General features: G+C 61.0%; 38 protein-coding genes (2 of these 38 cut by a window edge). 17 read left to right on the plus strand and 21 right to left on the minus strand.

Going from position 1 to position 57,671, the window contains the following annotated elements; translation table 11 throughout:
• A protein-coding gene (locus AC07VF_RS10655; RefSeq protein ID WP_495008566.1) for a dermonecrotic toxin domain-containing protein crosses the window boundary here: on the plus strand, positions 1 to 3,365 show its 3' portion. The gene continues 28 nt to the left of window position 1, outside the view; the window shows 3,365 of its 3,393 coding nt (coding positions 29-3,393); the start codon falls outside the window, past its left edge; the stop codon is at positions 3,363 to 3,365.
• A gap of 47 nt (positions 3,366 to 3,412) precedes the next feature.
• Here AC07VF_RS10655 and AC07VF_RS10660 read toward each other — a convergent pair whose 3' ends face one another.
• Both AC07VF_RS10660 and putA read right to left on the minus strand, forming a co-directional pair.
• Positions 3,413 to 5,215: an acyl-CoA dehydrogenase gene (locus AC07VF_RS10660; protein ID WP_495008565.1), complete on the minus strand. Its 1,803-nt coding sequence runs from the start codon at positions 5,213 to 5,215 to the stop codon at positions 3,413 to 3,415.
• A 225-nt stretch (positions 5,216 to 5,440) separates the two neighbouring features.
• Positions 5,441 to 9,394, minus strand: a complete 3,954-nt coding sequence (gene putA / locus AC07VF_RS10665) for a trifunctional transcriptional regulator/proline dehydrogenase/L-glutamate gamma-semialdehyde dehydrogenase (protein ID WP_495008564.1) — start codon at positions 9,392 to 9,394, stop codon at positions 5,441 to 5,443.
• Between the two features lie 431 nt (positions 9,395 to 9,825).
• On the opposite strand from putA, the gene putP reads away from it, so the two are divergent.
• Positions 9,826 to 11,310: a sodium/proline symporter PutP gene (gene putP / locus AC07VF_RS10670; protein WP_346626884.1), complete on the plus strand. Its 1,485-nt coding sequence runs from the start codon at positions 9,826 to 9,828 to the stop codon at positions 11,308 to 11,310.
• Positions 11,311 to 11,367: 57 nt separating this feature from the next.
• On the opposite strand, the gene AC07VF_RS10675 is transcribed toward putP, so the two are convergent.
• The gene (locus AC07VF_RS10675) at positions 11,368 to 12,039 is read right to left on the minus strand and encodes a polysaccharide lyase family 7 protein (RefSeq protein ID WP_192171166.1); all 672 of its coding nucleotides are present in this window, start codon (positions 12,037 to 12,039) and stop codon (positions 11,368 to 11,370) included.
• A gap of 301 nt (positions 12,040 to 12,340) precedes the next feature.
• Here AC07VF_RS10675 and AC07VF_RS10680 point away from each other — a divergent pair, with 301 nt between their 5' ends.
• Genes AC07VF_RS10680 through AC07VF_RS10690 form a run of 3 tightly spaced genes read left to right on the plus strand, consistent with a single transcriptional unit; the run spans position 12,341 to position 15,383 of the window.
• Entirely contained in the window at positions 12,341 to 14,497 is a 2,157-nt protein-coding gene (locus AC07VF_RS10680) for a putative bifunctional diguanylate cyclase/phosphodiesterase (protein ID WP_192171165.1), read from the plus strand.
• A 39-nt stretch (positions 14,498 to 14,536) separates the two neighbouring features.
• A complete protein-coding gene (locus tag AC07VF_RS10685) occupies positions 14,537 to 15,055 on the plus strand; it encodes a YgjP-like metallopeptidase domain-containing protein (RefSeq protein ID WP_495008563.1) in 519 nt (172 codons plus the stop codon).
• A 31-nt stretch (positions 15,056 to 15,086) separates the two neighbouring features.
• Positions 15,087 to 15,383 (plus strand): winged helix-turn-helix domain-containing protein, encoded by a 297-nt coding sequence (locus AC07VF_RS10690; protein WP_192171163.1) that lies wholly within the window; start codon positions 15,087 to 15,089, stop codon positions 15,381 to 15,383.
• Between the two features lie 80 nt (positions 15,384 to 15,463).
• Here the strand turns inward: AC07VF_RS10690 and AC07VF_RS10695 are convergent, their stop codons facing one another.
• Entirely contained in the window at positions 15,464 to 15,922 is a 459-nt protein-coding gene (locus tag AC07VF_RS10695) for a GNAT family N-acetyltransferase (protein WP_495008562.1), read from the minus strand.
• 205 nt (positions 15,923 to 16,127) lie between these two features.
• On the opposite strand from AC07VF_RS10695, the gene AC07VF_RS10700 reads away from it, so the two are divergent.
• Positions 16,128 to 16,865: a substrate-binding periplasmic protein gene (locus AC07VF_RS10700; RefSeq protein ID WP_495008561.1), complete on the plus strand. Its 738-nt coding sequence runs from the start codon at positions 16,128 to 16,130 to the stop codon at positions 16,863 to 16,865.
• Here AC07VF_RS10700 and yccS read toward each other — a convergent pair.
• The 12 genes from yccS to AC07VF_RS10760 all read right to left on the minus strand — a co-directional run bounded on the left by yccS (position 16,846) and on the right by AC07VF_RS10760 (position 34,113).
• On the minus strand, positions 16,846 to 19,053 hold the full coding sequence (gene yccS / locus AC07VF_RS10705; protein WP_192171161.1) for a YccS family putative transporter: 2,208 nt from the start codon (positions 19,051 to 19,053) through the stop codon (positions 16,846 to 16,848). The genes AC07VF_RS10700 and yccS overlap by 20 nt on opposite strands.
• A gap of 320 nt (positions 19,054 to 19,373) precedes the next feature.
• A complete protein-coding gene (locus tag AC07VF_RS10710) occupies positions 19,374 to 20,552 on the minus strand; it encodes a BaiN/RdsA family NAD(P)/FAD-dependent oxidoreductase (protein ID WP_192171160.1) in 1,179 nt (392 codons plus the stop codon).
• Between the two features lie 108 nt (positions 20,553 to 20,660).
• Entirely contained in the window at positions 20,661 to 22,040 is a 1,380-nt protein-coding gene (gene dbpA / locus AC07VF_RS10715; RefSeq protein WP_495008560.1) for an ATP-dependent RNA helicase DbpA, read from the minus strand.
• Between the two features lie 86 nt (positions 22,041 to 22,126).
• Positions 22,127 to 23,569: a multidrug transporter subunit MdtD gene (mdtD, locus tag AC07VF_RS10720; RefSeq protein ID WP_192171158.1), complete on the minus strand. Its 1,443-nt coding sequence runs from the start codon at positions 23,567 to 23,569 to the stop codon at positions 22,127 to 22,129.
• A gap of 245 nt (positions 23,570 to 23,814) precedes the next feature.
• Positions 23,815 to 25,140 carry a TldD/PmbA family protein gene (locus tag AC07VF_RS10725; protein WP_495008615.1) on the minus strand — a complete coding sequence of 442 codons (1,326 nt, stop codon included), beginning with the start codon at positions 25,138 to 25,140 and terminating at the stop codon, positions 23,815 to 23,817.
• Positions 25,140 to 26,582 carry a TldD/PmbA family protein gene (locus AC07VF_RS10730; RefSeq protein WP_495008559.1) on the minus strand — a complete coding sequence of 481 codons (1,443 nt, stop codon included), beginning with the start codon at positions 26,580 to 26,582 and terminating at the stop codon, positions 25,140 to 25,142. The genes AC07VF_RS10725 and AC07VF_RS10730 overlap by 1 nt, the downstream gene beginning before the upstream one ends.
• Positions 26,583 to 26,864: 282 nt before the next feature.
• Positions 26,865 to 28,568, minus strand: a complete 1,704-nt coding sequence (betA, locus tag AC07VF_RS10735) for a choline dehydrogenase (protein ID WP_495008558.1) — start codon at positions 28,566 to 28,568, stop codon at positions 26,865 to 26,867.
• Positions 28,569 to 28,734: 166 nt separating this feature from the next.
• Positions 28,735 to 30,207, minus strand: a complete 1,473-nt coding sequence (gene betB, locus AC07VF_RS10740; protein WP_192171155.1) for a betaine-aldehyde dehydrogenase — start codon at positions 30,205 to 30,207, stop codon at positions 28,735 to 28,737.
• Between the two features lie 74 nt (positions 30,208 to 30,281).
• Positions 30,282 to 30,875 (minus strand): transcriptional regulator BetI, encoded by a 594-nt coding sequence (betI, locus tag AC07VF_RS10745; RefSeq protein WP_122533875.1) that lies wholly within the window; start codon positions 30,873 to 30,875, stop codon positions 30,282 to 30,284.
• Between the two features lie 199 nt (positions 30,876 to 31,074).
• Positions 31,075 to 32,256, minus strand: a complete 1,182-nt coding sequence (choV, locus tag AC07VF_RS10750) for a choline ABC transporter ATP-binding protein (RefSeq protein WP_282371702.1) — start codon at positions 32,254 to 32,256, stop codon at positions 31,075 to 31,077.
• Positions 32,253 to 33,101: a choline ABC transporter permease subunit gene (choW, locus tag AC07VF_RS10755; protein ID WP_495008614.1), complete on the minus strand. Its 849-nt coding sequence runs from the start codon at positions 33,099 to 33,101 to the stop codon at positions 32,253 to 32,255. The genes choV and choW overlap by 4 nt, the downstream gene beginning before the upstream one ends.
• Positions 33,102 to 33,165: 64 nt before the next feature.
• Positions 33,166 to 34,113, minus strand: a complete 948-nt coding sequence (locus AC07VF_RS10760) for a choline ABC transporter substrate-binding protein (protein ID WP_495008557.1) — start codon at positions 34,111 to 34,113, stop codon at positions 33,166 to 33,168.
• A gap of 476 nt (positions 34,114 to 34,589) precedes the next feature.
• On the opposite strand from AC07VF_RS10760, the gene AC07VF_RS10765 reads away from it, so the two are divergent.
• The 3 genes from AC07VF_RS10765 (at position 34,590) to AC07VF_RS10775 (ending at position 38,867) form a co-directional block, all read left to right on the plus strand.
• Positions 34,590 to 35,966, plus strand: coding sequence for an L-serine ammonia-lyase (locus tag AC07VF_RS10765; RefSeq protein WP_495008556.1), 1,377 nt, complete (start codon positions 34,590 to 34,592; stop codon positions 35,964 to 35,966).
• 461 nt (positions 35,967 to 36,427) lie between these two features.
• A complete protein-coding gene (gene gbdR / locus AC07VF_RS10770; RefSeq protein WP_463583925.1) occupies positions 36,428 to 37,531 on the plus strand; it encodes a choline metabolism transcriptional regulator GbdR in 1,104 nt (367 codons plus the stop codon).
• 370 nt (positions 37,532 to 37,901) lie between these two features.
• Complete coding sequence (locus tag AC07VF_RS10775; RefSeq protein ID WP_346629366.1) at positions 37,902 to 38,867, plus strand: halovibrin HvnA; 966 nt, start codon at positions 37,902 to 37,904, stop codon at positions 38,865 to 38,867.
• A 44-nt stretch (positions 38,868 to 38,911) separates the two neighbouring features.
• On the opposite strand, the gene AC07VF_RS10780 is transcribed toward AC07VF_RS10775, so the two are convergent.
• A complete protein-coding gene (locus AC07VF_RS10780) occupies positions 38,912 to 39,175 on the minus strand; it encodes a hypothetical protein (RefSeq protein ID WP_346629365.1) in 264 nt (87 codons plus the stop codon).
• A 330-nt stretch (positions 39,176 to 39,505) separates the two neighbouring features.
• Between AC07VF_RS10780 and AC07VF_RS10785 the strand changes: the two genes are divergently transcribed.
• Positions 39,506 to 40,345 (plus strand): 23S rRNA (adenine(2030)-N(6))-methyltransferase RlmJ, encoded by an 840-nt coding sequence (locus AC07VF_RS10785; protein WP_346629364.1) that lies wholly within the window; start codon positions 39,506 to 39,508, stop codon positions 40,343 to 40,345.
• A gap of 339 nt (positions 40,346 to 40,684) precedes the next feature.
• On the opposite strand, the gene msrA is transcribed toward AC07VF_RS10785, so the two are convergent.
• From msrA to aceE, 4 genes are all read right to left on the minus strand, one after another.
• Positions 40,685 to 41,347 carry a peptide-methionine (S)-S-oxide reductase MsrA gene (msrA, locus tag AC07VF_RS10790; RefSeq protein WP_346629363.1) on the minus strand — a complete coding sequence of 221 codons (663 nt, stop codon included), beginning with the start codon at positions 41,345 to 41,347 and terminating at the stop codon, positions 40,685 to 40,687.
• 130 nt (positions 41,348 to 41,477) lie between these two features.
• On the minus strand, positions 41,478 to 44,171 hold the full coding sequence (locus AC07VF_RS10795; protein WP_282371696.1) for a putative bifunctional diguanylate cyclase/phosphodiesterase: 2,694 nt from the start codon (positions 44,169 to 44,171) through the stop codon (positions 41,478 to 41,480).
• Between the two features lie 368 nt (positions 44,172 to 44,539).
• Positions 44,540 to 46,210, minus strand: a complete 1,671-nt coding sequence (gene aceF, locus AC07VF_RS10800) for a dihydrolipoyllysine-residue acetyltransferase (protein ID WP_495008555.1) — start codon at positions 46,208 to 46,210, stop codon at positions 44,540 to 44,542.
• A 146-nt stretch (positions 46,211 to 46,356) separates the two neighbouring features.
• The gene (aceE, locus tag AC07VF_RS10805; protein WP_282371694.1) at positions 46,357 to 49,002 is read right to left on the minus strand and encodes a pyruvate dehydrogenase (acetyl-transferring), homodimeric type; all 2,646 of its coding nucleotides are present in this window, start codon (positions 49,000 to 49,002) and stop codon (positions 46,357 to 46,359) included.
• 385 nt (positions 49,003 to 49,387) lie between these two features.
• On the opposite strand from aceE, the gene glnE reads away from it, so the two are divergent.
• The 7 genes from glnE to AC07VF_RS10840 form a co-directional block, all read left to right on the plus strand.
• Positions 49,388 to 52,339 carry a bifunctional [glutamate--ammonia ligase]-adenylyl-L-tyrosine phosphorylase/[glutamate--ammonia-ligase] adenylyltransferase gene (glnE, locus tag AC07VF_RS10810; protein ID WP_495008554.1) on the plus strand — a complete coding sequence of 984 codons (2,952 nt, stop codon included), beginning with the start codon at positions 49,388 to 49,390 and terminating at the stop codon, positions 52,337 to 52,339.
• Positions 52,340 to 52,590: 251 nt separating this feature from the next.
• Positions 52,591 to 53,625, plus strand: coding sequence for a lipopolysaccharide heptosyltransferase II (gene waaF / locus AC07VF_RS10815; protein ID WP_423570911.1), 1,035 nt, complete (start codon positions 52,591 to 52,593; stop codon positions 53,623 to 53,625).
• A 1-nt stretch (position 53,626) separates the two neighbouring features.
• Positions 53,627 to 54,691: a lipopolysaccharide heptosyltransferase I gene (gene waaC / locus AC07VF_RS10820; RefSeq protein ID WP_495008553.1), complete on the plus strand. Its 1,065-nt coding sequence runs from the start codon at positions 53,627 to 53,629 to the stop codon at positions 54,689 to 54,691.
• The gene (locus AC07VF_RS10825) at positions 54,691 to 55,815 is read left to right on the plus strand and encodes a glycosyltransferase family 4 protein (RefSeq protein WP_495008552.1); all 1,125 of its coding nucleotides are present in this window, start codon (positions 54,691 to 54,693) and stop codon (positions 55,813 to 55,815) included. The genes waaC and AC07VF_RS10825 overlap by 1 nt, the downstream gene beginning before the upstream one ends.
• Complete coding sequence (gene rfaP, locus AC07VF_RS10830; protein WP_192171140.1) at positions 55,812 to 56,618, plus strand: lipopolysaccharide core heptose(I) kinase RfaP; 807 nt, start codon at positions 55,812 to 55,814, stop codon at positions 56,616 to 56,618. The genes AC07VF_RS10825 and rfaP overlap by 4 nt, the downstream gene beginning before the upstream one ends.
• Positions 56,618 to 57,352, plus strand: coding sequence for a lipopolysaccharide kinase InaA family protein (locus AC07VF_RS10835; RefSeq protein WP_346626866.1), 735 nt, complete (start codon positions 56,618 to 56,620; stop codon positions 57,350 to 57,352). Before rfaP ends, AC07VF_RS10835 begins: the two co-directional genes overlap by 1 nt.
• Positions 57,349 to 57,671 carry the 5' end (the start) of a lipopolysaccharide kinase InaA family protein gene (locus AC07VF_RS10840; RefSeq protein WP_495008551.1) on the plus strand. The gene runs 433 nt beyond the window's last position, so 323 of the gene's 756 nt are visible here — the first part of the coding sequence; it begins with the start codon at positions 57,349 to 57,351; the stop codon falls past the right edge of the window. The genes AC07VF_RS10835 and AC07VF_RS10840 overlap by 4 nt, the downstream gene beginning before the upstream one ends.

The following is a 57,671-nucleotide window of genomic DNA, read 5'->3' on the forward strand; positions in this document are numbered from 1 at the left end:
TGGAGCGCGGGGCTGACGAGCTTCGGCGAAGTCGCGGCATGTCGCGAGTCTCGGGCTGGCGAGACCAGAGAGGCGAGGACTGGGAAGACAGTGGCTGGAATGAGCCACGTGTGCCGCGCGACGAAAACGGGTGGCCCATCGAGCCGGCGCCCGGGAACGAAGTCGACGCAGACGCTGACGCCATGCTGCTGAGCGACTGGCTCGATCAGCAGCACGTCAGCTACGAATCGCCGCGTGAGTATGCACGCACCCAAGCGCAAGCCTATCTGTTCCAGCATGTGTCCGAAGAGACGGATCCGGACGAACTGCTGATAACCACGCTGTACATCAATCAATGGGAGAAGGAACCGGGCCGGGCAAAGGTTGCTTATTCCATGACCCTGACCGAGGCCTTCATGCGGGACTGGCAGCAAAACGGCAACGGACAGTTCTTCAATCATCTCGGCCACTTGAGTCCTTACAAGGAAGGCGGATATCCGGCGCGCGTCGTTGCGGGGCGCCTGGACCTCGGACCGTGCCGGGCCTATGAGGCGATTTATCGCAAGACGAGCCCCCAGCGCTATGACAGATCGACCCATATGGCGATCAATCCACAGGACTTCAAACGATATGTGTGGGACTTCGATTTGCAGTCCCACTATCAGGACTCGCTCAAGCGCTTCTGGCATCGCCATGGTGATGACTACAACCTGTTGATCAAAGCTGCGCTGTTGAAATCCGCTTTCGTACAGCATCAGGAGGGTTCCCTGAGCGCTGAGGATAAAGAGCTGGTCTTGCGAGCGCTTGGCCTGACGCCGGATCAGACCTGGGACACCTTGACGTTCAGAGCATTCGCCGACGCGCCTTTGCCCCATGATGTGACGATTCGGGAATTGATTCTGTATCGGTACGTCGCCACTGACATCATCGTCATCAGAGACGAACACACCGACAGGCTGGTGATGTACGTCCCTGGCAACTCGTCGCCCCTTCACGCCTTCCAGCATCTTTCCGAATTACGAAGCTGGATTGCGCTGCAGTGCCAGGGGCCACGTCGAAGGAAGGCCCTTGAAGGGCATTTCAAGGTGGAAGACGTCGCCGACGGTTTCACCTACACCGGACTTCACCAGACCCTGGCAGGACTCGCAGCGTTTCCGCACAAACTTGATGTGAAAACGGGGCATTGGGACCCGGCGAAGATCATCCATCTCGGCGATGCCCTTTCGCCCTGGCCTTTTTCCCACTTCAAATACAACGTGCAGAGCCGACTTGAATCCGACGGCAATCAACTGATCCGTAGCCAGGCGGATTACAACAAAGAGATATCGGCTGAGGTGTTGTACTGGGCCGTAACCGTGACCGGTGTTGTCGCGATGGCGGTGCCGGCGCTCTGGATTCCACTGGCCGCAATGTCCGTGGCGCTGGTCGGGCTTGGCATCGATGAGGTCATTGAAGGCAGGACCCTTGAAGAGCGGCAAGACGGCGTGGACCGCATTGTGTTCGGCGTTCTGAATGCGGCACCCGCTGTCATCGGCGGAGCAGCGGCTTCGAGCAGGCTGGCGGCGGCTGCCACCCGTGTGGCGGAAGAGACGGCCTCTGATGCTGTGGATGAAATCGGGCAAATGATTGCTGATCGAAGTCCCGAGGAAAAGGCGGTGGCTGTTCAGCAGCAACAACGAGCGCAGGCTGAAAGTATTGAAGAGGAACTGGCGCAGGCGAGCGAGTCGGCGAGTGATCGCCAGGCACGGCTGAGTCAGGAAGTGCAGGATCGCATCGCGCTCAAAGCCCACCGCACTAATACGTACGACAGCATCAAAGCGTTTGGCGTGGAGCCGGAGGGTTTGCGTTCGCTGCAGCCGGCCCTGAGAGCGTCACTGGCCCGCTTCGAATACGGGGCCGCGCTGGGTGACATCCCTGGCGCCTGGCAAGTGGACGACCTTGGAGCCGTCTATAAAGTCGAGCATCCCGCCCCCGGCGAGACAGCTTACTTCGCCCGTGTGCACGCGAAGGTGTATCCAGTGGAGCCCGTCGAGAAGGTCGGGCAGTACCGCATCTTCTCGGCGGAGGATCCGCAGGTGAAGGGGCCCTACGTTAAACCCGCGAGCGGTTTCTATTCCGACATTGACCTGCGTCCCGGCCTGCGCGGCGGCGCCAGTTTCATTGAGGAATCGCCCCAGACGGCACTGCCGGGCGAACGGGGTGAAATCACACTCACGCGCGCCCAGCCACCCGTGACGGTCGAGATCCCCATGGACGGCATCGAAATGAGGTGGGTAGAGAACGAGGAAGGAAAGCAGGTACTTCGATATTTCGCCAACAACGTTCCTGAGGGGACCAAGGTCGCTTACAACGCTGAGATAGCCTGCTGGGAATCGAGTAACGAGCGGTTTCTCTGGCTGGACAATAAGGGCCGCTGGCGCACAGGGACCGAGACGGATTATCTGAGGGTCAGGGATAACTTGAGGGCAGGGGTGCGTGACGTGTTTTACACCTTCCGGCGCCTGCCGGGTGTTCCTGCCAATGCAGAGCCGGTCGAGCAGGTGGTGCACCAGGTCTGGCTGGGCCGGCGGTTGCCGAGTGAATCGCTCATCGAAAACATCAAATCCAACATGCGAATCAGTCCCGATCTCAAGTTCACGATGCATGTGGATATTGACGACACGGCAGCGTCTGACGGTCTGTACCCCCCCGCGCAATTGCAGAATGCGTTCGCCGACTTTCCCAACATGACCATTTCCAGGCTGCAGGATGAGCCCTTCTTCGAGGGCTTCATGAACGACCCGCACACCTCGACAGCGTTTTCCTGCTTTCGCCGAGGAGAATTGGAAAACTTTGCCGCAGCCTCGGATATCTTGAGGTACCGATTGATCAGGGAGTACGGCGGCATCTACATGGACTGCGACGACGTCATCGGTCGCTCATTCTCGGGAGCCGAGCTGCTGGCGGGACCCCATGACGTGCTGGTGGGCGGCACACTGGAAAGCCCGACTTTGTCGTTCAGAGGCCCCGGTAACAGTCATTTCGCCAGCCGCCCCGGCAATCCCGTGTTCAGGGAAATGGAGCGGGAAATTCATACCCGGTTCACCAGACAATACGCCGCCCTTGAAGCGTTGACGTCTTCCCGACATCAATCCAAGGCGGCGATGACCGCCTACATGACGCAGATCTCGGAAGTCACGGGGCCCAGGTTGTTTCTGGATGTACTCAAAGAAACCCGGCCGGATTATGCCGACCTGCTCGACGACGGGTTCAAAATGGATACCAATGTCTACGCGTCCGAATACTACAAACGCTTGAATCGGGTAAAAGAGTTTTATCGCCCGTTTGCTTCACGGTTCAGAATCTTTCCGGGCGCCGAAAACTCCTGGAAGGCACCAGGGGCTTGAATCAACGCTTAGCGCGAGCGAGTCGCTGCGGCTGTCATGTGGCGGGCTTAAAACCAGCCCGCCTGCATCGACAGACAAGCGTCATCCCGGCGCTCAAGAATCGCCAGCTCATGATGGCAACCCGGTACTTCCCACGTCAGGAAGTATCGGGCGGCCTGCAACTTGCCCTTGTAGAAGTCGGTGTCGGCTTCGTTGTTCTTCTCTAACCCCTCCTGCGCACGAATCGCCTGTTCCAGCCAGCGCCAGCCAATCACCGCGTGCCCGAACGCCTTCATGTACAGCGCCGAGTTGGCCAGCGTCCCGTTGACCTTGCCCTCGCTCAGATCGGTCAGTAGGCCGAGGGTCACCGCTTGCAGGCGAGCGACCAGTTGCTCCAGCGGTTGGCGCAATACCGTCAGCGATTCATGGGTCTGGGCCCGCTCGCAGGTGCCGGCGATCAGACGAATCAGTTGCTTGAGCCCGGCGCCTCCGTTTTGCGCCAGCTTGCGCCCCAGCAGATCCAGGGACTGAATGCCGTGGGTGCCTTCATGAATCGGGTTCAGGCGGTTGTCGCGGTAGTACTGCTCCACCGGGTAATCGCGCGTATAGCCATGGCCGCCGAGGATCTGGATCGCGAGTTCATTGGCCTTCAGGCAGAACTCCGAAGGCCAGGATTTGACGATGGGCGTCAGCAGGTCAAGCAGCTCGTGGGCGTGTTTGCGCACGTCCTCGCTGTCGCCCGTCTGCGTGTCGTCGAACAGCCGAGCGGCGTAAAGGCCCAGGTCGAACGAACCCTCGACGTAGGCTTTTTGCGTCAGCAGCATGCGTTTCACGTCGGCGTGCTGAATGATGGATACCGGCGCCCCGTCCGGTGACTTGCTGTCAGGCAGTCGGCCTTGCGGACGTTCGCGGGCGTATTCCAGCGAGTACAGGTAACCGGCATAACCCAGCATCACCGCGCCCATGCCGACGCCGATGCGTGCCTCGTTCATCATCTGAAACATGCAGCTCAGGCCCTGATGCGGCTTGCCCACGAGATAGCTGACGCAGTTGCCGTTGTCCCCGAAGTTCAGCGCCGTGGAGGTGGTGCCGCGCCAGCCCATCTTGTGAAACAGCCCGGCCAGAATGACGTCGTTGCGCTCACCGAGACTGCCGTCGTCGTTAACCAGAAACTTCGGGACGATGAACAGGGAAATGCCTTTCACCCCCGCGGGTGCGTCGGGCAGTTTGGCGAGGACCAGATGGATGATGTTTTCGGACAGTGGGTGATCGCCGCCCGAGATAAAAATCTTGTTGCCGCGCAGGCGATAGCTGCCGTCTTCCGCAGGCTCGGCGCGTGTGCGGATGTCCGACAGCGACGATCCGGCGTGGGGTTCGGTCAGGGCCATGGTGCCGAAAAAGCGGCCCTCGATCATCGGTTGCAGAAAGCGCCGCTTTTGCTCGTCGGTGCCGAAGTTTTCAATGAGATTCGCCGCGCCCATGGTCAGGAAGGGGTACGACGCCGTCGCGGCATTGGCGGACTGGAAATGGGCAAAGCAGGCCTGAGACAGCAGGGTCGGCAGTTGCATGCCACCGGCGTCGAAGTCCCGGGCGGCGTTCAGAAACCCAGCCTCGAGAAAGGCGTCCACGGCGGGTTTCACTTCCGGAATCAGCACCGCTGCACCGTTCTCGTAGCGCGGCTCGTTCTCGTCGTTTTTGCGGTTGTGGGGCGCGAAGTATTTCTCCGCGATGTTGCGCGCCGTGCTGATCGCTGCATCGAAGGTTTCCCGGCTGTGCTCGGCAAAACGCTCGCGCCGAGTCAGCGCCTCGGCGTCCAGCACTTCATACAGCTCGAAAGCCAGATTGCGGGAACTGAGCAGCGTCTCGGACATGGCGGCGTACCTTTCTTGGGAATGCCGTCGAGTCTAGGGGCGAGGAGAAGGGGTGAACAGGATGATTGATGCGGGTGATGGGGCGCTCAAACGGCCACCAAACGGCAAGAATGCATCGGCGCCATCGCAAAACGGATGGCGCCCGCACTGGCTTCTTCCCGGCTGAAGCCGATTCCACTGAATAGCGCGTGCACTGAGTGGGACCGTCTTTGACCGCGAAGACATCTAGCCGATGGTCATGAGGCTCGCATTACCGCCCGCTGCCGCGGTGTTGACGCTCAGCGCACGCTCGATCACCAGACGCTCCAGCGCAATGTTGGTTTCGCCTTTGGAAAGCCCGTGAACGCCGATGATCGCGCCGCTGCGTTGAGCGACCTGTTCGCAGATGGCGCGCAGTTGATCGGAATCGCCATGGTGCAATACCGCGTCAATGGCGACCGCGTCCTTGTTCCAGTCGGCAACCAGCTTGATGCGGGACTGCACATCCTTCGGCAGACGATTGTGCAGCGACTTGGCCGGTTCAACGTCCGGCACGATTGCCATACTGCCCACCGCCATCACTGCGGCCAGTTGCGCCAGCAGATCCGTCTCATCTTCGGCCAGACACAGCACGTGCTCACGCGGCAGGATGCTGTAGCTGTTGCGCTCGCCGGTCGGGCCCATGAGCGTGCGGGTCACGCCGCTTTGGGATTGCTCGGCGAACTGGCTGCATAACACCTCCAGATCGCTGAGTTGTTGGCTGCTTGCCCAGGCCTTGAGCGCATGCAGCGGCTTGAGCATCGCCTCCTGCATGCGGATATCCGGCGCCTGTTGCGCATCGCGGGCGGCGAAGGATTTCTGCACGGCATCGGCGGGACGCGTCGACAGCAAACGGTAGAGATACAGCGGGCCACCGGCTTTCGGGCCGGTGCCCGACAAACCTTCGCCACCAAACGGTTGCACACCCACTACGGCGCCGACGATGTTGCGGTTGACGTACATGTTCCCGGCGTTGACGTTGTCGATCACCTTGGCGATGGTCTCGTCGATGCGCGTGTGTACGCCCAATGTCAGGCCATAACCGGAGGCGTTGATCTGCGCGATCAGTTGATCCAGCTCACGACGCTTGTAGCGCACGACGTGCAGGACCGGGCCGAAGATTTCCCGTTGCAGTTCATCGAAGCTGTCCAGCTCAATCAGCGTCGGCATCACGTAGGTGCCGCGCTTGATCTCGTCGCTGTCGGCAATGGCGACCTGATACACATTACGGCCTTTGTCGCGCATGGCCTGAATGTGTTTCTCGATGCCGGCCTTGGCTTCCTGATCGATCACCGGCCCGATGTCCACCGACAGGCGCTCCGGGTTGCCGAGGCGGCTTTCGGCCATTGCGCCTTTAAGCATCTCGATGACGCGGTCCGCTGAATCTTCCTGCAAGCACAGCACACGCAGTGCGGAGCAGCGTTGGCCGGCGCTGTCGAACGCCGAGGACACCACGTCGATGACCACTTGTTCGGTCAGCGCCGAGGAGTCGACGATCATTGCGTTCTGGCCACCGGTTTCAGCGATCAGGGGAATCGGCCGGCCCTGAGCATCGAGACGGCCGGCGACATTGCGTTGCAGCAAGCGAGCGACTTCAGTGGAACCGGTGAACATGACACCCTTGACGCGATCATCGCCCACCAGCCGCGCGCCGACGGTTTCACCGCGGCCCGGCAGCAGTTGCACCACGCCTTCGGGAATACCGGCTTCGAGCAAAATGCGGACGGCCTGCGCGGCGATCAGCGGTGTCTGTTCCGCAGGTTTGGCGAGGACCGGGTTACCGGCCGCCAGGGCTGCCGCCACCTGACCGCTGAAAATCGCCAGCGGGAAGTTCCACGGGCTGATGCACACCACAGGGCCCAACGGGCGGTGAGCGTCGTTGCTGAAATCGTTGCGTGCCTGCACCGCGTAGTAGCGCAGGAAATCCACAGCCTCCCGCACTTCGGCGATGGCGTTGGCGAACGTCTTGCCGGCTTCGCGAGCCAGCAAGCCCATCAGCGGTTGTATTTCGGCTTCCATCAGGTCCGCGGCGCGCTCAAGGATTGCGGCACGTTCGGCCGGCGGCGTCGCCTGCCAGATCGGTCCGGCGCTGAGTGCGCTGAGCAGGGCGTTATCGACGTCTTCCAGGCTGGCTTCCTGTACATGGCCAACGACGTCACGCAAATCGGACGGGTTCAGGACCGGCGTTTCAGTGCCAGCGCTGACCGGGCTGCCCAGCATCGGGCCCGCCTTCCAGTCGTTGTGCGCCGTGGCGAGCAGGGCAGAAGACAGCGATGCCAAACGATGTTCGTTGGCCATGTCGATGCCGGCGGAGTTGGCGCGCTCGCTGCCGTACAGGTCGCGCGGCAGCGGAATGCGTGGATGCGGCAGGCCGAACCCGCCTTCCTGGGTGGCCATGCGCTCGATGCTGGAAACGGGATCGGCAACCAGTTCCTGAATGGATATCGACTGGTCAGCAATGCGGTTGACGAAGGAGGTGTTGGCGCCGTTTTCCAGCAGTCGACGCACCAGATACGCCAGCAGCGTTTCATGGGTGCCGACCGGTGCGTACACGCGGCACGGTCGGTTCAGCTTGCCATCGGCGACTTTGCCGACGACCTGTTCATACAAGGGTTCGCCCATGCCGTGCAGGCACTGGAACTCGTACTGACCGGGGTAATAGTTCTGACCGGCGATGTGGTAAATGGCCGACAGCGTATGGGCGTTGTGGGTCGCGAACTGCGGGTAGATGACTTCCGGCACCGAGAGCAGTTTGCGGGCGCAGGCGATGTAGGAAACGTCGGTGTAAACCTTGCGCGTGTAGACCGGGTAGCCTTCCAGGCCCTCGACCTGGGCGCGCTTGATTTCACTGTCCCAGTACGCGCCTTTCACCAGACGGATCATCAGGCGATGGCGGCTTCGGCGGGCCAGATCGATGACGTAATCGATCACGTAAGGGCAGCGCTTCTGATACGCCTGGATCACGAAACCGATGCCGTTCCAGCCGGTCAGTTGCGGCTCGAAGCACAGGCGTTCGAGCAGGTCCAGCGACAGCTCCAGGCGATCGGCTTCTTCGGCGTCGATGTTCAGGCCGATGTCGTATTGCTTGGCCAGCAAGGTCAGCGACAGCAGGCGCGGGTACAACTCGTCCATCACGCGCTCGTACTGCGCCCGGCTGTAACGCGGGTGCAGCGCGGACAATTTGATGGAGATGCCAGGGCCTTCATAGATGCCGCGACCGTGGGAGGCTTTGCCGATCGAGTGGATGGCTTGCTCGTAGGACGCCAGGTATTTCTGCGCGTCATGCTCGGTCAGGGCCGCTTCGCCGAGCATGTCGTAGGAGTAACGGAAGCCTTTAGCCTCGAACTTGCTGGCGTTGGCCAGAGCTTCGGCGATGGTCTCGCCGGTGACGAACTGCTCGCCCATCAGGCGCATGGCCATGTCGACGCCCTTGCGGATCATCGGCTCGCCGGACTTGCCGATGATACGGCTCAGCGAGGAGGTCAGGCCCGCCTCGTTGTGGGTGCTGACCAGTTTGCCGGTCAGTAACAGGCCCCAGGTGGCGGCGTTGACGAACAGCGACGGGCTGTTGCCGAGATGCGGGTGCCAGTTGCCGGTGCTGATCTTGTCGCGGATCAATGCGTCGCGGGTGCCTTTGTCAGGAATGCGCAGCAGGGCTTCGGCCAGGCACATCAGCGCCACGCCTTCCTGCGATGACAGCGAGAATTCCTGCAGCAGGCCCTGGACGATACCGGCGCGGCCACCGGCGCTCTTCTGGTTGCGCAGCTTTTCAGCGATCGACGCCGCCAGCTTGTGGGTTGCATCGGCCATTGGCGCAGGCAGGCGCGCCTGCTCGATGAGCATCGGCACCACTTCAGGCTCGGGACGGCGGTAGGCGGAGGTGATGGCGGCGCGCAAAACAGACTGGGGAAGGATGCTTTCGGCGAATTCGAGGAACGCCTGGTGGGCGTTGTCGGCGGGCAGATCACCCTGATCATCGGCGTCTTTGCCACCCTGACCACTGAGTTCATTCAGGGTCGCACCGCCCTCGAGCTTCTCCAGATAATTGAAGATCGCCTGCTTGATCAGCCAGTGGGGCGTCCGGTCGATGGACTGCGCCGCCGCTTTCAATCGCTCGCGGGTGGGGTCGTCGAGTTTGACACCGAGGGTGGTGGTGGCCATTTCTTATCCTCATGACAGCCACGGTCATGTGGCTTAGCTGCGGCAAGATTAGCCGCGGGATCGAAAAGGTGCAACCGGGTGCAACCCCTTTTTTCAAAGTGTTTCCAAAGTGCCCTGTATTGAGTCGAGCTGGCCTGGCCTCGCCCGGTTCGGGTGCCTGCTTGGCCAAGGCTCTAGCTGGCTGTTGCCCTGCAAATACGGGGTATATGGCACTTTGATCTAAATTGTAAAAAAGCCATGGAATGGCGTTTTTCGGGTTGCACCTGCGTCAGAGTGTCCTCTAGGATGCGCCGCTTTGGTGCATTCCAGCGGTGTGCAGCGGCGAGGTTCTCGCCAGCCCGCGACACACGCGAGCGGCCAATCGCGAACCTGATGCCTCAGGAGGACTTCGCTCTGCTCGCGCCTATAAAAACAACGCCGGAACCTAACCGATGAGTGTCAGCAACCCTACCTTGATCACTTTCGTGATCTACATCGCCGCGATGGTCCTCATAGGACTCATGGCCTACCGTTCCACCAATAATCTCTCGGACTATATCCTCGGCGGGCGCAGCCTCGGCAGTGTGGTCACGGCGCTTTCGGCCGGTGCATCGGACATGAGCGGCTGGTTGCTCATGGGGTTGCCGGGCGCGATCTACATGTCCGGTCTCTCGGAAGGCTGGATCGCCATCGGGCTAATCGTCGGCGCCTACCTGAACTGGCTGTTCGTTGCCGGTCGCCTGCGGGTACAGACCGAGCACAACGGCGATGCGCTGACCCTGCCGGATTACTTCTCCAGCCGCTTTGAAGACAACAGCGGTCTGCTGCGGGTGATTTCCGCCATCGTGATTCTGGTGTTCTTCACGATCTACTGCGCTTCCGGCATCGTCGCTGGCGCGCGGCTGTTCGAGAGCACCTTCGGCATGTCCTACGAAACCGCGTTGTGGGCAGGCGCTGCGGCGACGATTGCCTACACCTTCATCGGCGGCTTCCTGGCAGTCAGCTGGACAGACACCGTACAAGCGACCCTGATGATCTTCGCGCTGATCCTTACGCCCATCATCGTGCTGCTGGCGACCGGTGGCATCGACACCACGTTCATGGCCATCGAAGCTCAGGACCCGAGCAACTTCGACATGCTCAAGAACACCACTTTCATCGGCGTCATTTCGCTGATGGGCTGGGGTCTGGGCTACTTCGGTCAGCCGCACATCCTGGCGCGCTTCATGGCCGCTGACTCGGTCAGGTCGATCGCCAAGGCCCGTCGCATTTCCATGACCTGGATGATCCTCTGCCTGGGCGGCACCGTCGCGGTGGGCTTCTTCGGCATCGCCTACTTTTCGGCGCACCCGGAGGTGGCCGGTCCGGTGACTGAAAACCACGAGCGCGTCTTCATCGAGCTGGCCAAGATCCTGTTCAATCCGTGGATTGCTGGCGTTCTGCTTTCGGCCATTCTTGCGGCGGTGATGAGCACGCTGAGCTGCCAGTTGCTGGTCTGTTCGAGTGCGCTGACCGAAGACTTCTACAAAGCGTTTTTGCGCAAAAGCGCGTCGCAGGTTGAGCTGGTGTGGGTCGGCCGGGCCATGGTGCTGTTGGTGGCGCTGATTGCGATCGCCCTGGCGGCGAACCCGGAGAACCGCGTGCTGGGTCTGGTCAGCTATGCCTGGGCAGGCTTTGGCGCCGCGTTCGGGCCGGTGGTGCTGATCTCGGTGATCTGGAAGGGCATGACCCGCAACGGCGCACTGGCGGGGATTCTGGTCGGCGCGATCACGGTCGTGGTGTGGAAGCATTTCGAACTGCTGGGCCTGTACGAGATCATCCCCGGCTTCATCTTCGCCAGCATCGCCATCGTGCTGTTCAGCGTAATCGGCAAAGGCCCTACGCCGGGCATGCTGACGCGCTTTGAGGCAGCGGAAAAAGAATACAGGGCGGCATAAGGGCTGCCTGTTCAAGAGCCCGAGCGACACTGGCGCTCGGGCTCTCTCGCGCGCGCATCAGCTCTTGTTGTGGTCGGCGTCCAGGTTGAAGAACATGGTCTTGCCGCCTTCGCTGGTGTAGCCCGTGTTGTCCTGGGTGTAGACACCGGCCTTGAAGTACAGCTGCTGTTTGCTCCAGGTGGCGCTGATCCGGTCGTTCCAGGCCATGCCGTGGGCGGTCACGCTGAGCAACCCGGCTTTATTGAGGTGGATGACGTAATTGAACGTCTCGTTCAGGCTCACGTTTTCCGCCACCGTGATCACGCGCGCTTTCTTATCGGTGGGGTGGTAGCGGACCTTGGCGACGATGTTGCCCATGTGCGTCGCTTCCAGGTACTGATATTCGAGCTTCAACAGCGGCTGCGTGCTGTCGTAGACGTGGATCTGACCGATGACGACCCTGCCTGAAGATGGCACCTGGAGAACCTTGAGCTTGGCATTCAGATAATTGTCGGCGTCCTGGTAGTACCAGTTGTGCAGCGTGCCGTTGGACCAGGTCTCGCGCAACTCGGTACGCGGGTAGATCGCGTTGGCGGTCTTGCTTCCGGTAACCGGAGCCCAGAATGTGATGTTCGATGAGCCGGACTTGAAGTATTTGCCGTCGTAACCTTGAAGCAGTTGTTGTGTCTCGATGGTGGCGGGGGGCGAGCCCACTGGAATGCTCAGATTCCACGTTCCCAAATCAATCATGTCTAGTCGTCCGATATGTCTCATTGCCAGCAAAGTTGCGGGCGAAAGGGGGTTGGGGGCGGCTTTTTATACGGTTCCACGGCGCATTTGTTAACGCGAATCTGTCGGATGGTTGACGTCAAAGTGCCGCTATCTTTGCTGCAGCTCAGGGTGTTCCTGACATTGAGCGCCGTTACCGTTAGTCGGTTGGATGGCACTTTTCGAATCGCACTGCTATGGCTGCCTTCTTTTTTCTCCAATCGAAGCTAGAGTAATGGCCAATCAGTCCATCAGCGGGGCCATTCCCCGGGCAGTAAAGTGAATGATAAGTAGCAGCATGGAATGCGCGCAGTCCCTGCCACCCAGTGGCAAATCAGTATTGTTGGTTGTTGACGATTACCCGGAAAATCTGGTGACCATGTGCGCGGTACTGCAGCGCCAGGACCGGGAAATCATCACCGCCGCCTCAGGCATGGAAGCGTTGGGTATTTTGCTGGACCGAGATGTCGATCTGGTGCTGCTGGATGTGCAGATGCCGGACATGGATGGCTTCGAAGTTGCCCGCCTCATGCGTGGCAGTCTGCGAACGCGATTGACGCCGATCATCTTCCTCACCGCCAACGAACAATCCCGCGACTCGGTGCACAAGGGTTACGCCAGCGGCGCAGTCGATTACCTGTTCAAACCCTTCGATCCCAATATTCTCAGGCCCAAGGTTCAGGCGCTTCTGGAGCAGCAGCACAATCGGCGTGCCCTGCAGAAGCTGAGCCGCGAGCTGGAATCGGCGCGGGCGTTCAACGCCTCGGTGCTGGCCAACGTGGCCGAAGGCATCCTTGTCGTCACTGAAGACGGCGTCATCAGCTTCGCCAATCCGGCGATCTGCCGGTTGCTGGGCATGACCGACGGCGAGCTGCGCGGCACCGGGTTGTGCACTTACCTGCACGAGCCCAGCGTTGGCGAATGGGCAGATTCCGGCTTTTATCATCACTATCGCCGTGCCGATACCTATCGCGTCCATGACGCCGTGCTGCGAACGCCCGAGGGGCGTCAGGTCCCGGTCGCGTTGTCCTGCGCGCCGCTGCCCGCCGAGCAGCGCGCGATGGTGCTGAGCGTGCTCGACATGTCAGTGGTGCGTGACCTCTATCGTCAGCTCGAACATCAGGCCGTGACGGACTCCCTCACCGGGCTGCTCAACCGCCGCGGCTTTTATCAGACCGTCGAAGGGATGCTGTTGCGCAACGAGCATGCGGGCAAATACCTGGTCGTGTTGTACCTGGACCTCGACGGCTTCAAGGATGTGAATGATTCCCTGGGCCACGATGCGGGCGATCAGGTGTTGCAGTGGGTCGGCGCGCAATTGAAAGACTGCCTGCGTCCTTACGATGTGCTTGCGCGCATGGGCGGCGACGAGTTCGTGGTGGTCATCGACGGACTCGACTTCCCCGAACACGCTGCGAAGGTGGCCGAAAAGCTGATCGAGAGGGTGTCTGCCCGGCGCATGATTGACGGGGTCGAAGCCACACTCGGCGCGAGTATCGGCATCGCGGTCTACCCGGACTGCGGCACCAATCTGGATGGCCTACTGCGCGCGGCGGACATTGCGATGTACGAAGCCAAGCGCGCAGGGCGTCAGCAATACCGCTTCTTCGATCAGTACATGAATGGCCGTGCACGCTCCCGTCTGATGCTCGAAGAGAGCGTGCGCACGGCGATCGATGGCAAAGACTTTTCCATGGTCTACCAGCCGCAGGTCAACGTGGTCACCGGCAAGACGCGGGGTTTTGAAGCGCTACTGCGCTGGCATCATCCGGACGCGGGCGATGTGCCGTCAGGCGTGTTCATTCCGCTGCTGGAGGAGACGCGTCTGATCAACAAGCTCGGCGGCTGGATTTTCGAGCAGGGTGCGGCGCAGCGCCAACGCTGGAGCGACGTCTTCCCGGACGATCTGGTCATGAGCGTCAGCGTGAGCCCTGCGCAATTCAGCCTGCCGAATCTGGCGGCCGAGTTGCAGCGCGCGATGCAGATACACGGCCTGAAACCCCGGCAACTGGAAGTCGAGATCACCGAGCCGTCGCTGGTCCACAACCTGGTTCACAGCCGCAAGCAACTGCAGGATCTGCATGACATAGGCGTGCGTGTGTCGCTGGACGATTTCGGCGCAGGCGACAGCTCCCTTGCCCATCTGCGCAACCTCGATCTGGACACCTTGAAGCTCGACCGGCACTTCATTGGCGGCATGCTGGGATCGTCCCGGGATCTGGCCGTCGCGCGCAGCATCATTGACCTGTGTCGCATGCTCGATATCGAGGTGATTGCCGAAGGCGTCGAAACCTACGAGCAGTATGAGTGGCTGGTCGACAACGGTTGTCAGATCATTCAGGGCTTCCTGATTGCTCATCCGATGCCGCCATTGGAGGCAGAGCGTTTTGTCGAGCCGGTCGATCTGCCGGTCGCGTTGCAGCTGCTCGGGCAGGACTGACGCGGTAGACTCGCGTTTTTCCCGCGACCCGATCCGACCATGACTGTCACTACCCCCATGCCGCTCAAATACCTGCAGGCTTATCCCGAAGGCCTGCAGGATCAGGTTCGGCAGCTGATCTCGCAGGACCGGCTGACGGATTATCTGCAGCAGCGCTACCCGGATCGCCACGAAATCCAGAGCGACAAGGCGCTGTACGCCTACGCGCTGGCGCTCAAGCAGGAATACCTGCGCAACGCGCCGAACATCGACAAAGTGCTGTTCGACAACCGCCTGGACCTGACACACCGCGCGCTGGGCCTGCATACCACGGTGTCGCGGGTGCAGGGCGGCAAGCTTAAATCCAAGAAGGAAATCCGCGTGGCTGCGCTGTTCAAGGAGGCCGCGCCGCAGTTTCTGAAGATGATCGTGGTCCACGAACTGGCGCACTTCAAGGAGTCGGACCACAACAAGGCGTTCTATCAGTTGTGCGAACACATGCAGCCGGGCTATCACCAGCTGGAATTCGACCTGCGCATCTACCTGACCTGGCGGGACATGCAGACGGCCGTGCGCTGATCAGCCGCTAGCGCTTTTCAAGGAAGTTTTAATGGACGTCAGCAAGACCAAGAGCAGTTTCTACCGCCGCCTGTACGTGGCGTATCTGATCGACAGCGGCATCGCCAGCAGCGTACCGGCACTGACCGACGTCACCGGCATGCCCCGTCGCACGGCCCAGGACACCATCGCGGCGCTGGCTGATCTGGACATCGTCTGCGAATTCGAACAACTGGATGGCGGCCGCAATCATGCCGGCGGTTACCGGATTCATGACTGGGGCGCGATTGACCGCCGCTGGATCGAGGGCAATTTGCAGGCCATCAAGACGGTGCTCGGGTATCCGTGACGTCGTGTCAGGGGCGTTGATTCTAGAGCTTTTTCCGGCAAAGCCGGTCCTGCGAGGGACATCAGGGTCCCCGCGCCGGATCAGTCCAGATCGCGACGCATGCTGATGTGCGGGATGCCGTCCTCGACGTACACCTCGCCCACCGGATTAAAGCCGTAGCGGCTGTAGTAACCCTGCAAGTGCGCCTGGGCCGAGAGAAATATCGGCTGGTCCGGCCACTGCAGTTCGGCGTGTTTCAGCGCCTGAACCATCAATTCATGACCCATGCCCTTATTGCGCATCGATGGTGCAGTCACCACGCGGCCAATGGTCACGTCACCGTTCTGCTGAATCGGGTCCAGCAGGCGCAGGTAGGCGACCAGCTGATCATCCTGCCGAGCCATGAGATGGCAGGTATCGCCCAGCAAGTCCTGGCCATCGACGTCCAGATACCAGCATTTCTGCTCCACCACGAACACCTGCGCCCTCAGTTGCAGAATGGCGTACAGCTGCTCTTTTCCAAGGTCGGTATGGTGTTTGCAAATCCAGTTGATAGACATGACGCCGGCCTGCGAGAAGAAGTGGATGCCGGATACTAAACGCATATCGGCGCAAGCCCAAATTCGCGGCGAGCAGGGCTCGACACTGATTCAATCAACGGCGCGTCATTTTGTTGAACTGCAGCACAAACATAGCAGTGTTATGAGTTGTGCAATGCGCAAAATGCGTCTTCACTGAAGGCCAGTTGCCACAAGGAAGCTGAGCATGTCGCGTTTGCTGTGCGCCGCAGGGCTGTTGGGAATGATGCTGATAGCCCAAGGCGCGGCCGCGCAGACATTGCGTCTCGCCGGCGATGCGTGGGCGCCTTATGCCGACGTGTCATTGCTTCACGACGGGCTTTCCACTGATCTGATTCGCACGGCCCTGGGCCGCGCCGGTTATGACACCGAATACGAGCAGGTCCCCTGGGCGCGGGCAATTCACGGGCTGAGCGAAGGGCGGTATGACATAGTCATCAACGCCTGGTACAGCGAAGAACGCACGCGCATTGGGGTTTTCTCTGCGCCATACCTGATTAACCGCCTGCGTTTCCTGAAACGCAAAGACGCCGCCATCGACTTTCAGAGCCTGTCGCAGCTGCACGGCTATTCCATTGCCGTCGTGCGCGGCTACGCCTATTCGCCCGAATTCGACGCCGATGCCGAGCTGAAGAAGGTGCCGGTTGCGAATTTCTCGACCTCTGTCAGGATGCTCGCGGCGCGCAGGGTCGACTTGACGGTGGAAGACGAGTACGCGGCGCGCTTTGCCCTCAATCGCGAGCCGGCTGACGTACAGGCCAGCGTTGAATTTCTGCCCAAGTCACTGAGCGAAAACAGTCTGCACATGCTGGTCAGCATCAAACGGGCGGATCATCAGCAGATCGTTCTGGATTTCGACAAGGCCATCGCCGACATGAAAGCCGACGGCACGTACGACAAGCTCATCAAGCTGCACGGTCTGTGAGGTCGGGTTCTTTGACGGGATCTTTGATCAAGTGCGCTGCGAGGGTGCGCAACGGCCCCAACTGACGGCAGATCAGCGCGAGTTGGGTTTGCACCAGCCGTTGGCCTTCGTCGATTTCTTCCGGCATCTGTTCCAGGCTCGTCGCCAGCGCCTCCTCTGCGTCGCTTTGCACCGCAACAGGCTCACGCATCGCCAGGCTCTGGGCGATTTCATCGATGCTCGCGGCAAGGCTGGCCCCGGCGCCCTCAATCAGCTGCTCGCGCACTTCGGGCGGCAGCGGTGCGTCCCGATGGGCCCCCAGGCCCGACAGATAACTGAGCAGCGTGTGTGACAGCACCAGGAAGCGGAAACCCACGTCGGCCTCTTTGCGGAAATGCCCGGGCTCCATGAGCATGTTGGCCAGCGTGGTGGACAGCGCCGCGTCGGCGTTATGGGCGTTGCGTCGGGCCAGTCGATAGGCCAGATCGTCGCTCTTGCCGTTCGCGTATTGCTGCATGATCTGGCGCAGGTAAATGCTGTTGCACGACAGCGTGTTGGCCAGCACCTTGTTCAGTCGACGGCCTTGCCAGTCGGGCAGGAACAGGAACACCGCCAGGCCGGCGATCAGGCTGCCCAGCAGCGTGTCCAGCAGGCGCGGCAGGAACACGCCGTAACCGTCGCCGACCTGATTGAAGCAGAACAGGATCATCACCGTGATTGCCGCCGTCGACAGCGTGTAGCGCGTGGTGCGGTTGACGAAGAACACCACGCCGGCCAGCACCGCGCACATCGATTGCAGGACCGGCGTGGTGATCAGGTCGAACAGAATCCAGCCCGCCGTCAGGCCAATGGCGGTGCCGATGATGCGCTGCCCGAGTTTGCGCCGCGTGGCGCCGTAGCTTGGCTGGCAGACAAACACCGTGGTGAGGATAATCCAGTAACCCTGGGACGGGTGAATCAGGTGAACCATGATGTAGCCGATGACCAGCGCCAATGGCAGGCGCAGGGCGTGACGGAACAACAGCGAGGTCGGCGTCAGTTGCAGCCGCAGCCGCGTCCAGACGTCCTTGAGGTTGCGCGGCGAGCGGTCCAGCAGGCTGCTGTCGGTGGCGTCCGCCAGGGCGTCGGGGTTGCTCGCATCGCTGAGCAGCCGGTCAAGGGTGCCGAGGTTATTGGCCAGCGCCCGCAGCGAACGCAGCAGCCCGCGCCACGCCGGATTGCTCTGAATGCGCAGGTGTTCTAGGGAGGCGCGCAGATCATTGAGCGCGTGGGCGAAGCTGTCGTCATAGATGAACGGCTGGCGCAGCTGGATCGACGCCGACAGGTCACGGCAGGCGCGACCTTGCTGGCGCAGCAGGCGCTGGCAGCGAAACAATACATCGCTGTGGAAAAACGCCTCGGCCAGGGAGTTGTAGGGATAGTGCGACGAACTGGCACGTTCGTGGATGTCCTGGGCCAGAAAATACAGCTTCAGGTAGCGACTGACCTTCGAGCCGGGGCGGCCACTGCCCACACGGTTGAGGATGATTTCCTTGGTCACGTTGAGCGCACCGACGACCTTGCCGTTCTGCTTGGCAAGCTCTAGGCGCTTGGCTTCGATATCCAGGGTGCGAATCGGCTCGAACAGCTCTGATTTGAGCTTCAGGTACAGGCCCAGCTCGCGAAACAGTCGGGCCAGGGCCTGCTGCACCGGCTGATTGGAAAACAGCATCTGCCACAGCACCGACAGCAGGCCGTACCACGCCGCGCCTGCGACCAGCAGCATGGGTTCGTGCCAGAAATCGGTGACTTCGCCGCCGCGCTGATCGACGCCGATCATGGTGTAGACCGACAGAATCAACGTCGCGTAGGCAATGGCGCCGTAGCGCTCGCCCAGCGCGCCGAGCATCGTCAGGCAGAACGCCGCGAAGGCAAACGCGCAGATGAACACCACGGGGTAGGGGAACAGCAGCTCCACGGACAGCGCTGCGATGCTGAAGCACACCAGCGTCACGGCCAGCGCATTGAGCCGGCCCTGCCAGCTGTCATCGGTTTCCGACAGGGCGCTGGCGATAATCCCAAGGAACAGCGGGATCAACTGAGACATCTCGTTCTGGTACCAGCACAGCGCCATGCTGCCGGTCAGCGCGATGAAAACCCGCACGCTGTAGGAAAACTTGTCCAGCGCCCAGAGACGGCGGAATGTATTGCGCAACGATGTCGATGCCATGAACGCTGACGGCCTTGTTCGCGATTGATTTTGCTCAGGGATATGTACAGCGCCGGATGCGCGCTGTACATCCGGTTAGCAAAATTTATTCCGGGGCGGATGCCAATACCTCAAAACGCACCTTGACCCCAAGGGTGCCTCTCTCATTTGCAACACGCCCTTGTAGGAGCAATCGGAGGTAACGACGGTCGCGAAGGCGCAAGGTCACGCACTGAATGTGTATTGCCTGACCCGGCCTCTTCGCGACCGTCGTAAACTCCGATTGCTCCTACAGAGATCGCGTGCGTCTGTGACGTTGTAGGCTTGCTCGCAACGACTGCTCAGACGAACTGCGCCGCCGCGTACGCCGAGGCCCAGGCCCACTGGAAGTTGAAGCCGCCCAGATGCCCGCTGACATCCAGCACCTCACCGACAAAATACAGCCCCGGTGATTTCAGGGATTCCATGGTCTTCGACGACACCTCGCGGGTGTCGATGCCGCCTAGTGTCACTTCCGCGGTGCGATACCCTTCGGTGCCCGCCGGTACCACTTGCCAGCTCGCCAGTCTGGTGGCGATGTCGGCCAGTTCAGCGTGGGTGTACTGCTTCATCGGCTTGGACACAAACCATTGCTCGGCAATCAGGTTGGCCATTTTCTTGGTGAAAATCTCGCCGAGCAGCGTCTTCAGTTCGCTGTTCGGGCGTTCGGCCTGTTGCTCGGTCAGCCAGTTGTGGGCGTCGTGGTCGGGCATCAGATTGATTTCGACCGTGTCGCCCGGCTGCCAGAGGGACGAGATCTGCAGAATCGCCGGCCCGCTCAAGCCACGGTGGGTGAATAGGATGTTCTCGCGAAAGCTGACGTCGTTGCAGCTCACCAGGCAATCGACCGACGTGCCGGTCAGCTCGGTGCACAGCTCTTTCAATTGATCGGTGATGGTGAACGGCACCAGGCCCGCCCGGGTAGGCAATAGCGTGTGGCCGAACTGCTTGCCGACCTGATAACCGAAACCGGTAGCGCCCAGCGTCGGAATCGACAACCCGCCTGTGGCGATCACCAGCGACTCGCAGCGGAGCTCGCCCAGGGTGGTTTTCAGCTGGTAACCGCTGTCGGTTTTCTCGATGCTCTGCACCGAGGTGTCCATGTGCAGGCTCACGCCAGCGGTGTCGCATTCAGCGAGCAGCAGATCGAGGATGTCGCTGGACTTGTTGTCGCAGAACAGTTGGCCGAGTTTCTTTTCGTGGTACGGCACGCCGTGCTTGCCCACCAGCTCGATGAAATCCCACTGGGTGTAGCGGGCCAGCGCCGATTTGCAGAAATGCGGATTCTGCGAGAGGAAGTTGGCGGGCTCGGTGTACATGTTGGTGAAGTTGCAGCGACCGCCGCCCGACATGAGGATTTTCTTGCCCGGCTTGTTGGCGTGGTCGATCAGCATGACCTTGCGCCCGCGCTGGGCCGCCGTGAATGCACACATCAAACCTGCGGCGCCGGCGCCGATGATCACAACGTCAGTAACGGGCAAAGCGGTGTCCTCGGAATATCGGGAAGAAGATCGTGGAATCTGTCAGCGATCAATGTTGATTCTGCTGACGCTTTCGCGAGCAAGGTGGCGATGCGGTATTGCGGGTGTTTACAAGATCCGCACGCGCAACGATTTGCCCTTGATCTTGCCGTTGTTCAAACGTTCCAGCGCCTGCTTGGCCATGCTGCGTTCCACGGCGACGTAGGCCTGGAAATCAAAGATCGCGATCTTGCCCACCTGAGAGCCGGGAATGCCGGCTTCGCCGGTCAGCGCGCCCAGAATGTCGCCGGGGCGCAGTTTGTCTTTGCGGCCGGAACCGATGCACAGCGTGGTCATCGGTGGCAGCAGCTTGCCGCCTTCCTTGCGCTCCAGCTGGTCGTATTGCTGCCAGTTGAGCGGCGCTTTCTGCAGTTCTTCAACGGCGCGGGCGCGCTGGCTTTCGCCGGGCGCGACGAGGCTGACGGCGATGCCGGTCTCACCCGCACGACCGGTACGGCCGACGCGGTGAATGTGGATTTCCGAATCCCGCGCCAGTTCGACGTTGAGCACCATGTCCAGGCCATCGATGTCCAGACCGCGCGCAGCGACGTCAGTGGCCACCAGCACCGAGGTGCTGCGGTTGGCGAACATCGCCAGCACCTGGTCGCGGTCACGCTGTTCCAGATCGCCATGCAGGCCGACGGCAGACATGCCCTTGGCGGTCAGGTGATCGACTACTTCCTGAACCTGCTGCTTGGTGAAACAGAACGCCACGCAGGACTGCGGACGGAAATGATCGAGCACGCGGACCACTGCTTCGAGGCGTTGCTCCGGCGCGATTTCATAGAAGATCTGCTCGATCTGGCTGTCGGCGTGGAGCGCTTCGACCTTGACGGTCTGCGGATCGCGCATGAATTTCGAGGACAGCTGCTTGATGCCGACCGGGTACGTGGCCGAGAACAGCAGGGTCTGGCGACGCTTGGGCGTCTGCTCGATGATGTCGGCGATGGCGTCGTAGAAACCCATGTCGAGCATGCGGTCGGCTTCGTCCAGCACCAGCGTGTTCAGGCCGTCCAGCACCAGCGAACCCTTGCGCAGATGCTGCTGAATGCGACCCGGTGTGCCAACGATGACGTGCGCGCCGTGCTCCAGCGAGCCGATCTGCGGGCCGAAAGACACGCCGCCGCAGAGGGTCAGGACCTTGATGTTGTCTTCGGAACGCGCCAGACGACGGATTTCCTTGGCCACCTGATCGGCCAGCTCACGGGTGGGGCAGAGCACCAACGCCTGGCAGCCGAAGTAGCGCGGATTGATCGGATTGAGCAGGCCGATGCCGAATGCAGCGGTCTTGCCGGAGCCCGTCTTGGCCTGCGCAATCAGGTCCATCCCCTTGACGATCACCGGCAGGCTCTGCGCCTGAATCGGCGTCATCTCGGCATAACCAAGGGACTCCAGGTTAGCCAGCATGGCGGCGGAAAGGGGCAGTGAGTTAAAAGCGGTGTTAGTCACGGGACGGGCCTGCAAAACAAAATGTCGCGCAGTGTATCAGGTCGCGACCCCTGCCTTGGGGCCGCGCGCGATAAATGGTGAGTGGGTCACGCCTCGATCTCGGGCTCCGGTTGCGGTTTGCGGGCCGGTGCTTCGGGTGCCATGCGCGGCGATAGCTGCAGGAAGATCGACGCCGCCAGCATCGCCAGCACGCCGACGCACAGGAAGGTCAGCTGAAACGCGCCGAGCACGTCGCTGACTTCACCCGTCGCCACGTCGTCGCTGAATCCGCCCAGCAAGGCGGCCGCACAGGCGACGCCAAGACTCAGGGACAACTGCGCGACCACCGACAGCAAACTGTTGCCGCTGGCGGCACTGGCGTCATCGAGGTCGATCAGCGTCACCGCGTTCATCGCCGAGAACTGCAGCGAGTTGACCCCGCCCAAAAACGCCAGATGAATGAGCAGTAGCCAGTACGGCGTGTTGGCCGTGACCAGTGCCATGCTCGCCAGCAGAATACCCAACAGCAGCGTGTTACCGGTCAGCACGATGCGATAACCCAGCCGCTCAATGGCCTTGGTTGCCAGCGGTTTGGCGAACATCGCCGCGAGGGCCAGGGGAATCATGCTCATGCCGGCGTGTGACGGTGAGTAACCCAACGCGACTTGCAGCATCAACGGCAGCAGAAAGGGCAGGGCGCCGCTGCCCAGGCGCGCGAACAGATTGCCCATGATGCCTACCGCAAAGCTGCGGGTCTTGAACAACTGAGCGGAGAACAGTGGCGCTTCCACATGACTGGCGCGCAACCAGTACGCGGCGAGACAGGCCATGCCGCCGAACAGCAGCATCACCACCCGCAAGTGCGGCAAGTGCAGTTCGCCCAAGCCTTCCAGCGCGATCGTGATCAGCACCATCGACGCGCCGAACAGGCCGAACCCCACCAGATCAAACCGCGTGCGTCCGCCGCCCTGAAGATCGGGGATGAATTTGCGCACGGCAAAACACCCGAGAATTCCCACCGGAAGGTTGATCAGGAAGATCCAGTGCCAGCTCAGGTATTCCACCAGCCAGCCGCCGACCGTCGGGCCCATCAGCGGGCCGAGCAGGGCGGGCATGGTGATGAAGCTCAACGTGCGCACCAGCTCGGTTCGGGGGTAGGCGCGCAGCACAATGAGCCGGCCGACCGGCATCATCAACGCACCGCCGAGGCCCTGAATCACCCGCGCGCCCACCAGCATGCCGACGGAGTTGGATACCGCGCACAGCAACGAGCCGAAGCTGAACAGCAGGATGGCGCTGAAGAAGATGCGCTTGATGCCGAAGCGGTCTGAAATCCAGCCCGACGCGGGGATCAGCAGGGCGATGGTCAGCATGTAGGCGATGATCACCGACTGCATGCGCAATGGGTCTTCGGACAGCGAGCGCGCCATGGATGGCAGTGCGGTGTTGAGGATCGTGCCGTCCAGGCTTTGCATGAAAAAAGCAATGGCGATGACCCATGGCATCCAGCGCAGGGTGCGGGCGTCCAGCTGCGGTGTTGAGGTCGGCATGTGGATCGAGGGTCCTTATGGTTGCGGGAAACGGGCCAATTAATTATCGGATGTAACTGCTGGGAGCACGGCCCCAGTAGAAGCTCTCACTGCTGAAGCACGGTCCTTGTGGGAGTGAGCTTGCTCACGAAGACGCCCTGACAACCGCCCCATCTCTGCAGCCTGATTGCCAGCATTCGCGAGCAAGCTCGCTCCCACACACAGAGCTCAGTGGCTGCCCGCCAGCAGCCAGACAGCCCGATGCATTACAGCGTCAGCGTCAACCCACTCAGCAGCGCACCCGGCAGCAGATTCGAGGCGGTCTGGCGCTGACTGTAGGTGCTCGTCGACAGCAGGAGTTCCCTTTCTGTGGTCAGTTGCTCCAGTGCGGTGCCCAGCAGGCTGAAGATGCTGTCGTCGAAACGCATGGTATTGACCGGCGCCTTGATCTGCCCGTCCTCGACCCAGAACGTGGCAAAGCGCGTCATCCCCGTGATGCGCCCGGCGGTGCGGTCCGAGAAATTCAAATACCACAGGTTGCTGATGTACAGGCCCGTGCCCAGCGCTTCCAACACCTCATCCAGCGCCAGCGAACCGCCTTCCATGCTCAGCGCACTCGGCGACTCGCCCCAGCCTGCGCCATTGGCGACAAGGCCGTATTCGGCGGCGCTGCGCGAGTCGATCATGCGATCCCGGGCGACGCCTTCGGCCACCAGCGACAGGTCCATGCGCGGATAACCCTCGCCGGAAAACGCAGGGGACAACGAGCCGCTGACCTGCTCGTTCACACTCACCAGCGGACTCAGCGTGGCGTGACCGTCGTACAGCCGCTGCAAGGGACTGGTCTTGTCCGCCAGCGACTGCGCGGAGAATCCACCCCAGCACAGCATTCCGATGACTTCTTCCAGTGCGGCGGGCGCCAGATAGGCACGGTATTTCCCGGGCGCGAGGGCGTGTGCGGGGTGGCCAAGAAACGTCAGTTGCTCACGGGCCAGCGCAAAGCGCCGTGCAAAGCCCTTGTCAGTCCAGGTGTGGCCGGCGTAATTGGCTTTCACTGCCTGGCCGTTCTCGTGGAACAGGCTCCAGTCGAAATTGAAGCTGTTGGCCTGATGCCAGCCCAGCGCACCGCTGGAACTGGCGAAACCGCGATAGATCGGCCCGGCGGCGTAAATACCGACCAGATCCAGCCCTTCGCCCAGTTGCGCGATCTGCTCGACCACATGGGCGCTGTCCGGCAACGGCGTTCCCTGCACGTTGCTGCTCTGCCAGGCCTCTTCGTTCAGTTGCAGATAAGGGTCTTCCGGCAACAGCGTCAGGGTCTCGCGCAACTGAAGCAGCGCCTCGCTCAGGCGCTGTCGATCGACCTCGGCATCGCCCGACAGCGTCAGGCTCAGGTTGGCGTGACGGCCTGCGGCGATCAGCTTAAAGGTCACGCTGGCCTGCTGCACATGGCCGGCCTGACGCACTTTGGCGTGATTGAAACGAATGAAGTCCGACGCTTCGGCGTCGTAGCTCAAGGTGTAACGCTCGTCTGCCGTGACCGCGCCGTGCAGCCATTCAGCCAGGGCCTTGAATTGCGCTTGATGGGACATCATGCGTCACCTCCGAAAACATCAACGCTGGCGAACACGCAAGCGGGCGAGGCGTGCCCTACGCGGATCACTTGATTGGGCTCGCCTTTGCCGCAGTTGGGCGTGCCGAGGACCTTGAAGGTGCTGGCGTCGCCGACCGCGCTGAGGTTGCGCCAGAACTGGGCGGAGATCGCGCGGTAGTTCGGGTTTTTCACCACGCCCTTGATCTCGCCGTTCTCGATCAACTGCCCCCATTCGCAGCCGAACTGGAATTTGTTGCGCGCATCGTCGATCGACCACGAGCGGTTGGTGCTCATCAAAATGCCGTGCTCGATGCCGCCAATGAGCTGCGCCATCGACTGGTCGCCCGGCTCGATATTCAGGTTGGCCATGCGGTCGATGGGTGCGCGGTTCCAGCTCGACGCGCGGCTATTGGCGACGCCTTCCATGCCGCTGCGGTATTGCGACAGCGCGCCGCCCAGAGGCCTCACCAATACGCCGTCCTTGATCAGGAATTGCTTGCTCGCCGGTGTGCCGTCGTCATCAAAGCCGTAGCTCGCCAGTTGCTCGGGGATTTCAGGATCGAAGGTCACGTTGAGCAGCCTTGAGCCGTATTGCAGCGTGCCGAAGTCACTGGCTTTGACGAAGCTGGTGCCGGCGTAATTGCGCTCATCGCCGAGGATGCGGTCCAGCTCCAGCGGGTGACCGATGGATTCGTGGATTTGCAGGGTCATCTGGTCGGGCGTCAGCAACAGATCGCGCGGGCCGGAGGGCGTGTTTGGCGCCATGACCAGTTGCAGCGCCTGATCGGCGACGTTGACCGCCGCACCGATGATCCCGCACGAAGCGATGATTTCCGCGCCGCCTTGCTGGCCGAAGTTCTCGCGACCCAGGCTGCGGGTCTGGCTGTCCTGCCCGTCGTAGGCCGTGACGGTCAGCCCGGGGAAGACGAAGCGCTGGGCCTGACGGATCTCGGCGCCGGCGTTGTTCAGGTAGATCTGCTCGACGTTCTCAAGGCCCAGGCTTACCTGCCAGTTGACAAGACGCTCGTCCCTGGGCACCGACGCCGATTCAGCGTTGAGCAGGGCATAGCAATCGCTGAGCGATGGAAACGCGCTTTGCAGGTTGGGCGAGAGGTAATCGGCGCGGGCAGTGGCGACAGCATGGTCGCCCAGGTCGAGCAGCGAATGCGGGGCCAGTTGTCGCGCTTGAGTCTCTGCTTGTTCCAGCGCCGATTGAAGGCCGCGCTGGGAGATGTCGTTGGTGGCCGCATAGGCTTCGACGCCATTGATGCGCACGGTCAGCATCGCGCCTTCGTCGATGCTCAATTGCGGCGGCTCGGCGACGTTCTTGCGCACCGACAGATGCTGACTGGTCTGTTTGACGTAACGCAGGGAGAAAAACGGGGCGCTGCTCTGCAGGGCGGCGAACCGCTGTTTGAGCTGAGCGGAGAAGTCGAACATGCAGGAAGGCTCCTTGGCGATTCGGACAGGCAACGGCCCGAATCATAGCGCGGATGATCACTGCAGCGGGGAGGGATGGCGGTGGAGGCACGTCGGCGCCGGAGATGTATCTAGTGAGATAGGGACTGGTGGGAGCGAGCTTGCTCGCGAAGAGGCAAGAACATCCGCTAAATTTGCGGCGGTAATAATGCCTTCTTCGCGAGCAAGCTCGCTCACACATGGTCCGGGTGTGCTGCACGATTGCACAGCATCCCGAAGGATCTCCAAGAGCGCTGGCGGTGGTTACTGCGTCAACGGGCCCACTTCGCGCATCGGCTTGCCACGCACGGGCGCATTGCCTGCGACGTAGTAATCGGCGGTGCTACGCGGCAGTGGGGCACGGCCGCGGATCTTGTCGGCAATTTTCTCGGCCATCATGATCGTCGGCGCGTTGAGGTTGCCGGTGGTGATCAGCGGCATGATCGACGCATCTACCACACGCAGCCCTTCCATCCCGTGCACACGGCCCTGACCGTCAACGACCGCCATTTCATCGGTGCCCATCTTGCACGAGCAGGACGGGTGATACGCCGTCTCGGCGTGCTCACGGATAAACGTGTCCAGTTGCTCGTCGCTCTGCACGTCGATGCCCGGGCTGATTTCGCGGCCACGGTATTGGTCCAGCGCCGGCTGCTGCATGATCTCGCGGGTCAGGCGAATGCCGTCGCGGAATTCCTGCCAGTCCTGCTCGGACGCCATGTAGTTGAAAAGAATGCTCGGGTACTCGCGGGGATTCTTCGATTTCAACTGCACGCGGCCTCGGCTTGGCGAGCGCATCGAACCCACGTGCGCCTGGAAACCATGCTCTTTCACGCCCTTGCTGCCGTTGTAGTTAATCGCGACCGGCAGGAAGTGGTACTGAATGTTCGGCCACTCGAATTCCTCGCGCGAACGAATGAAACCGCCTGCTTCGAACTGGTTGCTGGCGCCGATCCCTTTACCGAGGAACATCCACTCGGCGCCGATGGCCGGCTGGTTCCACCACAGCAGCGACGGGTACAGCGAGACCGGCTCTTTGCAGGCGTACTGCAAATACATCTCGAGGTGGTCTTGCAGGTTCTCGCCAACGCCCGGCAGATCATGAACGACCGGAATGTCGAGCTTCTTCAGCAGCGCGGCGGGGCCGACGCCGGAACGCTGCAGGATCTGCGGCGAAGCGATGGCGCCGCCACACAGCAGGACTTCCTTGCGAGCACGCGCTTCGATGCGGGTGTCGCTGTCGCCAACCAGGTAGGCCACGCCGACGGCGCGCTTGTTGTCGAACAGAATCCGGTCTGTCAGCGCGTGAGTGACGATGGTCAGGGTCGAGCGCTTCTTCGCTTCGTCCAGATAGCCACGGGCGGTGCTGGCGCGACGGCCGAACGGCGTGACGGTACGGTCCATCGGGCCGAAACCTTCCTGCTGATAACCGTTGAGGTCGTCGGTGCGCGGATAACCGGCTTGCACGCCCGCTTCCACCATTGCGGCGAACAGCGGGTTATTGCCGGCTTTAGGCGTGGTCACGCTGACCGGGCCTTCGCCGCCGTGGTAGTCGTTCGGGCCGATATCGCGGGTTTCTGCCTTGCGGAAGTACGGCAGGCAATCAAGGTAGGACCAGTCTTCCAGGCCCGGGTTTTTCGCCCAGCCGTCGTAGTCCATGGCGTTGCCGCGGATGTAGCACATGCCGTTGATCAGCGACGAGCCACCCAGGCCCTTGCCGCGACCGCATTCCATGCGGCGGTTGTTCATGTGCGGCTCTGGCTCGGTCTCGTAGGCCCAGTTGTAGCGACGGCCTTGCAACGGAAACGCGAGGGCGGCTGGCATCTGCGTGCGGAAATCAGCGCGATAGTCCGGGCCGCCTGCTTCAAGCAACAGCACGGTGACGCCTGCGTCTTCGGTGAGACGGGCTGCCAGGGTGTTACCGGCCGAGCCGGCGCCGATGATGATGTAATCGAATTCCTGGGACATTTGAAATGCTCCCTCTTGAAAGTAGTCGGAGGTGCGCAAGTCCTGTAGGAGTGAGCTTGCTCGCGATGAGGTCATAGCCCCAATGTTGCTGGCGGCTGACACTCAGCAATCGCGAGCAAGCTCGCTCCTACAGTGAAATGCGTGTTGCCGGTGCGGCTTTACAGGATCAGAACACCGACGCGTAATCGCCCAGCTCGACCTGCACAGACTTGATGCGGGTGTACTGCGCCAGCGAGCTGATACCGTTCTCGCGGCCCACGCCTGACTGCTTGTAGCCACCGACCGGCATCTTCGCGTCGGACTCGCCCCAAGCGTTGATCCAGCAGATACCGGCTTCCAGTTGATGGATCACGCGATGCGCGCGGTTCAGGTCCTTGGTCACGATGCCGGCGGCCAGACCCATTTCAGTGTCGTTGGCGCGGCGGATCACTTCTTCTTCGCTGTCGTAGCTGAGGATGCTCATGACCGGGCCGAAGATTTCCTCTTTGACGATGGTCATCTCATCGGTGCAATCGGTGAACACGGTCGGGGCAACGAACGCTCCATTGGCCAGCTCGCCCTCGGTCAGACGGTCGCCGCCGATCAGCAGGCGGGCGCCTTCTTCCTTGCCCTTGTTGATGTAGCCGAGCACGTTTTCCATGTGCGCGAAGCTCACCAGCGGGCCGAAGTTGGTGTTGTCGTCTTGCGGGTTGCCGACGCGGATGCGTTTGACGCGCTCAAGGATTTTCGCTTCGAACGCTGCCTTCAGCGCGCTCGGTACGAACACGCGAGTGCCGTTGGTGCAGACCTGACCCGAGCTGTAGAAGTTGGCCATCATCGCGATGTCGGCGGCGCGGTCCAGATCGGCGTCGTCGAAAATGATCAGCGGGGACTTGCCGCCCAGCTCCATGGTCACTTCCTTGAGCGACGAGCTCGACGCGCTGGCCATGACTTTCTTGCCAGTTTGTACGCCGCCGGTGAACGAGATCTTCTCGATGCGCGGGTGCTCGGTCAGCCAGCTGCCGACGTCGCTGCCAGCACCGGTAAGTACGTTGAACACGCCGTCCGGCACACCGGCTTCGGTGTAGATTTCGGCCAGCTTCAGCGTGGTCAGCGAGGTGACTTCGCTTGGCTTGAAGATCATTGCGTTGCCGGCGGCCAGTGCAGGGGCGGACTTCCACAGGGCGATCTGGATCGGGTAGTTCCACGCGCCGATGCCGACGGTGACGCCCAGCGGCTCGCGGCGGGTGTAGACAAACGAGGTGTCACGCAGCGGAATCTGCTCGCCTTCGATGGCGGGCACCAGGCCGGCGTAGTACTCCAGCACGTCGGCGCCGGTGACGATGTCGACGTATTTGGTTTCGGAGATCGCTTTGCCGGTGTCCAGGGTTTCCAGTTCGGCCAGCTCATCGTTGCGTTCACGCAGGATGTCGACGGCACGACGCAGGATGCGCGAGCGCTCCATGGCGGTCATGGCGGCCCAGATTTTCTGGCCTTTTTCAGCGCTGACGACCGCGCGCTCAACGTCTTCTTTGGTGGCGCGCTGGACCTGGGCCAGGACTTCGCCATTGGCCGGGTTGATGGCTTCGAAGGTCGCGTTGCTGCTGGCGTCCACGTAGCCGCCGTCAATGTAGAGTTTTTGCAATTCGAAACGGGCCATAAAATCCTCGCAGTAATCTGGGTGGGTGACGACCGAGTGCGCCATGCGCTGCCTTGGTCGTGGTGCCGGCTGCTTCAGCTCGGCGCTTTTGCCAGTTGAAAGTCCATGTACTCGTAGGCAATCCGTTGCGCTTGTTCGGTGTCGAAGGCGTCGCCCGAAAGCGCGCCGCGCAGCCATAGGCCGTCGATCAAGGCCGCCAGCCCCCGGGCTGCGCTGCGTGCTTCATCCAACGGCAATGCGCGACGGAACTGGCAGCAGAGGTTGGAATAAAGACGGTGGTCGTTGATTCGCTGCAGCCTGTGCAGCGAGGGCGAATGCATGCTGGTTGCCCAGAAGGCGAGCCAGGTTTTCATTGCCGGACCGTTGACCTGACTGGAATCGAAGTTGCCCTCGATGATGACTTTCAGGTGAGCCCGCGGGCTGTCGTCGTTCAATGCCCGGCGCCGCTCGGCGACGCTGGCGATCAGCGCATTCATCAAGTGGCGCATCGTCGCTGCGATCAGGCCGTTCTTGTCCTGAAAGTAGTGACTGATGATGCCGTTGGAGACCCCTGCCAGTTTGGCGATCAGCGCAATGCTGGCATCGCCCATCCCGACCTGATCGACCGCCGTCAGGGTGGCCTGGATCAACTGCTGACGCCGAATGGGTTGCATACCGACCTTGGGCATCTGTGGGGCTCCTTGATGTGCCGGGTGATCGTGGGTGGCTGGAAACGGCGTCCACTGTAAAGCTTTTTAATTGAACGTTCAATCAACAAAAAACGAGGGGCGCAGAAAAGCAGCTACAAGCGCCAAGCCTCAAGCCGCAAGAATCAAGGTTTGGCGGCCCTTCTCTTGCAGCTTGTAGCTCGCAGCTTAAAGCTGACCTTCAGCCATGATTCTTGCCCAGCAACGCGTGGTACAGCTCGCTGTCGCCGAGGATGCCGACCAGCTGGTTGTTTTCCTGCAGCACCAGTTTGTTGCCGGTGTGATAGCGGATCTGCAGGGCGTCACGCATACCGATGTCGGAGTGGACGACGGTCGGTTTGCGGCCGAGTGCATCCACCGACTGACCCGGCTCCCAGCTTTGCAGATCAAGGGCAGCGCCATGCTGGTGGGCGCCGGTGATGGCGTTGCCGTCGGACAGATCAATCCATGTGTCGTCGCTCGGGTCCAGGCAGACCTGAGAACCGTTGATGCGCGTGCACTGGGTGATCGGGCGCATCAGGCTGCGACCGCACAGCACGTTGAGCGGGTTGGTGTGGGCGACAAACGTACGGACGTATTCGTCGGCAGGGTTGAGCACGATCTCTTCCGGCACGCTGTACTGAATGATCCGGCCGTCCTTCATGATCGCGATGCGGGTGCCGAGCTTGAGCGCTTCGTCCAGGTCGTGGCTCACGAAGACGATGGTCTTGTTCAGCTTTTTCTGCAGCGCCAGCAGTTCATCCTGCAGGCCCTGACGGATCAGCGGATCGAGTGCCGAAAACGGCTCGTCCATCAGCAGAATATCGGCGTCCATCGCCAGTGCCCGGGCCAGACCGACACGCTGTTGCATGCCGCCCGACAGCTCGTCCGGCTTCTTGTTGCGCCATTGGGTCAGGCCGACCAGCTCCAGTTTTTCGTCCACCAGCGCGCGCCGCTCTTTCTCGGGGCGGCCCTGCATTTCCAGACCGAAACTGATGTTCTCGCGCACCGTCAGCCACGGCATCAGGGCGAACTTCTGGAACACCATCGCAATGCGTTTGGTGCGCATCATCTTCAGCTCGGCGGGGGTGCAGGCGGCGATGTTGATCTGCTTGCCTTCGTGCTCGACGAACAGCGAGCCGCGGCTGACCGTGTTCAAGCCGTTGATGCACCGCAGCAAGCTGGATTTGCCCGAGCCGGAGAGGCCCATCAGCACGCAGATCTCGCCTTTGTTGATCTCCAGCGTGGCCTTTTCAACGCCGACGATCTGGCCGGTTTTCTTGAGGATTTCAGCCCGCGTAAGGCCCTGGTCCAATAGCTTGAGTGCCTCACGCGGGTCTTTGGAGAAGACGACGTCAACCTGATCGAATTTGATGATGCTCATGCGTCGGTCCTCACTTTGGCGTCCGGTTGTTTGCAGATCCGGTCGAGCATGATCGCCAGCAATACGATCGCCAGGCCCGCTTCGAAGCCCAGTGCGATATCAGCAGTGTTCAGTGCGTTGACCACAGGTTTGCCCAAGCCATCCGCACCCACCAGCGCGGCGATTACCACCATCGACAGCGACAGCATGATGCACTGGGTGATGCCGGCCGCGATGCTCGGCATGGCGTGGGGCAGTTCGATACGGGAGAGCAGTTGACGGCGCGAGCAGCCGAAGGCTTTGCCGGCGTCGAGGAGTTCTTGCGGGACATCACAGATGCCCAGGTAGGTCAGGCGGATCGGCGCAGCGATCGCGAACACCACCGTCGAAATCAGGCCCGGTACTACCCCGAGGCCGAACAGGGTCAGGGTCGGGATCAGGTAAACGAACGTAGGCACCGTCTGCATCAGGTCGAGGACGGGGCGCATGCAGGTGTAGAACATCGGCTTGTGCGCGGCAATGATGCCCAGCGGCACACCGATCACTACGCAGACCGCCGTGGCGAACAGCACCTGGGCCAGGGTCTCCATGGTTTCCTGCCAGTACCCCAGGTTGAGGATCAGCAGAAAGGAAATGATCACAAATACGGTCAGGCCCCATTTGCGCTGAATGAAGTGGGCGAGCAGGGCAACCAGGCCGATCAGCACGAAGGGGTTGAACCAGGTCAGCCCGCCGGTCAGGCCGTGAATCATGGTTTCCAGTGACGAAGCGATGGCGTCGAAGGTGCTGGCGCCGTGCTGCGTCAGCCATTCGACGAAGCCGGCGATGTACTCGCCCAGAGGGATTTTATGATCAGTCAGCATGATGTCGGTTGTCCGCGTGCGGGATGAAAAGAGGACAACAGGCGGGCGTACCCGCCTGCCTGTCGAGTTACTTCGTCAGCTCGGCTTTTGCGGCTTCCAGGCCAGGTTTTCCGTCCACGGTGGTGACACCCGCCAGCCAGGTGTCGAGTACTTGAGGGTTGGTTTTCAGCCACGCCTTGGCGGCCGCTTCAGGCTTCATCTTGTCGTCGAGGATGTTGCCCATCAGCGCGCTTTCCATCGGCAGCGTGAAAGACAGGTTCTTCAACAGTTGACCGACGTTGCTGCACTCGGTGGTGTAGCCCTTGCGCACGTTGGTGTAGACGGTGGCTTTGCCGAAGTCGGGGCCGAAGAAGTCATCGCCGCCGGTGAGGTATTTGATTTTGAAGCGGGTGTTCATCGGGTGCGGTTCCCAGCCGAGGAACACCACGTCGGTGTTGCGACGCGAAGCGCGATCCACCTGGGACAACATGCCCGCTTCGCTCGACTCGACGACCTTGAAGCCTGCGTCTTTCAGGCCGAAGGCGTTCTTGTCGATCATGCTCTGGATCAGGCGGTTGCCGTCGTTGCCCGGCTCGATGCCGTAGATTTTGCCGTCGAGTTCTTTCTTGAATTTGACGATGTCGGCGAAGTCGTGAAGCCCCTTGTCGTACAGCGCTTGAGGAACAGCGAGGGTGTACTTGGCGTTCTCGAGGTTGGCGCGGATGGTCTCGACGGTGCCGGCGTCGCGGTAGGCCTTGATGTCGTTTTCCATGGTCGGCATCCAGTTGCCGAGGAAGATATCCATGTTCTTGCCATCGGCCAGCGACTTGTAGGTCACGGGCACGGAAATCATCGTGGTTTTGGTTTTGTAGCCCAACGACTGCAGCACGACGCTGGTGACGGCGGTGGTCGCCGTGATGTCGGTCCAGCCCACATCGGAAAAATTGACCATCTGGCAAGCGGCAGGCTCTGCGGCCTGGGCCAGGATCGGAAGACTCAGCGCAACGCCCAGCAACAGCCTTTGTGAACCTTTCATGTTGGACTCCTTTGGTGTTTTCTTCTCGGCATCAACCGCAGCTGATGCGTTTTCTGGTGTCGGCGAGTCAAGTTGGGAAAACCGCTCCATCACTGCGTCTGGCGATTGAGTCGACAACGATCATGTAACAGGGAAAAACAAACGCCTACAGGGGGCGTCGTATCCAGTACACAGGGCGTCGTATCCAGTATCAGTGACGTCGCTTACAGGTTTTTTCCCTGCTCGCCGAATGATTCCCGGGACAAAAGCAGAGTGACGATACGGCAAAAAGTGCCGGAATCGGCAGCCGATCGTGTTCATGTACCGGTTAAAGCAGACGCGACGTTGGTGGGCATGGGTGAGTCGGTGTGAGACGCCGCCCTGCAAAACAAAAGGCTGATGATGCCGCCATCTCGATGGATCGCTACGTGAGCGTAGCAGCTCCATCGCCGGCCGCGTGGCGCGCCGGGAGCCCTGTTTTCGGAGGTTTGCGGTCAATGGCAATCAGCGTGTTCGACCTGTTCAAGATCGGTATCGGCCCTTCCAGTTCCCACACCGTCGGCCCCATGCGCGCTGCCGCATTGTTCGTTCAGGGCCTGCGCGAACGCGATCAGCTGGAGCAGGTGAACCGCGTTGAAGTGCGGCTGTATGGCTCGCTGTCGGCGACCGGCGTCGGCCATGGCAGCGACAGCGCGGTGATCATGGGCCTGATGGGCGAATGGCCCGATGCGATCGATCCGTCGCTGATCGGCCAGCGCATCGCCGAACTGCGTGAAACCGACACCTTGAAGCTCAACGGCGATCACCCGATTTCTTTCGTCTGGCAGCGCGACATGTTGCTCATCGACGAAAACCTGCCGTTCCATCCCAATGCCATGACGCTGGTTGCTTTCAATGAGCATGGTGAGTTTTATCGCGACACTTATTACTCAGTGGGCGGCGGTTTTGTCGTCGATGAAGCCCAGGCCGCCAGTGGCGTGCTTGATCGCGACGAAACCGTGCTGCCCTATGATTTCTCCAGTGCGGACGAACTGCTGACGCTCTGCGAAACCCACGGCTTGCGGGTGTCGCAACTGATGATGGAAAACGAGAAAGTCTGGCGCAGCGAAGATGAAATCCGCGCCGGGCTCATGCACTTGTGGCGGGCCATGCAGGCGTGTGTCGAATTGGGCTTGAAGCACGAGGGTATTTTGCCGGGCGGCCTGAACGTGCGTCGTCGTGCGGCGCGTCTGCACCGCAGCCTTCTGGAGCTGAACAAGCCGAACGTGATTGGCTCGACGCTGAGCGCGATGGAGTGGGTCAACCTGTTCGCGCTGGCCGTCAACGAAGAAAACGCCGCCGGAGGGCGCATGGTCACGGCGCCCACCAACGGCGCGGCGGGGATCATTCCGGCGGTGCTGCATTACTTCGTCAAATTCAGCGACGAAGTGAGCGAAGCCAACGTGGTCGACTATCTGCTGGGCGCCGCGGCCATCGGCATTCTGTGCAAAAAGAACGCATCGATCTCCGGCGCCGAAGTCGGCTGTCAGGGCGAGGTCGGTTCCGCCTGCGCCATGGCGGCCGCCGGCCTGGCGGACATCCTGGGTGCCACCCCGGAGCAGCTGTGCAACGCAGCTGAAATCGGTCTGGAACACAACCTAGGCCTGACCTGTGATCCGGTGGGCGGACTGGTTCAGGTGCCATGCATCGAGCGCAACGCCATCGCTGCGGTGAAAGCCATCAACGCTGCGCAAATGGCCCTGCGTGGCGACGGCCAGCACTTTATTTCGCTGGACCGGGTCATTCGCACCATGCGCGACACCGGCGCCGACATGCACGACAAATACAAAGAGACGTCCCGCGGCGGGCTGGCGGTCAGCGCCGTCGAATGTTGAGTCGATAACGCCCGCTGCCGGGATAGAAGCAGTTGCATCCGTAGGTGGCTGCTCGCTTTTCGCTCACACCGCACTGAGCCCGCTACGTTTTGGCGCGCGCTTCCCCTTGAGCTGGCGCGATGCCATCTGAATCCGTGACCCATGGCTACCCGCCGACCACCCCGTGCGTCGGGTGACACTCCCGGACTGCCTGCCGATTCGATGGTTCACACAAGTGCTACGGAATTGCTCATCCCGCCCGCCGCGCCTGCGGCTCAGCGCCCATCGGGGTCGCGATTTGAATCGTCATGTCGCTGCCGAATAGACGCTTCGCGACGTCGCAATCAGGGGTTGTTGAATGCTCATTCAACTTTAGGCATGGCATTTGCGTTGCAATGACAAAGCTCTCCACAGATGAGGGCGATACAACAAGAGCCTCCTGCCGGGGCCATCAACCGTTTTACGCGTGAGGAGAAATTGTGATGACTTCGTTCAACTCCGGGGCTCAACCCCAGAACCGTACGCCCCAATCCATCGGCTTCCTGCTGCTGGACAACTTCACATTGATCTCCCTCGCGTCAGCGGTCGAGCCACTGCGTATGGCGAATCAGTTATCAGGCCGCGAGCTGTATCGCTGGACCACGCTGACGGCGGATGGCGGCCAGGTCTGGGCCAGCGATGGTCTGCAGATCACCCCCGATGCCGCCATGCACAAGGCGCCGGTGCTCGACACCGTGATCGTCTGCGGTGGCGTCGGCATTCAGCGCACCGTCAGCCGCGAACACGTCAGCTGGCTGCAGAGCCAAGCGCGTCAGTCCCGTCGTCTGGGGGCGGTGTGCACCGGCAGTTGGGCGCTGGCCTGCGCGGGCTTGCTGGACGGGTTCGATTGCAGCGTGCATTGGGAATGCCTGGCCGCGATGCAGGAAGCTTTCCCCCGCGTCGCCATGAGCACGCGCCTGTTCACCCTCGACCGCAACCGCTTCACCAGCTCGGGCGGCACCGCACCGCTGGACATGATGCTGCACCTGATCAGCCGCGATCATGGACGTGAACTGTCTGCTGCCATCTCGGAGATGTTCGTCTATGAACGCATCCGCAACGAACAGGATCACCAGCGTGTGCCGCTCAAGCACATGCTGGGCACCAATCAGCCGAAGCTGCAGGAAATCGTGGCGCTGATGGAAGCCAACCTGGAGGAGCCGATCGATCTGGATGAACTCGCGGTTTACGTCGCCGTGTCCCGGCGTCAGCTGGAAAGGCTGTTCCAGAAATACCTGCACTGCTCGCCGTCGCGCTACTACCTCAAGCTGCGCCTGATCCGCGCCCGCCAGCTGCTCAAGCAAACGCCGATGTCGATCATCGAAGTGGCGTCGGTCTGCGGCTTCGTGTCCACGCCGCACTTCTCCAAGTGCTACCGCGAATACTTCGGCATCCCGCCACGGGACGAACGCGTCGGCTCCAACACCGCGCAGCAGGTGGGTATGCTGCCGATCCCGCAGTCGATCGTTCTGGCGCCGTTGTCCGGGCCGCTGTCGGCGCTGAGTCAGGCGCGTAATGAATCGACGTTTGCGAGCGTGCGGTTGTAGGGCGATGATTTAGCCAGATGCCATTGGAAAAACGCTAGAACCCCCGGATAGGAGCGCGCTCGCGATGTGCCGATTCAGATGATTAGGACATCGTCTGGGCCGTGCTTTCGCGGGCAAGGTTCTTATCGAGCTCGTAAATGGGCAGCCTCATTAAAAAATTATTTTCCGCTTTACGCCCTTGCGCTAAATCCTCCCGTTTTAGATTTATTTGAACCTATCCGCTTCTGTTTATAACTGCCTTGCGGCGTCGGTCTCGGGAAATCCTATTGTTAAGTTGTGGATTTCGGTGGCTAGGTTTTTTGGCAGTTACTGTCATTTCTGACAGTTTACGCGCCTGAGCGGCCCGACGTATAAAGTCAGCAGGATCTCCGTGGCTCAGTTTGTTAAGGATTACTCATCGAGCAAGGATGCTGAAATGAAAACATACGGCCTGATTTTTTTGATGGCGCTTATTCTGGGATGTACTAACAATCCGGATACTTCTTCCGGGTCGCGACGCGTCAATGCAGTAGATGGCAACGCCGTAGCGGCCTCTATCCAGCTTGCGTACCAGGATACCCGGCATGATTGTGGCAGCGCGTCGAAGCCAGCCTTTTTATGCGCAGGCGTGCTCTTTAGAGGCACGAGCACTTCCGGTGCCCATCACGCCTGGAACCCTGCGCCTGGGAAAACCGGTGTTTCGTTTTCCTACGTGCGCAAGGACGCTAACTTTGACCATCTCGCCGTGGGTACTGATAACGGGTTTATCTTTTATCCGATTCTTTCCGCACCGTCTGGAAAAGATCATATGTATGTACTGTGCTCGTTTCCTGTTGACGGTTATACCTGGATACGGGCCCAGCCAGGTTGCGGAGAAAGCTCTCAATATCCCGGCGTGAGCGGGCGCTGCCAGTCTCAGGGCATTTCCACCGCAGATCAGTGGAAAGCCCATTTCGACAAGGGACCATCAGGTGCAGACAGAGAGTTAATCTACGGTTATGTCTGTGCTTTTGATGTAAGCACTGAGATGAATGCCTTAGGTGCCGAGTCTTTTTATCAGTCACTGAGGGCCATGCATCTTCTGCCCGCTGAATTGAGGCACCGTTACAATGAGTTGATTGTTCAAGCGTGGGCTCAGGACATTCCGACAAGGCTTCCAATTCAGGCGTTCTTTTATACCTCTGTCAGCGGGTTAGTAAGCGCGAGGCATAATCAATGGGATTTTTTCAATAGCACAGGTGGACTCTTCGTTCCGATCATTCATATGACGCTGCCCGCAGTTGTCACTGGCGACGCGACGTTCACTTATAACCCTGCAGATCAATATTGCCAGCCTGATGCAACTTCCTGCTCGTGACTGGCGTTATAAGCTTACTGTGGCGATACGTCAGCAATGACCAACTAACGGGGCATGCTTTTGTTGTATGTCGTGAGCGCCGGCAACAACTGCTGATCAATCGCCTGGCGCACGGCTGGCAAAATCGTTGCGCTGCCGCTCAGCAGTTTCTCGACCAATTGCCGCAATGCCCGAGCGCGATCGTCATTGAGGCCGCGCACCGCCTGTGCGCACGCCTGTTCCGCGCTGAGGCCGGAGGGTACTTCGAGACCGATCGCCCTGAGTTGGCTGATCAGGTCGTCCTGGTCCATGAGGTCTGCGTGCATCATGACGTGCGCTCCGTTCTTGAGGTTGGCCTGATTCTGGTGGTGCGCGCGTGAGCTCGGCAAGCGCTCGCGTCGCAGATGTCTGGCATACGCATCAGTGTGTCGTTTTCGGCTATGTAACCGTTTAGTTCATTTGGCATAATCCGCCCACTTACATTGCGCGAGCTACGGTTTGGTCACCCTCTGGCCCGCGCAGATGCCTCACCCCGGTTTTGTAACGGCTTAACCGGGGATTTTTTTGCCTGTCGTTTGGGCTCCTTCGAGCGGCAGGGCATGAGCGGTCTGCGCAACGTCGGATGGTTTGATAAACTCCGCAGCCTTCCAGGAGCCGCCATGAATTACCGTCACGCCTTCCACGCCGGCAACCACGCCGACGTTTTCAAACATATCGTTCTGACTCGCTTGATCGCGCTGATGTCGCGCAAAGAGCAGCCACTCGCTTACCTCGACACTCACGCGGGCATCGGCCTGTATGACTTGCAGGGCGATCAGGCCACGCGCACCGGCGAATGGATCGAAGGCATTGGCCGTCTGTGGGATGCCGAAGACGTGCCTGAAATGGCGGCCGGTTACATCGACGCGATCCGTCACATGAACCGCAAGACCGGCGAACTGCGTTACTACCCGGGCTCTCCCGAACTGGCCCGCCGCCTGACCCGCGAACAGGACCGCGTGCTGCTCAACGAAAAGCACCCTGAAGACGGCGCGCTGCTTAAAGACAACATGAAATACGACCGCCGCGTCGCCGTGCACCTGGGCGAAGGCTGGCACGTGCCCCGGGCCTTGCTGCCGGTTCACGAGAAGCGCGCAGTCATGCTGATTGATCCGCCGTTCGAGCAACTGGACGAGATGAAGCGCTGCTCCGTCGCCCTCAAGGAAACCATTGCGCGGATGCGCCAGACCGTTGCGGCCATCTGGTACCCGATCAAGGACCAGCGTGCGCTCAAGCGTTTCTATCAGGAACTGGCCGAAACCGGTGCACCGAAACTGCTGCGGGTCGAGTTGTTCGTGCATCCGCTGGACACACCCAGCAGCCTCAACGGCTCCGGCCTGGCGATCGCCAATCCGCCATGGGGGTTGGAAGAGGAGTTGCGCGAATTGATGCCGTGGCTGGCGAAGAAACTCGGCCAGACGCAAGGTGACTGGAAGATGGATTGGCTGATTGCGGAGTAACCGCTCTTGGTTTCTGCGGCGTGACGGCTTACGTCTTCCCGGCTAAAGCCAGTCCCACTGACAGCACGCGTAGTGTCAGCGGGATCAGCTTTAGCCGGGAAGAGGCCAGGAAGTGATGCAGCGGACACCGTTCATGTGGGAGTGAGCTTGCTCACGAAGGCGGCATCTCAACCGCTGACTATTTAGCGGATGTGATGGCCCATTCGCGAGCAAGCTCGCTCCCACAATTCGTTCATCTGCCGGAGGATCGGCGATGTCTGCCTCCCCCGGCCAAGGCAGCCTTTGCCGATACCAGGGATGCCAGCGGGTCCAACGCGGCCGATCCCTCTATGGGGTAACTCAGTTCCCCGCCAGGCTCGGCGGCATGCAGACGCCGGTGCCGCCAATACCGCAGTAGCCCTGGGGGTTCTTCGCCAGATATTGCTGGTGATACGCCTCGGCGAAGTACACGGTGGGCGCCTGGTCGATTTCGGTGGTGATGTCCCCAAGACCAGCCTTGGCCAGTTCGGCTTGGTACACCTCGGCGCTGCTTTTGGCCGCCTGCAGTTGTTCCGGCGTTGTCGCGTAGATCACCGAGCGGTATTGGGTGCCGATGTCGTTGCCCTGCCGCATGCCCTGTGTCGGGTTATGCAATTCCCAGAACATCGCCAGCAGTGCTTCGTAGCTGACCTTCGCAGGTTCGTACACCACGAGGACCACCTCGGCATGGCCCGTCAGCCCCGAGCAGACTTCTTCGTACGTCGGGTTTGGCGTGAAGCCACCCGCGTAACCCACAACAGTGCTGACCACACCTTCTTTCTGCCAGAAGCGACGTTCCGCCCCCCAGAAGCAACCCAGGCCAAAGATGGCGAACTCGACGTCATTAAAGAACGGCCCAAGCAGCGGCGTACCATTGACGAAATGGGTTTCTGGCAGGGTCATGGGGGTTTCGCGCCCAGGCAATGCCTGCTGAGCGGTGGGGAGAGCGTTTTTATTCACAAGAATTTCCGAGCGCAAGACCATGAGGCACATCCTCTCTGGGGCAGGACAACCGACATGCGTTGTCAGTGAAAACCGTATATGGGGTCAGAATCGGCTGATGCAAATGCAGGGCGGCAAGTGTGCCGCACTGATGTGATACGGGGAAGGGGCCTTAGGCCAGTGGGCCGCGCGGGTAGCGACGCAACTTCTCGATCAGCTCTTCGCCCGGAATCGGCTTGTCGAACAGATAGCCCTGACCGACATCACAGCGATGGCGACGCAGGAAGGCCAACTGTGCCGCGGTCTCGATGCCTTCGGCGACCACGGTCAACTTGAGGTTGTGGGCCATGGCGATGACTGCCGAGGTGATTTCCATGTCGTCCTGATCATCCGGGATGTCCCTGATGAAGCTGCGGTCGATCTTGATCACGTCGATGGGGAATTTCTTCAGGTAACTGAACGACGAATAACCCGTACCGAAGTCATCCATCGCCAGGGTCAGGCCTAGCGTCTTCAGCGACTCAAGCTGCAGGCGCGTGTCTTCGGTTGCCTCCAGCAGCAAGCCTTCAGTCAGTTCCAGTTCCAGCAGCGACGGGTCGAGCTGTTCATCACGCAGAATGCTGGCCAGCGAAGAGACCAACTCCGGATCGGAAAACTGCTTCGGCGACACGTTGATGGCCACATGCAGTTTGCCGTATCCGGCGGCGGTCAGTTGCTTGCTCATGCGGCAGGACTGGCGCGCGACCCATTTGCCGATCGGGATGATCAGGCCGGTTTCTTCGGCGACACTGATGAACTGGTCCGGGCGGATCATGCCTTTTTCCGGATGATTCCAGCGCAGCAACGCTTCCATGCCCAGCAAACGGCCACTGCGCAGGCACAGTTTGGGCTGGTAAAAGACCTCAAGTTCGTTCTGCGTCAGCGCGCGGCGCAGGTTGTTCTCGACGAACAGCTTGTAACTCGCCTCGGCGTTCAGCGCTTCGGTGAACACCTGCACCTGATGCTTGCCGTTGGCCTTGGCCTTGTGCAGCGCCAGGCCTGCGTTCTTCATCAGCGTCTGCGGGTCGCGGCCATGGATCGGCGCGCAGGCCAGCCCCACCGAACCGGTCACGCTGATCAACTGATTGTCGACGAACATGGGCTTGTCCAGCGTGCTCAGCACCTGGCTGGCCACCCGTTGGCCCTCCTCGGGACTGGTGTCGTCGAGCAGTACAGCGAATTCGTTACTGGCGAAGCGCGCCAGAATGCCGGTCGGGCTCAGGCTGTTGCGCAGGCGGCGAGCCAGGCTGATCAGCAGCTTGTCGCCAGTCTGGTGGCCGAGGCTGTCGTTGATGCGCTTGAAGTTGTCGATGTCCACCAGCAAAAGACTGATCGGCGTCGCGACGTCCCGGGCAAAGTGCTCGTCCAGGGTGCGGATGAACGCCGGACGGTTGCCCAGACTGGTCAGATTGTCGGTGTACGCCAGGCGCTCGATCCGCTGCTGGGAGAGCTTGGCCTGGGTGATGTCTTCGTAGATGCCGATGTAATGGGTCAGCTCGCGGTTGTCGCCGTAGACCTTTGAAATCGACAGCTGGCCCCAGTACGGTTCCAGATTTTTGCGTCGGCTCTTGAACTCGCCCTGCCAGCTGTTTCCGTTGACCAGGCTGGAGTTCGCGTCGAGGAGCAGCGCGCTGAGGTTTTCCAGCGCCGGCAGCTCCGACAGGCGATGCCCGTGAACCTCATCGGCCGGGTACTGGGTGATCTCGGTGAAGCTCGGGTTGACGTACTCAACCACGCCGTCGCGGTTGACCAGCAAAAACGCATTGGCGCTTTGCTCCACGGCACGCTGAAACAGGTGCAGGGCGCTGGTGGCGGTGCGGCGGTTGTGGTTGTTGATGGCGTGGGCAAACTGATCGGCCAGCTCACCGGCAAAAGCAATCTCATCGGACTGCCATTCCCGTGGCGTACCGGTCTGCTCGAGGCACAGCACGCCCACTACCTGGCCATCGATGCGCACGGCGGCGTCGAGAATGGCGGTGATGTCCTGGGTCCGCAGTCGCTGAACCAGCTCGCGCGTACGCGGATCCTGCTCGACATCGTTGACGTCGATGGCGCGGCTGGTGTGCAGCACGTCCAGGTAGCTGGGGAATTCGCTGATGTCGATCGCGTCGGTCTTGGGGAACGTGCTGGTATCGCGGCGATACTCGGCAATCGGCTCAAGGGTCTTGCCGCTGAGGTTCCACAGGCTGGCGCAGGAGATGTTGTAGATCTCGCAGGCGCTTTTGGTGATCAGCTCAGCGGCTTCCTGCAGCGAATTGTTCGAACTGTAGCGATGGCGCGCCAGGCGCAGAATCAGGCTTTGCTGTGCGCGGACCCGTTCAAGATGCAGCAACTGTTCGTGCTGAGCGCGTTGATTGAGCTCCAGCGCGATCTGCAGACGGGAGTTCTGTACTTCCAGATCGGGGCTGATGATCAGTTCGCCGGGCTCGATCTGCGCATCAACCACCATCAGGTAGCCGCGCAACAGATGCCGGTTGTGTTGCTTGTATCCCTCACCGATTTCCACCAGATTCAAAGGGCCGCGCGTCGTGTGCAGGGTGTAGCGGATCAGGTAATGGGCGCTGCCGGCCAGTTGCATCTGCACGGCGTCGTGCAGTTGATAGCGCGCTTCGGGCTCCATGAGGCTGGCGTAAGGCGTGCCCACCAGCGCGCAAAGTTCGACGGCGGGCATGCTGAATTGCTTTTCGCAGTTCGGATCCAGATAGAGCATGGCCCAGCTGGGTTCATTCAGCCGCTCGAAACGCAGCATGCCGAGCCGCGAGGGCACCGGTAATTGCGTCACGACCTCGGCCGCCGGTCTACCGGCAGCATCAGGTTGGCTTTTCATGAAGGAACTCGCTTTCAGGGTGCTGTCGCGCACGGGCAAGGAGCCCGTCTTTAAGTCGCGTGCCGCAAGGTTGCATCATGGCGAACGGGCTGACAAGTCAGCGCGATGGCTTAGTGCTATAAATCTGTCGGCAGACGGTTGATTTACTGGAGGTAATTGATCGGATTGTCAGGGTGAGGGTCGAGCGGCTGGTGTTTGTGCATGATCAGTTATCGGCAGCGCGACCGAATACTGTAGGGCCTTTGTAGCCGCTGATGAATCCATTTTAAAAGGGCAAAAAAAGCCCCGCCAGTGAGCGGGGTTGAGGTACGAGCGTGGCAGCTCGAGAAAACGCAAGCCCGTTTCGCGAGAAACGGGCCTTGTACGGCTTACAGCAGGATCGTGCGGATGTCCGCCAGCAATTCGCTCAGACGCTTGGTGAAGCGCGCTGCGGCGGCGCCGTTGATCACGCGGTGATCGTAGGACAGCGACAGCGGCAGCATCAGGCGAGGCTGGAATGCCTTGCCGTCCCAGACCGGTTGCATGGTGGCCTTGGACACGCCAAGGATCGCGACTTCCGGCGCGTTGACGATCGGCGTGAAGCCGGTGCCGCCAATGTGGCCCAGGCTGGAGATGGTGAAGCAGGCGCCTTGCATGTCGTTGGCCGACAGCTTTTTGGAGCGTGCCTTTTCCGCCAGCTCGGCCGCTTCGGCTGCCAGTTGCAGCAGGCTCTTCTGGTCGACGTTCTTGATCACCGGGACCAGCAGGCCTTCCGGCGTATCCACCGCGAAACCGATGTTGAAGTACTTCTTGCGAATGACCGCTTTGCCGCTTGGCGCCAGCGAACTGTTGAAGTCCGGCAGCTCCTTGAGCATGTGCGCGCTGGCCTTGAGCAGCAGCGGCAGAATGGTCAGCTTGACGCCGGCTTTTTCGGCCACGGCTTTCTGCGCGATACGGAAAGCTTCCAGGTCGGTGATGTCGGCCTGGTCGAATTGCGTGACGTGCGGAATGTTCAGCCAGCTGCGATGCAGACCGGTTGCGCCCAGCTGCATCAGGCGCGTCATCGGCACTTCTTCGGTTTCGCCGAAACGGCTGAAATCGACTTCCGGAATCGGCGGGATGCCCATGCCGCCGGCAGCGCCGCCAGCAGCAGGCGCGTCCTTGGACTTGGTCATGATCGATTTGACGTACGCCTGGACGTCTTCTTTCAGCACGCGGCCATGTGGGCCGGTTGCCGAAACAGCGTTCAGCTCGACGCCGAACTCGCGCGCCAGCTGACGAACAGCCGGGCCAGCGTGAACCTTGGCGCCGTTGTTCGCAGGTGCAGCGGCTGGTGCGGCAGCAGGCGCAGGCGCGCTTTCAGCTTTCGCAGCCGGAGCAGCAGCGGGCGCCGGAGCAGCCGCTTCCGCCTTGGCCGGAGCCGGGGCAGCAGCTTGTGCAGGCGCCGCAGCCGGTGCAGCGCCCGCCACTTTCAATTTCAAGATCAGGTCGCCGGTACCGACTTCGTCTTCGACCTTGACGCTGATGCTTTCGACAACGCCTGCGGCGGGAGACGGGATCTCCATCGAGGCTTTGTCGGATTCCAGGGTGATCAAAGATTGATCAGCTTCGATGCTGTCGCCCACTTTGACCATCAGCTCGATGATGCGAGCCTTGCCCGACGAACCGATGTCCGGAACGTGGATGTCCTGAACCGTGTCCGACGCAGCAGGTGCAGCCGCTGCGGCAGGCGCCGCTTGGGCTTCGGCTGGCTTCTCGGCTGGCTTTTCAGCAGCAGGGGCAGGCGCGGCAGCAGCAGGTGCAGCAGCCGGCTCGGCCGCCGCTTCGCCTTCCACTTCCAGCTCGAACAGTTCGTCGCCTTCTTTCAGGCGGTCGCCCAGCTTCACTTTCATCGCCTTGATGACACCGGCTTTAGGCGCAGGGATTTCCATGCTTGCCTTGTCCGACTCCAGCGTCAGCACGCTCTGGTCAGCTTCGATGCGATCACCGACCTTGACCATCAACTCAATGACTTCTCCTTCACCGTTGCCGATGTCGGGTACTCGAATTAACTCACTCACAATGTCTCTCCTTAGGAGAACCTGTTCCTCGACTGCGCCGATTCATCTGCGACGAAACAGCCCGGATGCTCATTTACCGAAGTAAATTCCGCATCGGCGGCTGTTTCGCGCACCTCTCAGCGCTCTATTCGATCGTTACGCAGACCTTAGCAGTCCAGCGGGTTGCGCTTTTCAGGATCGATGCCGAACTTGGCAATGGCTTCCGCCACGACCTTAGGTTCGATATCGCCGCGATCGGCCAAGGCTTCAAGGGCGGCCAGCACCACGAAGTGACGGTCAACTTCGAAGAAGTTGCGCAGCTTCTTGCGGCTGTCGCTACGGCCGAAACCGTCGGTGCCCAGCACCTTGTATTCCTTGGTCGGAACCCACTGACGGATCTGGTCAGCGAACAGTTTCATGTAGTCGGTCGAAGCGATCACCGGACCTTTACGGCCATTGAGGCATTCTTCAACGTAGCTCAACTGTGGCTTCTGACCCGGCTTCAGGCGATTGCTGCGCTCTACGGCCAGGCCGTCGCGACGCAATTCGTTGAAGCTGGTTACGCTCCAGACGTCCGCACCAATGTTGAACTGCTCGCGCAGGATCTTCGCCGCCTCGCGTACTTCACGCAGGATGGTGCCCGAACCCAGCAGCTGCACGTGATGTGCGGCTTCCTTGGTGTCTTCTTCCAGCAGGTACATGCCCTTGATGATGCCTTCCTCGGAACCGGCCGGCATGGCAGGTTGCGTGTAGGACTCGTTCATCACGGTCAGGTAGTAGAAGACGTCCTGTTGTTCTTCGAACATCTTCTTCATGCCGTCCTGAATGATCACCGCCAGCTCGTAGCCATAGGTGGGATCGAAGGTGCGGCAGTTCGGGATGGTCGAGGCCAGGATGTGGCTGTGACCGTCTTCGTGCTGCAGACCTTCACCGTTCAGGGTGGTACGACCGGCGGTGCCGCCAATCAGGAAGCCACGGGTGCGGCTGTCGCCTGCAGCCCATGCCAGGTCGCCGATACGCTGGAAACCGAACATCGAGTAGAAGATGTAGAACGGAATCATCGGCTGGTTGTGGCTGCTGTACGAAGTACCTGCCGCGATGAACGACGACATCGCGCCGGCTTCGTTGATGCCTTCCTCGAGGATCTGACCTTTCTTGTCCTCGCGGTAGAACATCACCTGTTCTTTGTCGACTGGCTCGTACAGCTGGCCTACGGAAGAGTAGATGCCCAGCTGGCGGAACATGCCTTCCATACCGAAGGTACGGGCTTCGTCCGGGATGATCGGAACGATGCGCTGACCCACTTCCTTGTCCTTGACCAGTTGGGTCAGGATGCGGACGAAGGCCATGGTGGTGGAAATTTCGCGGTCGCCGGAGCCGTCGAGGATCGCCTTGAGGGTTTCCAGTGGCGGAGTCGGCAGGCTGAAGCTCTGCGCGCGACGCTGTGGCACGAAGCCGCCCAGTGCAGCACGACGCTCGGCCAGGTAACGCGCTTCGGCGCTGCCTTCTTCCGGCTTGTAGAACGGCAGGGCTTCGAGCTGATCGTCCTTGACCGGGATGTCGAAGCGGTCACGGAAGTGACGCAGGCTGTCGACGTCGACCTTCTTGGTGTTGTGTGCGGTGTTTTTCGCTTCACCGGCGCCGGTGCCATAACCCTTGATGGTCTTGGCCAGAACCACGGTCGGCTGACCCTTGTGGTTAACCGCTTCGTGGTACGCCGCGTAGACCTTGTACGGGTCGTGGCCGCCACGGTTCAGCTTCCAGATTTCGTCGTCGGACATATCCGCAACCATCGCCTTGAGTTCTGGCGAGTTGAAGAAGTGTTCGCGCACGAAAGCGCCGTCTTTGGCTTTGTAGTTCTGGTATTCGCCGTCGATGACTTCGTCCATGCGACGTTGCAGGATGCCGTCGACGTCTTTGGCCAGCAGTGGGTCCCAGAAACGGCCCCAGATGACTTTGGTCACGTTCCACTGAGCACCGCGGAACACGCCTTCCAGTTCCTGGATGATCTTGGCGTTGCCACGAACCGGACCGTCCAGACGCTGCAGGTTGCAGTTCACGACGAAGATCAGGTTGTCGAGCTTCTCGCGACCGGCCAGGGCGATGGCGCCCAGCGATTCCGGCTCGTCGGTCTCGCCGTCGCCCAGGAAGCACCAGACCTTCTGCTTGCCTTCAGGAATGTAACCGCGGTGCTCCAGGTACTTCATGAAGCGCGCCTGGTAGATCGCCTGAATCGGACCCAGACCCATGGAAACGGTCGGGAACTGCCAGAAGTCTTTCATCAGCCACGGGTGCGGATAGGACGACAGACCGTTACCATCGACTTCCTGACGGAAGTTGTTCATCTGGTCTTCGGTGATGCGCCCTTCCATGAACGCACGGGCGTAGACGCCTGGCGATGCGTGACCCTGGAAGTAGATCAGGTCGCCGCCGTGTTCGTCGGTCGGGGCCTGGAAGAAGTAGTTGAAGCCGATGTCGTACAGGGTTGCACTGGAAGCGAAGCTGGAGATGTGGCCGCCCAGATCCGGGTCGCCGATGTTGGTCTTGACCACCATCGCCAAAGCGTTCCAACGTACCAGCGAGCGGATGCGGCGTTCCATGAACAGGTCGCCGGGCATGCGTGCTTCGTGGGTAACGGGGATGGTGTTGCGGTAAGGCGTGGTGATGGCGTAAGGCAGTTGCGAACCACTTCGTGTGGCCAGCTCACCCATACGGGTCATCAGGTAATGAGCACGGTCTTCGCCTTCTTTGTCGAGAACCGATTCCAGGGCGTCCAGCCATTCCTGGGTTTCGACGGGATCGAGGTCTTGCATGGCTTGCTCCAGGGCGGAAAGGCTTCCAGAATCGGTTGCCTGAGTTTGTTGCGACTGGCCTTGTGGGCAGACGATATAAAATTCTTGGATGACCGGATGGGTCCCCGGCGTTGTGTAGTTTTACTACAAATCTCGGGCTAATTCAGCTTTTTGACTTGTATATACAGTAGTAAAACTACAGCTGAGCGACGTTTTCACTCGTGGTGCAGTGTCCGTTAAAGCAGTGTTCTCAGTGTAAAAATCTGACGAATCGCCGGACCTGTCATGCTGAAAACCAGAAAATGCCCGTCATCAGCAATTTTTAACCTTTGTTCGACAGTCCGTCCGTTGCGTGTATACAACCGCCGTGGCGTGCTGCCATTTGAATGCCGATCAAGGATAGACCATGAGCCTTCCCCTGCTGGCCGAGCTGCCGGCTGTCCTTCTGCCGTTGGTCACTCGTGCGCGCCAATCCTGGCGCACCGCTCTCGATGCCCTCACAGATGACGCCAGGCATCCATTTCAGGCCTGGCCCGAGGCGCGGTTGCTGGCGTTCGATCGTGTGTGTGCGGCCAGCGACTTCGTCGCCGATCAGGTTTCACGCGATCCGCTGATGCTGCTCGACCTCGCTGAATCCGGTGAGCTGGAGCGCAGTTTTGCGCCCGGCGAGCTGCTTGGGCACATCGCCAATGCAGTCATTCAGGCTGCCAGCGACGATGAGTTGGGGCGTAATCTACGTCGTCAACGCACGCGCCAGCAAGTGCGAATTATCTGGCGGGATCTGACCCGGCAGGCTGATCTGGTGGAAACCTGCCGCGATCTCTCGGACATGGCAGATGGCTGCATCGATCTGGCTTACAAGTGGCTGTACGAGCGGCATTGTCAGCAATTCGGCGTGCCGACCGGCCGTCGGACCGGCGAGGCACAGCAGATGGTCATCCTCGGCATGGGCAAGCTGGGCGCCGTCGAGCTGAATCTATCGTCCGACATCGATCTCATCTTTGCCTACCCCGAGGGCGGCGAAACCCAGGGCGTTAAACGCCCGCTCGATAATCAGGAATTTTTCATCCGCCTGGGTCAGCGATTGATCAAGGCGCTGGACCCGGTCACGGTCGACGGCTTTGTCTTCCGGGTCGACATGCGCCTGCGCCCGTATGGGTCTTCCGGTGCACTGGTGCTCAGCTTCAACGCGCTGGAGCAGTACTACCAGGATCAGGGCCGCGACTGGGAACGCTACGCCATGATCAAGGCGCGTGTGGTGGGCGGCGATCAGGAGAAGGGCAGCGAGTTGCTCGACATGCTCCGGCCGTTTGTCTATCGCCGCTATCTGGACTTCTCCGCCATTGAAGCGCTGCGTACCATGAAACAGCTGATCCAGCAGGAAGTCCGGCGCAAGGGTATGGCCGAGAACATCAAGCTCGGGTCCGGCGGCATTCGTGAAGTGGAATTCATCGCCCAGGCGTTTCAGTTGATTCACGGCGGTCGCGACCTAAGCTTGCAGCAGCGACCGCTGCTCAAGGTGCTGAAAACCCTTGAAGGCCAGGGCTATCTGCCCGCTGCCGTTATCGATGAGCTGCGTGAGGGTTATCAGTTTCTGCGCTACACCGAGCACGCCATTCAGGCGATTGCCGATCGGCAGACGCAAATGCTCCCCGACGACCCCCAGGATCAGGCGCGCATCGCCTTCATGATGGGTTTTGCCGACTGGGCGAGTTTCCATGAACAACTGATGTACTGGCGTGAGCGCGTCGCGTGGCACTTTCGTCAGGTTATCGCCGACCCGGACGAGGAAGAGGGCCAGCAGGACCACGGCGACGAAATCGTCGGCGGAGAGTGGCTGCCGCTGTGGGAAGAGTCGCAGAACGAAGAAAGCGCCTGCCTCCAGCTCCAGGAGGGCGGATTTGCTGACGCGCAAAAGGCGCTGAAAAACCTGAGCAACCTGCGCAACAGTTCGCAGCTGCGCTCCATGCAGCGGCTGGGGCGCGAGCGGCTCGATGCCTTTATTCCGCGGCTGCTCGCCCAAGCGGTCGAGCACGACAATCCCGATTTGGTGCTGGAGCGCGTGCTGCCGCTGGTGGAAGCGGTGGCGCGTCGCTCGGCGTATCTGGTCTTGCTCACCGAAAACCCCGGCGCGTTGCGTCGATTGCTGACCCTGTGCGCGGCCAGCCCGTGGATTGCCGAGCAGATCGCCCGTTTTCCGCTGCTGCTGGATGAGTTGCTTAACGAAGGTCGCCTGTTCAGCCCGCCCCAGGCGCTCGAGCTTGCCGCTGAGCTGCGCGAGCGTCTGACGCGTATTCCTGAAGACGACCTGGAACAGCAAATGGAAGCCCTGCGGCATTTCAAGCTGGCTCACCGTCTGCGCGTGGCTGCGTCGGAAATCACCGGCAGCCTGCCGCTGATGAAAGTCAGCGATTATCTGACCTGGCTGGCCGAAGCGATTCTGGAGCAAGTGCTGGCGCTCGCCTGGCGCCACACCGTCGCCCGTCACGGTGCACCGCGCCGACCGGACGGCACCTTGTGCGACCCCGGTTTTGTCATCGTCGGCTACGGCAAGGTCGGCGGTATCGAACTGGGTCACGGCTCGGATCTGGACCTGGTGTTCATCCACGATGGCGATCCCCAGGCCGAAACCGACGGCGCCAAGCCGATTGATGGCGCGCAGTTCTTCACCCGGCTCGGTCAGCGGATCATTCACCTGATCACCACCCAGACCAACTCGGGCCAGTTGTACGAAGTCGACATGCGCCTGCGTCCGTCCGGCGCGGCGGGTTTGCTGGTGAGTTCCCTCGGGGCATTTTCCCGCTATCAGGAGAACGAGGCCTGGACCTGGGAGCATCAGGCGTTGGTGCGCGCGCGGGTGCTGGTGGGCAGCACCGATGTCGGCCGGCAGTTCGAGGCCGTGCGCGCCTCGGTGCTGGGGCGGGAGCGGGATCTGCCGAAGCTGCGTCAGGAGGTCAGCGAGATGCGCGCCAAGATGCGCGACAACCTCGGCACCCGTACAACGACGGCCGGCAAAGGGGCGAATGCGTTTGAACCGACGGCGCGGTTCGACCTCAAGCAGGACGCCGGAGGTATCGTCGATATTGAATTTATGGTGCAATACGCGGCCCTGGCGTGGTCCAGAGAGCATCCCGCGCTGCTTCGTTACACCGATAACATCCGTATTCTCGAAGGCCTTGAAGAGGCCGGTCTGATGGCCGCCGCCGATGCCGGCCTGCTGCGTGAGGCGTATAAGGCCTACCGCTCGGCCGCTCACCGACAGGCACTGCAGAACGATCCGGGTGTTGTGGCCGGCGACCAGTTCGCCACCGAACGGCGCGAAGTGATGCGGATCTGGGGAGCGCTGGGGCTGAGTTGATTGCATGACGTTGGATGGCAGCAGGACCGGCCCCCTCGCGAGCAAGGTGGAGCGCCACCCCGGTCGCTCCCACGTTAGGTGAGCGATCCTGTGGGAGCGAGCTTGCTCGCGAAGAGGTTGATGAGAACACTGCAGGGTTCGGATCTCACGGATCTATATAAAGCTATGACAGGGAGGCGTCAGGCGGCGTGTGCAAGCATCACGCAGTCTGATGGGCCTCCCTGCTCGTTTCTGGTCGTTTTTGGATGAGCATGAGAATTCTGATCGTAGGGCCCAGCTGGGTCGGTGACATGGTGATGGCGCAGACGCTGTTCCAGTGCCTCAAGCAGCGTCACCCGCAGTGCGAAATCGATGTGCTGGCGCCCGAGTGGAGCCGGCCGATTCTTGAGCGCATGCCCGAAGTGCGCACGGCCCTGAGCTTCCCGCTCGGCCATGGCGCGCTGGAGCTGGCCACGCGCCGGCGCATCGGCAAGTCCCTCAAGGGCCAGTACGATCAGGCGATTCTGCTGCCCAACTCGCTGAAGTCGGCGCTGGTGCCATTCTTCGCCGGTATTCCCAAACGCACCGGCTGGCTTGGCGAATTTCGCTATGGCCTGCTCAACGACGTGCGCACCCTCGACAAGCAGCGCTACCCCCTGATGATCGAACGCTTCATGGCGCTGGCCTACGACAAAGGCGCCGAGTTGCCGCACCCTTATCCCAAACCCAGCCTGCAAATCGAAACGGCGAGTCGCGACGCGGCGCTAACCAAGTTCGGTCTGAGCCTCGACCGGCCGGTGCTCGCGCTGTGCCCGGGCGCCGAATTCGGTGAATCCAAGCGCTGGCCTTCCGAGCACTACGCCAAGGTTGCCGAAGCGAAGATCCGTGAAGGCTGGCAAGTCTGGCTGTTCGGCTCAAAGAACGACCACGCCGTGGGCGAAAGCATCCGCGAGCGGCTGATTCCGGGCCTGCGCGAAGAATCCATGAACCTCAGCGGCGGCACCTCACTGGCCGAAGCCATTGACCTGCTGTCCTGCGCGGACGCAGTCGTCTCCAACGATTCCGGTCTGATGCACGTGGCCGCTGCGCTGAATCGCCCGCTGGTGGCGGTCTACGGTTCAACCTCGCCGGGCTTTACGCCGCCGCTGGCCGATGAAGTCGAGATCGTCCGCCTCGGCATCGAGTGCAGCCCGTGCTTCGAGCGCACCTGCCGTTTCGGCCATTACAATTGCCTGCGCCTGCTGGAGCCGGACTCGGTGATCCAGGCCCTCGGCCGTATTGGCGCCGCCCCGGTCGAGGTCGCCTGACTTGCGGGTACTGCTGATCAAAACCTCGTCACTGGGTGACGTGATCCACACCTTGCCCGCGCTGACGGACGCCATGGGCGCGCTGCCGGGCATCCAGTTCGACTGGGTGGTGGAAGAGGGCTTCGCCGAGATTCCGACCTGGCATCCAGCGGTCGCCAACGTCATTCCGGTGGCCATCCGTCGCTGGCGCAAGAACCTCTGGCAGACCCTCAAAAACGGTGAATGGCGCCAGTTCAAACAGCGTCTGCGCGACACCCGTTACGATCTGGTGATCGACGCCCAGGGCCTGCTGAAAAGCGCCTGGCTTACCCGCTACGTCAAAGCGCCCATCGCCGGGCTGGACAAGACTTCTGCGCGGGAGCCCATGGCCGCCCGTTTCTACGATCGCCCCTACGCCGTTGCCCGCGGCCAGCATGCGGTCGAGCGGTTGCGTCAGCTGTTCGGTCAGGCGCTGGGCTATCAGGTGCCTGCGGGATTGGGCGATTACGGCCTTGATCGCAGCCGCCTGCTCACTGCTACAAACGACGCGCCCTTCGTACTGTTTCTGCACGGCACCACGTGGGACACCAAACATTGGCCCGAGCTTTACTGGCGGCAATTGGCCGAACGAATGATCGGTCAGGGACTTGAAGTGCGTCTTCCGTGGGGCAACCCGGCCGAGAAGGCACGAGCCGAACGCATTGCCGATGGCCTTGATAATGCCGTCGTGTTGCCCAAACTCAATCTGGCAGGGGTTGCTCGCGTACTGGCGAGCGCCCAGGGTTGCGTCGCGGTGGACACCGGTCTTGGTCATCTGGCTGCAGCGCTGGACGTACCGACCCTGTCGCTGTTCGGCCCGACCAATCCGGGCCTGACCGGCGCGTACGGCCGGTCGCAGGTTCATCTGGCGGCCGATTACCCCGCCTGCGCGCCGTGCCTGCAAAAGAAATGCACCTACCGACCGACGCCTGAAGATCAGCGTCAGGTCGATACCGAACGCGAGTGGCCCATGTGCTTCACTCGCCTGAATCCCGAGCGGGTAGCGAACCAGTTAGGTGCGCTATTGCTGGCAAAGGAACATCCCTGATGCAACTGGCATTCGTGCTTTATAAATACTTCCCCTTCGGTGGCCTGCAGCGTGACTTCATGCGCATCGCCCTGGAGTGCCAGCAGCGCGGCCATAAAATCCGCGTCTACACGTTGATCTGGGAAGGCGACGTGCCGCCCGGCTTCGAAGTGCTGGTGGCGCCGGTCAAGGCAATCTTCAACCACCGCCGCAACGAAAAGCTCACCGACTGGATGAACGCCGACCTGGCCAAGCGTCCCGTGGACCGGCTGATTGGCTTCAACAAGATGCCCGGCCTGGACGTGTATTACGCCGCCGACGGCTGCTACGAAGACAAGGCCCAGAACCTGCGCCACGGCCTGTACAAATACTGGGGCCGCTACCGTCACTTCGCCGACTACGAGCGCGCGGTGTTCGGCAAAGACGCGAAGACCGAAGTGCTGATGATTTCTGAAGTGCAGCAGCCGCTGTTCATCAAGCATTACGACACGCCGCTGGAACGCTTTCATCTGTTGCCGCCGGGGATCTCCCAGGACCGCCGGGCGCCGCCGAATGCCGCCGAAATCCGCGCTGAATTTCGTCGGGAATTCAAGCTGGCCGACGATGACCTGCTGCTCGTGCAGATCGGCTCCGGCTTCAAAACCAAGGGCGTCGATCGCAGCCTCAAGGCGCTGGCGGCGCTGCCCGCAGAATTGAAAAAACGCACGCGCCTGTTTGTCATCGGCCAGGACGACCCCAAGGTATTCCAGGTGCAGAGCACGACGCTGGGCCTGGGCGATCACGTCACCTTCATGAAAGGGCGCAGTGACATTCCGCGTTTTCTGTTGGGCGCCGACCTGTTGATTCATCCGGCGTACAACGAAAACACCGGCACCGTGCTGCTTGAAGCGCTGGTGGCGGGGCTCCCGGTGCTGGTCAGCGCGGTGTGCGGCTACGCCCATTACATCGCCGAAGCCGACAGCGGTCTGGTGCTTGATGAGCCGTTCGAACAGAGCCAGCTCAATCAATACCTGGCCCGCATCCTCAAGGACGACACCGCGCGCAGCACCTGGAGCCGCAACGGGCTGGCATTCGCCGACACGGCTGATCTTTACAGCATGCCGCAGCACGCTGCGGATGTGATTCTGGCGGAGCACCACGGATGAAACTGATCCTTGCTGAACCCTTCAAGACCCTCTGGGCCGGGCGCGATGCGTTCGAGGCCGTCGAGGCGCTGGAAGGCCAGGTCTACCGCGAACTCGAGAACCGGCGCACCTTGCGCACGGAGGTCGACGGGCGCGGTTATTTCGTCAAGATCCATCGCGGCATCGGCTGGGGTGAAGTGGCGAAAAACCTGCTGACCGCCAAATTGCCGGTGCTCGGCGCGGGTCAGGAGTGGGACGCGGTCAATCGCCTGCATGAAGTCGGCGTGCCGACCATGACTGCCGTGGCGTACGGCGAGCGCGGCAACAATCCGGCGATGCAGCATTCGTTCATCATCACCGAAGAGTTGGCGCCGACCGAGAGCCTGGAAGATGTCAGCCTGAACTGGCGCAACGAGCCGCCCGAGCCACGCATGAAGCGCGCGTACATCGCCGAAGTGGCGCGGCTGGTCGGGATGATGCACCGCGCCGGGGTCAACCACCGCGACTGCTACATCTGTCATTTTCTGCTGCACACCGACACGCCGGTCACGCCCGATAGCTTCCGGCTCTCGGTGATCGACCTGCACCGCGCCCAGACGCGCCCGGCGATCACCCAGCGCTGGCGCAACAAAGACCTGGCCGCGCTGTATTTCTCGGCCATGGACATCGGCCTGACCCGGCGCGACAAACTGCGGTTTCTCAAGGGCTATTTCCAGCAGCCGCTGCGGCAGATCCTGGCCCAGGAATCGGCGCTGTTGAGCTGGCTCGAAGGCAAGGCCGAGAAGCTCTATCAGCGCAAATTGCGTTACGGAGACGCGCTCTGATGGCGGGCTGGAATCTGGAGCCTGGCTACGCCGCGCTGACGGACGACTTCGGCACCCTCGACGCGGTGTTCGCCCTCAAAGGCGAGCGCCTGACCCGCGATCCGTTGTCCGAAGTCATCCGCGTCGAGCGCGGGGGCGTGAACTACTACGTCAAGCGCTACGTCGCGGCGGGCAAGGGATTGCGCCGGTATCTGGGACGGCCCCGGGTCAAGTCCGAATGGCAAAACCTCAAGCGCTTCGCCAAGTGGGGCATCCCGACCGCAGAAGTCGTCGCCTGGGGCCTGGAGCGCAATGGCGCTGCGTATGATCGCGGCGCGCTGATCACCCGGGAATTGCCGCGTACCGAAGACCTGTCCGAACTGGCGCGGGTCAAGGACATGCGCCTCGACAGCCGCGCGTGGGTCAATGGCGTCAGCCAGCAGGTCGCGCGCTACACGCGGACCATGCACGATCATCACTTCACCCATAACGATCTGAAGTGGCGCAACCTGCTGGTGGACGATCAGGCGACGGTGTTCCTCATCGACTGCCCCAACGGCGCGTTCTGGGTCAGCTTCATGCTGCGTTACCGGATCACCAAAGACCTCGCGTGCCTGGACAAGGTCGCCAAATATCACCTGTCGGCCACCCAGCGCCTGCGGTTCTATCTGCAATATCGTGGTCGTGAACGCTTGAATGATTCTGACAAGAAGCGCATCCGCCACATCGTCAGTTTTTTTGAGGGTCGCGAATGACTGTTTTCATTGCTGACGCCGACCGGGGGCTGCTCGAACGGCATGGTCTGGCGGACTTCGATGCGTTGTGGAACGTAGAGCTCGATGCGGTGGATGAGCCCAACACCGGCCGTGGCGGCTGGAGCAGTGTGTTTCGCCTGGAGCTGGAAGGCTCCGGCTACTACCTCAAACGCCAGAGCAATTACCTGACGTACACCCTGCATCACCCGTTTGGCGAGCCGTCTTTCTCCCGTGAGTTTCGCAACATCAGCCTGTATCAGAAGCTGGGCATTCCGGCGCTGCATGCAGTGTTCTACGCGGACAGGAAAGTCGACGGTGA

The organism is Pseudomonas sp. GW821-FHT02H06 (genome assembly GCF_059421525.1).

Coding starts and splice junctions, on each gene's coding strand:
- putA (WP_495008564.1), bottom strand. CDS start 9,394: ATGGCCACCACCACCCTCGGTGTCAAACTCGACGACCCCACCCGCGAG.
- aceE (WP_282371694.1), bottom strand. CDS start 49,002: ATGCAAGACCTCGATCCCGTCGAAACCCAGGAATGGCTGGACGCCCTG.
- msrA (WP_346629363.1), bottom strand. CDS start 41,347: ATGGTCTTGCGCTCGGAAATTCTTGTGAATAAAAACGCTCTCCCCACC.
- AC07VF_RS10690 (WP_192171163.1), top strand. CDS start 15,087: ATGGACGTCAGCAAGACCAAGAGCAGTTTCTACCGCCGCCTGTACGTG.
- putP (WP_346626884.1), top strand. CDS start 9,826: ATGAGTGTCAGCAACCCTACCTTGATCACTTTCGTGATCTACATCGCC.
- mdtD (WP_192171158.1), bottom strand. CDS start 23,569: ATGCCGACCTCAACACCGCAGCTGGACGCCCGCACCCTGCGCTGGATG.
- AC07VF_RS10835 (WP_346626866.1), top strand. CDS start 56,618: ATGGCGGGCTGGAATCTGGAGCCTGGCTACGCCGCGCTGACGGACGAC.
- AC07VF_RS10700 (WP_495008561.1), top strand. CDS start 16,128: ATGTCGCGTTTGCTGTGCGCCGCAGGGCTGTTGGGAATGATGCTGATA.
- yccS (WP_192171161.1), bottom strand. CDS start 19,053: ATGGCATCGACATCGTTGCGCAATACATTCCGCCGTCTCTGGGCGCTG.
- AC07VF_RS10825 (WP_495008552.1), top strand. CDS start 54,691: ATGCAACTGGCATTCGTGCTTTATAAATACTTCCCCTTCGGTGGCCTG.
- AC07VF_RS10675 (WP_192171166.1), bottom strand. CDS start 12,039: ATGATTGATTTGGGAACGTGGAATCTGAGCATTCCAGTGGGCTCGCCC.
- betI (WP_122533875.1), bottom strand. CDS start 30,875: ATGCCCAAGGTCGGTATGCAACCCATTCGGCGTCAGCAGTTGATCCAG.
- glnE (WP_495008554.1), top strand. CDS start 49,388: ATGAGCCTTCCCCTGCTGGCCGAGCTGCCGGCTGTCCTTCTGCCGTTG.
- AC07VF_RS10685 (WP_495008563.1), top strand. CDS start 14,537: ATGACTGTCACTACCCCCATGCCGCTCAAATACCTGCAGGCTTATCCC.
- AC07VF_RS10780 (WP_346629365.1), bottom strand. CDS start 39,175: ATGATGCACGCAGACCTCATGGACCAGGACGACCTGATCAGCCAACTC.
- AC07VF_RS10760 (WP_495008557.1), bottom strand. CDS start 34,113: ATGAAAGGTTCACAAAGGCTGTTGCTGGGCGTTGCGCTGAGTCTTCCG.
- AC07VF_RS10695 (WP_495008562.1), bottom strand. CDS start 15,922: ATGTCTATCAACTGGATTTGCAAACACCATACCGACCTTGGAAAAGAG.
- AC07VF_RS10730 (WP_495008559.1), bottom strand. CDS start 26,582: ATGTTCGACTTCTCCGCTCAGCTCAAACAGCGGTTCGCCGCCCTGCAG.
- AC07VF_RS10660 (WP_495008565.1), bottom strand. CDS start 5,215: ATGTCCGAGACGCTGCTCAGTTCCCGCAATCTGGCTTTCGAGCTGTAT.
- betA (WP_495008558.1), bottom strand. CDS start 28,568: ATGTCCCAGGAATTCGATTACATCATCATCGGCGCCGGCTCGGCCGGT.
- gbdR (WP_463583925.1), top strand. CDS start 36,428: ATGACTTCGTTCAACTCCGGGGCTCAACCCCAGAACCGTACGCCCCAA.
- AC07VF_RS10680 (WP_192171165.1), top strand. CDS start 12,341: ATGATAAGTAGCAGCATGGAATGCGCGCAGTCCCTGCCACCCAGTGGC.
- AC07VF_RS10795 (WP_282371696.1), bottom strand. CDS start 44,171: ATGAAAAGCCAACCTGATGCTGCCGGTAGACCGGCGGCCGAGGTCGTG.
- choV (WP_282371702.1), bottom strand. CDS start 32,256: ATGAGCATCATCAAATTCGATCAGGTTGACGTCGTCTTCTCCAAAGAC.
- AC07VF_RS10785 (WP_346629364.1), top strand. CDS start 39,506: ATGAATTACCGTCACGCCTTCCACGCCGGCAACCACGCCGACGTTTTC.
- waaF (WP_423570911.1), top strand. CDS start 52,591: ATGAGAATTCTGATCGTAGGGCCCAGCTGGGTCGGTGACATGGTGATG.
- betB (WP_192171155.1), bottom strand. CDS start 30,207: ATGGCCCGTTTCGAATTGCAAAAACTCTACATTGACGGCGGCTACGTG.
- AC07VF_RS10725 (WP_495008615.1), bottom strand. CDS start 25,140: ATGTCCCATCAAGCGCAATTCAAGGCCCTGGCTGAATGGCTGCACGGC.
- rfaP (WP_192171140.1), top strand. CDS start 55,812: ATGAAACTGATCCTTGCTGAACCCTTCAAGACCCTCTGGGCCGGGCGC.
- AC07VF_RS10765 (WP_495008556.1), top strand. CDS start 34,590: ATGGCAATCAGCGTGTTCGACCTGTTCAAGATCGGTATCGGCCCTTCC.